This window comes from Streptomyces sp. NPDC059524 (genome assembly GCF_042749255.1).
Classification (GTDB): Bacteria; Actinomycetota; Actinomycetes; order Streptomycetales; family Streptomycetaceae; genus Streptomyces; species Streptomyces xanthii.
The window spans coordinates 20,274-69,465 of the sequence record NZ_JBHYTK010000021.1 but is presented as its reverse complement, the minus strand read 5'-3'; the positions used below and the strand labels follow the sequence as shown (position 1 = coordinate 69,465).

Here is a 49,192-nt window from a genome sequence, read left to right as displayed (position 1 = left end):
GGCCCGGACGGCGGCGGGGGCGGAGTGCCGCCGCAGGCCGCCACCCGGCCCGCCACCGGCGGCGGCCCCCGCGCCCCCGCCCCCGCCCCCGGCGGTGGTTACGCGCGAGCGCCCGCCGCCCCCCCCCGCCGGGCGGGCGCGGCCCGGCCCGGCCGGCCAGCCCCCGCCCCCCCCGCGACAGGGCCATGCCGGGGGCGCCGCCCCGCTTGCCGGCGATGCCGATCAGCCCGACGAGCCCGTACGAGACGACGGGCGCCGCGATCGCGACGACGACGGCCTGCCAGAAGTTCAGCTTGTACGCCACGACCAGGCTCGCGCCCATCGTGAGCAGCAGCACGCTGATGTTGGCCGCGACCCAGGTGGGGAACAGTTCGCGGGTCTTGGCGGTGCGCTCGGCGTCCGGGACGGGCTCGATGCCGCGGGTCTCGAGGGCGCCTTCGGATTCGGCGGTCTTGCTCATGCGGTGGGGTTCCGTGCCTCTGTGGGGGTGGGGCGGTGGCGATCGCCTGAGGTCTGCCGCGGGCGATCGCGTTGGACTCTACGCGCGTTGACGCTTCCTCTTCCATCGTACTTTAGTCCGAGTAGTTCCCTCTAGAGGCATTTGTCTCTTGGAGGAAGTCACAAGAGCGGCCCGGACGAGGCCCATGACTGATACTGGACGGGTTATGGACATCGTCATCCTTGCTGTAGTCATCGCCGTGGTCGTGATCGGCGCGCTCGGCGGGCTCGTGGTCGGCAGCCGCAAGAAGAAGCAGCTGCCGCCGCCGCCGCCCTCGGCGCCCGACATCACCGCCGCCCCGCCGGCCGAGCCGCACGTCGGCGACGAGGCCGAGACCCCGCGCGACGAAGCGCGGCGCACGATCGAGGAGGTCGACCTCCCGGTCGCCGAACCGGCCACCGAAGCCCCCGTCGAGGCCTCCGCCGAGGAAGCCCCGGCCGCCCCCGAGATCGAGGTCCCCGAGCCGACCGCGGGCCGGCTGGTCCGGCTGCGCGCCCGGCTCTCCCGCTCGCAGAACGCGCTGGGCAAGGGGCTCCTGACCCTGCTGTCGCGCGAGCACCTCGACGAGGACACCTGGGAGGAGATCGAGGACACGCTGCTCACCGCCGACGTCGGCGTGCAGCCCACCCAGGAGCTCGTCGAGCGGCTGCGCGAGCGCGTCAAGGTGCTCGGCACCCGCACCCCGGAAGAGCTGCGCGGCCTGCTGCGCGAGGAGCTCCTGAAGCTGCTCGTCCCCGAGTTCGACCGCGCCGTGAACACGGACTCGAACCTGGACACCCCGGGCATCGTGATGGTCGTCGGCGTCAACGGCACCGGCAAGACCACCACCACCGGCAAGCTCGCGCGCGTGCTCGTCGCCGACGGCAAGAACGTCGTCCTGGGCGCCGCGGACACCTTCCGCGCCGCCGCCGCCGATCAGCTGCAGACCTGGGGCGAGCGCGTCGGCGCCCGCACCGTGCGCGGCCCCGAGGGTGGCGACCCCGCGTCGATCGCCTTCGACGCCGTCAAGGAAGGCATCGAGGAGGGCGCCGACGTCGTCCTCATCGACACCGCGGGCCGGCTGCACACCAAGACCGGCCTGATGGACGAGCTCGGCAAGGTCAAGCGCGTCGTGGAGAAGCACGCCCCGCTGGACGAGGTGCTGCTCGTGCTCGACGCGACGACGGGGCAGAACGGTCTGGTCCAGGCCCGCGTCTTCGCCGAGGTCGTGGACATCACCGGCATCGTGCTGACCAAGCTGGACGGCACGGCCAAGGGCGGCATCGTGATCGCGGTCCAGCGGGAGCTGGGCGTGCCGGTGAAGCTCGTCGGGCTGGGAGAGGGGCCGGACGACCTGGCGCCGTTCGAGCCCGAGGCGTTCGTGGACGCCCTCATCGGGGAGTAAGCGCTCCGCCCGGGTGCGGGGAACCGCACCGGCGGGGAAAGCGTCGTGGGGAACCGCGGGCCGATCGTGGCCGGCGGTTCCCCACCCTGTTTTCCGGGGTCCTGTTGTCCGTCCGGTCAGGCGCAGGGCGACCTGTGGGCCGTGTACGCCAGGGTGCCCAGCAGGAGGCGGGCCTGCGGAGGCTGGGTGGCCGTGTCCAGGGACGGCGGCCGCAGCCAGCTCGTCGGACCCAGGCCACCCCGGTCCGAGGGCGGCGCCGTGATGTACGTACCGGGGCCGAGGGCGTGGAGGTCCAGCGCGGCGTCGTCCCAGCCCATGCGGTACAGGAGCGCGGGCAGCTCGGCGGCGGCGCCGGGCGCCACGAAGAAGTGCACCCGGCCTTCGGGGGTGGCGACGACCGGGCCGAGCGGCAGCCCCATGCGCTCCAGGCGGATCAGCGCCCGCCGCCCCGCCGCCTCCGGCACGTCGATGATGTCGAACGCGCGGCCGACCGGAAGCAGGACCGCGGCCCCCGGGAAGCGGCTCCACGTCTCGGTCACCTCGCCGAGCGTGGCGCCCGCCGGTACCGTCACCGACGGATCGAGCGGATGAGCCCCGGGTGCCGGGCAGCCGGTCCGGCCGCAGGAGCACGCGCCGCCCGCGGCGCGCGCGCCCGGGACGACGTCCCAGCCCCACAGGCCGGTGAACTCGGCGACGTGCGTGCAGTCCGAGGTGCGGCCGGACGTGCGGCCGCGGCGACGTGAGCCCGTGCGCAACTCACGGATGCCGCCGATCGTGAAGCCCATGCCCCCTCCAACGGGTCCCGCGCGCCGGTGGTTACGTAGTGGAATCGGATCGTGACCCGCTGCTCACGCCGCCCGGTCGAGGCGGCGCTCGGTCGCATCGGGGGTGGTGCGCCCTGCGCAACGCGCCCTGCCGCACCCCGTTCCGCTCACTTCCGGCTGTCCTATGTCAAGTGAATCGTGCGGCGCCGCCGCGCAGTTCATTCGAAGGGGTGGCGAATGGTGGCGTTTCCGGGTTCTGCCTCGCCGGAGGGGTGATCGTAGGATTACTTTCAGTGCACGAAGTTCGGGGTAGATGCACTCGTGGGTATGCCGCAGGCAAGTCGGTTCCCTCTCCGGAGAGTGACAACTGCCGGACGGGAGGCCGTTCTTGACGGCATCCTTGATAAGGCTTGCGGACAAGAGTGGCTGGGCAGGGCTTGACGTCGAGCGTCTTAGTCGGTTTCAGAATGGGGGCGTTCCAGTGGGCGGCAGCGGCGGAAGCGTGACGAACGCTGAGAAGCGCCCGAACGAGCTGCTCGGCTCGTGGTTCGTGCGCAGCGGCTGGTCCAAGGGTGAGCTGGCACGTCAAGTGAACCGGCGGGCCCGGCAGTTGGGTGCGAACCACATCTCCACCGACACCTCCCGGGTCCGGCGCTGGCTCGACGGGGAGAACCCGCGCGAGCCGATCCCCAGAATCCTCAGCGAGCTGTTCTCCGAGCGGTTCGGCTGTGTCGTCGCCGTCGAGGACCTCGGCCTGCGCGCCGCGCACCAGTCGCCCTCCGTGTCCGGCGTCGACCTGCCCTGGACCGGACCGCAGACGGTCGCTCTGATCGGCGAGTTCTCGCGCAGCGACCTGATGCTGGCCCGCCGCGGCTTCCTCGGCAGCTCGCTCGCCCTCGCCGCGGGCCCCTCCCTGGTCGAGCCCATGCAGCGATGGCTCGTGCCGACCCCGGGCGGTGCGGCCAAGCCCGAGCCCGTGGCCGACCTGGACGCCCGCCGCAGGGGCAATCGCCTCTCGAAGCCGGAGCTGGACCTCCTCGAGTCCACCACCGTCATGTTCCGCCAGTGGGACGCCCAGTGCGGCGGCGGTCTGCGCCGCAAGGCCGTCGTCGGCCAGCTCCACGAGGTCACCGACCTCCTCCAGGAGCCCCAGCCGGAGGCCGTCACCCGCCGCCTGTTCAAGGTCGCCGCCGAGCTCGCCGAGCTGGCCGGCTGGATGAGCTACGACGTGGGCCTGCAGCCCACCGCCCAGAAGTACTTCGTGCTCGCCCTGCACGCCGCCAAGGAGGCGGGCGACAAGCCGCTCGGCTCGTACATCCTCAGCAGCATGAGCCGCCAGATGATCCACCTCGGCCGCCCCGAGGACGCGCTGGAGCTCATCCACCTCGCCCAGTACGGCAGTCGGGACTGCGCCAGTCCCCGCACCCAGTCGATGCTGTATGCGATGGAGGCCCGCGCGTACGCGAACATGGGGCAGCCCAGCAAGTGCAAGCGCGCCGTGCGGATGGCCGAGGACACCTTCACCGACGCCGACGACTGGGACGAGCCGGACCCCGACTGGATCCGCTTCTTCTCCGAGGCCGAGCTGCACGGGGAGAACAGCCACTCCTTCCGCGACCTCGCGTACGTGGCCGGCCGCAGCCCCACGTACGCGACGATGGCCGAGCCGCTCATGAAGCGGGCCGTCGAGCTGTTCGGCAAGGACCCGGAGCACCAGCGCTCCTACGCGCTCAACCTGATCGGCATGGCCACCGTGCACCTCCTCCAGAAGGAGCCCGAGCAGTCCACGGTCCTGGCCGAGCAGGCCCTCGGGATCGCCCGCAAGGTCCGCTCCGAGCGGGTCAACACGCGCATCCGCAAGACCGTCGACACCGCGGTGCGGGACTTCGGCGGCGTCGCCGAGGTCATCCAGCTGACCGACCAGCTCGCCGTCCACCTGCCCGAGACCGCCGAAGCCGCGGTCTGAGCCCGCACCGGCCCCCAGGGGGCCGCCCGCGCGTCATCCACGCGTAACACGCACGACCTCTTCGTCACTGCGGCGAAACATCGAGGGGCGCCCGCCGAAACGGTGGGCGGCCAGAGTCTGGCGCATAACCGGCCCACCCCTCATGACCGCTCAGGCTTCGCCCGCACGGGGCCGCACGAAACGACGAGGAGACGCCGATGGCAGCAGCCATCACGCTTGCGGCGGACACCCCCGCACTGTCGTCCGCCGACACAGGCTTCATGCTGATCTGTTCCGCCCTGGTGATGCTCATGACGCCGGGCCTCGCCTTCTTCTACGGAGGCATGGTCCGCGTCAAAAGCACCCTGAACATGCTGATGATGAGCTTCATCAGCCTCGGGATCGTCACGATCCTCTGGGTGCTGTACGGCTTCTCCGTCGCCTTCGGCACCGACAAGGGGTCGCTGATCGGCTGGGACGGCGACTTCGTCGGCCTCAGCGGCATCGGCCTCACCCAGCTCTGGGACGGCTACACGATCCCGGTCTACGTCTTCGCCGTCTTCCAGCTGATGTTCGCCGTGATCACGCCCGCCCTCATCAGCGGCGCCCTCGCGGACCGCGTCAAGTTCACCGCCTGGGCGGCCTTCATCGCCCTGTGGGTCACGCTCGTCTACTTCCCCGTCGCCCACTGGGTGTGGGGCGCCGGCGGCTGGGCCTTCGAGCTCGGCGTCATCGACTTCGCCGGCGGCACCGCCGTGCACATCAACGCGGGCGCCGCGGCCCTCGGCGTCATCCTCGTCATCGGCAAGCGCGTCGGCTTCAAGAAGGACCCGATGCGCCCGCACTCCCTGCCGTGGACGATGCTCGGCGCGGGCCTGCTCTGGTTCGGCTGGTTCGGCTTCAACGCGGGCTCCTGGCTCGGCAACGGCGACGGCGTCGGCGCGCTCATGTTCGTCAACACGCAGGTCGCGACTGCCGCCGCCATGCTCGCCTGGCTCGCCTACGAGAAGGTCCGCCACGGCGCGGTCACCTCGCTCGGCGCCGCCTCCGGCGCCGTCGCGGGCCTCGTCGCCATCACCCCGTCCGGCGGCTCCTGCTCGCCGCTCGGCGCCATCGCCATCGGCGCGATCGCGGGCGTCCTGTGCGCCATGGCCGTCGGCCTGAAGTACAAGTTCGGCTACGACGACTCCCTCGACGTCGTCGGCGTCCACCTCGTCGGCGGCATCCTCGGCTCCGTCCTCATCGGCTTCTTCGCCACCGGCGGCGGCCAGTCCACGGCCAAGGGACTCTTCTACGGAGGCGGCCTCGACCAGCTCTGGAAGCAGCTCGCCGGCGTCGGCGGCGTCCTCGCCTACTCCCTGATCGTCTCCGCGATCCTCGCCTTCGCCCTCGACAAGACCATCGGCATGCGGGTCAGCGAGGACGACGAGGTCGCCGGCATCGACCAGGCCGAGCACGCCGAGACCGCCTACGACTTCAGCGGCGCAGGCGGCGGTATCGCGGCCCGCTCGGCGGTACCGGCCCCGGTCGCCCAGGACTCCCAGAAGGTGGACGCATGAAGCTCATCACCGCGGTCGTCAAGCCGCACCGGCTCGACGAGATCAAGGAGGCCCTCCAGGCCTTCGGCGTCCAGGGCCTGACCGTCACCGAGGCCAGCGGCTACGGCCGCCAGCGCGGCCACACCGAGGTCTACCGGGGCGCCGAGTACACCGTCGACCTCGTCCCCAAGATCCGCATCGAGGTCCTGGTCGAGGACGAGGACTCCGACCAGCTCGTCGAGGTCGTCGTCAAGGCCGCCCGCACCGGAAAGATCGGTGACGGCAAGGTCTGGGCCGTCCCCGTCGAGACGGCCGTACGGGTCCGGACCGGCGAGCGCGGCCCGGACGCCCTCTAGAACCACGAAGCGAACGGGAGCCGCCGGGTGACGAGTGTGAACGACGTACCGACCGAAGCAGCGGACGACGACAGCGCTGCGCCCAGCGGCTACGCGGCGGCCCGGCTGCGCCTCCTCCAAGAGGACGCGCGGTCCGGGCCGCCGCGCCGTTCCGCTCTCGCCGCACTGACCGACGACTGGCTCGCCGGACTGTTCGGCACCGGAGTCCCCGGCACCGCGCTCGTCGCCGTCGGCGGATACGGGCGCGGCGAGCTCTCCCCGCGCAGCGACCTCGATCTCCTGCTGCTGCACGACGGCACCGCGGCCCCCGGCGAGATCGCCGCGCTCGCCGACCGCCTCTGGTACCCGGTCTGGGACCTGGGCCTCGCCCTGGACCACTCCGTGCGCACCCCCGCCGAGGCCCGCAAGACCGCGGGCGACGACCTCAAGGTCCACCTCGGCCTCCTCGACGCCCGGCACGTCGCGGGCGACCTCGGTGTCACCGCGGGCCTGCGCACCGCCGTCCTCGCCGACTGGCGCAACCAGGCCCCCAAACGGCTCCCCGAACTCCGCGAACTGTGCGAGGAGCGCGCCGAGCGCCAGGGCGAACTGCAGTACCTCCTCGAACCCGACCTCAAGGAGGCCCGCGGCGGCCTGCGCGACGCCACCGCCCTGCGCGCCGTCGCCGCCTCCTGGCTCGCCGACGCGCCCCGCGAAGGACTCGCCGACGCCCGGCGCCGCCTCCTCGACGTCCGCGACGCCCTGCACCTCGCCACCGGCCGCGCCACCGACCGCCTCGCCCTCCAGGAACAGGACCAGGTCGCGCGGGACCTCGACCTCCTCGACGCCGACGCCCTGCTCCGCCAGGTCTACGAGGCCGCCCGCACCGTCGCCTACGCCACGGACGTCACCTGGCGCGAGGTCGGCCGCGTCCTGCGATCCCGCTCCGTGCGGCCCCGGCTGCGCGCCATGCTGGGCGGCTCCCGCCAGGCACCGGCCGAGCGCTCACCGCTCGCCGAGGGCGTCGTCGAGATGGACGGCGAGGCCGTGCTCGCCCGCGCCGCCCGGCCCGAACGCGACCCGGTGCTGCCGCTGCGCGCCGCCGCCGCGGCCGCCCAGGCCGGACTCCCGCTCTCCCTGCATGCCGTGCGCCGCCTCGCCCAGACCGCCCGCCCGCTGCCCACGCCCTGGCCCGCCGAGGCAAGGGAACAGCTCGTCACGCTGCTCGGCGCGGGCCGGCCGACCGTCGACGTGTGGGAGGCCCTGGAGGCGGAAGGGCTGATCACGCGGCTCCTGCCGGACTGGGAGCGGGTCCGCTGCCGGCCGCAGCGCAACGCCGTGCACACCTGGACCGTCGACCGGCACCTCGTCGAGACGGCCGTCCGCGCCTCCACCCTCACCCGGCACGTCGGCCGCCCCGACCTGCTGCTCGTCGCCGCGCTGCTGCACGACATCGGCAAGGGATGGCCCGGCGACCACTCGCTCGCCGGCGAGGTCATCGCCCGCGACGTGGCCGCCCGCATCGGCTTCGACCGCGCCGACAGCGCCGTCCTCGCCACCCTCGTCCGGCACCACCTGCTGCTCATCGACACCGCCACGCGCCGCGACCTGGAGGACCCGGAGACGGTCCGCGCGGTCGCCGAAGCCATCGGCTCGGTCGGGACCCTCGAACTGCTGCACGCCCTCACCGAGGCGGACGCGCTGGCCACCGGGCCCGCCGCCTGGTCGTCCTGGCGGGCCTCGCTCGTCGCCGACCTGGTCCGGCGGGTCGCCGCCGTGCTCACCGGCGACGAGCCCGTCGACCCGGACGCCGCCGAACCCACCGCACAGCAGGAACGGCTCGCGGTGGAGGCGTTCCGCACGGGCGGGCCCGTGCTCGCCCTGCACACACAGATGGAGGCCGCCCCGGCCGAGCCCGCCGACCCCGAGCCGCTCGGCGTCGAACTGCTGATCGCCGTGCCCGACCGGCCCGGCGTCCTGCCCGCCGTCGCCGGAGTCCTCGCCCTGCACCGGCTCACCGTGCGCACGGCGGAGCTGCGCTCCCTCACCCCGCCCGGCGATCTGCCCGGCACCGTCCTACTGCTCGACTGGCGGGTCTCCGCCGAGTACGGCTCGCTGCCCCAGGCGGCCCGGCTCCGTGCCGACCTGGTCCGCGCCCTCGACGGCTCGCTCGACATCGTGTCCCGGCTCGCCGAGCGCGACGCGGCCCAGCCGAGGCGCCGCGGGGTCGTCCCGCCGCCGCCCCGGGTGACCGTCGCGCCGGCCGCGTCCCGGCTCGCCACGGTCATCGAGGTGCGGGCCCAGGACGCGCCCGGGCTGCTGCACCGGATCGGGCGGGCGTTCGAGGCGGCCGGGGTGCGGGTGCGGTCCGCGCACGCCTCGACGCTGGGGGCCAACGCGGTCGACGCCTTCTACGTCACCGGGCCCGAGGGCGCCCCGCTGCCGCCGGGGGAGGCCGCCGAGCTGGCCCGCACCCTGGAGGCGGCGCTGACGACGGGCACCGGTGACGACTGACGCCGGACGGGGCCCGGGAGACGCCCGGGACGCGGGGGGAGGCCCGGGATCGGGGACGCCCCGCGACCGGGCCGCTGACCCACTCCGCGACGCCCGATACCCTGGAGGGCGACCTGTCCGTAGAGCCACCCGACCCGAGGATTCGCGACCGCCGTGTTCGACACTCTTTCCGATCGCCTCGCAGCGACATTCAAGAATCTCCGCGGCAAGGGTCGCCTCAGCGAGGCGGACATCGACGCCACGGCTCGGGAGATCCGGATCGCCCTCCTGGAAGCCGACGTGGCGCTGCCCGTCGTCCGGGCGTTCATCAAGCAGGTCAAGGAGCGCGCCCTCGGCATCGAGGTCTCCCAGGCGCTGAACCCCGCCCAGCAGGTCATCAAGATCGTCAACGAGGAGCTCATCGGCATCCTCGGCGGCGAGACCCGCCGGCTGCGGTTCGCCAAGACCGGCCCGACCGTGATCATGCTCGCGGGTCTGCAGGGTGCCGGTAAGACCACCCTCGCGGGCAAGCTGGGCCACTGGCTCAAGTCCCAGGGCCACTCGCCGCTGCTCGTCGCCTGCGACCTCCAGCGCCCCAACGCGGTGAACCAGCTGAGCGTCGTCGCCGAGCGCGCCGGCGTCGGCATCTACGCCCCCGAGCCGGGCAACGGGGTGGGCGACCCGGTCCAGGTCGCCAAGGACTCCATCGAGTACGCCAAGTCCAAGGTCTACGACGTCGTCATCGTCGACACCGCCGGCCGCCTCGGCATCGACCAGGAGCTGATGCAGCAGGCCGCGGACATCCGCGACGCCGTCAGCCCCGACGAGGTCCTCTTCGTCGTCGACGCCATGATCGGTCAGGACGCGGTCAACACGGCCGAGGCCTTCCGCGACGGCGTCGGCTTCGACGGCGTGGTCCTGTCGAAGCTCGACGGCGACGCCCGCGGTGGTGCCGCGCTCTCCATCGCGCACGTCACCGGCAAGCAGATCATGTTCGCCTCCAACGGCGAGAAGCTGGACGACTTCGACGCGTTCCACCCGGACCGCATGGCGTCCCGCATCCTCGGCATGGGCGACATGCTCACGCTGATCGAGAAGGCCGAGCAGACCTTCTCGCAGCAAGAGGCCGAGAAGATGGCCTCGAAGCTGGCCTCCAAGAAGGGCCAGGACTTCACCCTCGACGACTTCCTGGCCCAGATGGAGCAGGTCAGGAAGATGGGCTCGATCTCGAAGCTGCTCGGCATGCTTCCGGGCATGGGCCAGATCAAGGACCAGATCAACAACCTCGACGAGCGGGACGTCGACCGCACCGCCGCGATCATCAAGTCGATGACCCCGGCCGAGCGCGCGGACGCCGCGATCATCAACGGCTCGCGCCGCGCCCGTATCGCCAAGGGTGCCGGTGTCGAGGTCAGCGCGGTCAAGAACCTGATCGAGCGGTTCGTCGAGGCCCGCAAGATGATGTCCCGCATGGCCCAGGGCGGCGGCATGCCGGGGATGCCCGGGATGCCGGGCATGGGCGGCGGCCCCGGCCGGCAGAAGAAGCAGCCGAAGAAGGCCAAGGGCAAGCAGCGTTCCGGCAACCCGATGAAGCGCAAGCAGCAGGAGCAGGAGGAGGCCGCCCGTCGCGCGGCCGCCGCCGAGGCCGGCGGCGCGCTCGGCCTGCCGGGCGCGGCCGACCAGGGCGCCAAGGACTTCGAGCTCCCCGACGAGTTCAAGAAGTTCATGGGCTGACCTGCCGGCCGGTCCGGAGACGACAGGGCAGAGGGGCGCTCGCGCGACGCGGGCGCCCCTCTCGCGTGCCTGGGCGCGACCGGTCCACCCGGGTGGCGGGCCCCCTGGAACTGTGCGGTCATGGGCCCAAGGCCCATCAGCCCGGCCGGCGCTCCGCGGCGCCCCGGCGGCAGGCGGCACAGGAGGAGAGGCAGGCGTGGCGAACCCCGTACCCCCGCGTGACCGCACGGACCAGCCCTGGAGATCCGAAGGCGCACCCCCGCCCCCTCCGCCGCAACCGCCCAAGCGCAAGATGCCCGGCGGCTGGGGCGGCCTCATCCTGACCGCGCTGATCGTCTACCTCATCGCCAACCTCGTGCTGTCCTTCTTCAGCTCGGGCGGCGAGCCGACCATCTCGTACACCGAGTTCAGCAAGCAGGTCGCCGACGACAACGTCAGCAAGATCTACGCCAAGGGCGACGCGATCCAGGGCCAGCTCAAGAAGGAGCAGCCCACCCCGGACGGCAGCGACAAGGACAGCAAGAAGTACACGAAGTTCAAGACGCAGCGGCCCTCCTTCGCCGACGACAAGCTCTGGGAGAACCTGGAGAAGCACGACGTCACCGTGACGGCCGAGCCGGTCGTCCAGCAGCGCAGCTTCCTGGCCAACCTCCTCATCTCGCTCGCCCCGATGCTGCTCCTCGTCTTCCTGTGGATCTTCATCGCGCGGCGCATGAGCCAGGGCATGGGCGGCGCGGGCGGCATGCTCGGCCGCAAACAGCCGCCCAAGCCGGTCGAGTTGCAGCCCGGCAAGAAGCGCACCACCTTCGCCGACGTCGCCGGCATCGACGAGGTCGAGGGCGAGCTCAACGACGTCGTGGACTTCCTCAAGAACCCCGACGCCTACCGGAAGATGGGCGCCAAGATGCCGCGCGGCGTACTGCTCGCGGGCCCGCCCGGCACCGGCAAGACGCTGCTCGCGCGGGCCGTCGCGGGCGAGGCCGGGGTCCCGTTCTTCTCCGCTTCCGCCTCCGAGTTCATCGAGATGATCGTCGGCGTCGGCGCCTCACGCGTCCGGGAACTGTTCGCGGAGGCCCGCAAGGTCGCCCCGTCGATCATCTTCATCGACGAGATCGACACCATCGGGCGGGCCCGCGGCGGCGGCAGCGGCATGGGCGGCCACGACGAGCGCGAGCAGACGCTGAACCAGATCCTCACCGAGATGGACGGCTTCTCCGGCTCCGAGGGCGTCATCGTCATCGCCGCCACCAACCGCGCCGACGTCCTGGACCCGGCCCTGACCCGCCCCGGCCGCTTCGACCGCGTCGTCAACGTCTCGCCGCCCGACCGCGACGGCCGCGAGGCCATCCTCAAGATCCACACCCGTGAGATCCCGATGGCCGAGAACGTGAACCTCGCCCAGGTCGCGCGGACGACCCCGGGCATGACCGGCGCCGAACTCGCCAACCTCGCCAACGAGGCCGCCCTCATCGCCGTCAAGCGCAAGCAGCCCCAGGTCACCCAGACCGACCTCTCCGAAGCCCTGGAGAAGGTCCAGCTGGGCGCCGAGCGGCCCCTGGTCATGCCCGAGGAGGAGCGCCGCCGCACCGCGTACCACGAGAGCGGCCACGCCCTCCTCGGCATGCTCCAGCCCGGCGCCGACCCGGTCCGCAAGATCACCATCGTCCCGCGCGGCCGCGCCCTCGGCGTCACGCTCTCCACCCCGGACGCCGACAAGTACGCGTACACGGAGGAGTACCTGCGCGGCCGCATCATCGGCGCCCTGGGCGGCATGGCCGCCGAACAGGTCGTCTACGGCGTCATCACCACCGGCGCCGAGAACGACCTCGAACAGGTCACCAACATCGCGCGCGGCATGGTCGCCCGGTGGGGCATGAGCGAGAAGGTCGGCCGCCTCTCGGCCCTCCCCAGCGACGCCCAGCAGGCCTACGGACTCTCCGCCGCGCCCGACACCCTCGACGTCATCGACGGTGAGATGCGCCGCATCGTCGACGAGTGCTACGACGAGGCCTGCCGCAAGCTCCGCGAGAACCGCGACAAGCTGGACGCCCTCGCCTCGGCCCTCCTGGAGAACGAGACGCTGGAGGAGGCCGACGCCTACCGGATCGCCGGCGTCACCCGCCTCTTCAAGGACGCCGACTGACCACCTGCCGACCCTTCGGGCGGGGGCGCTCAGACACGGGCGATCAGGTACCGGAACACATTGGGCATCCACACCGTGCCGTCCGCGCGGACGTACGGCTGGAGCGCCTCCGTGATCTCCTTGGCGACCTGCACCGGGTCCGTCGCCGCGGCCGCCGCGTCGAACAGGCCCGTCGACAGCAAGCCCCGTACGGCGCTGTCCGCGTCCGCGTACCCGAAGGGGCACGCCACCCGCCCGGACCCCTCGGGACGCAGCCCCGCGCGCCGAGCGACGTCCTCCAGGGCGGCGCGCCGCCCGCTGCTCCCGCGCAGGGGATCGGCGAGCTTTCCGGCCACCTTCAGGACGGACGACGTCGTGCAGCACTCCGGAGGGCCCCATCCGGTGAGCACCACCAGGGCGCCCTTCCGGGCCGACGGCACGGTCTCCCGCAGCAGCGCGGTGAGGTCCTCCGCGTCCCCGTCCGCGCAGCCGACCGGCTGGAACGCCGTGATCAGCCCGTAGGACGCGTCCTCCGCCACCGGGGCGGCGCCCTCCGTGAGACGCGGCCGCGTCTCCCCGTCCGGCAGGCGCTCCCGGGCCAGCGCCAGCCGCTCCGGGCACGCGTTCTCCACCCCGGCCACGCGGGCGCCCCGCGCGGCCGCCATCACGAGCGCGAGCCCGGCACCGCAGCCCAGCGCCAGCAGCCGCGTGCCCCGGCCCACCCCGAGCCGCGCGTACACCGCCTCGTAGAGCGGTACCAGCATCCGCTCCTGGATCTCCGCCCAGTCACGCGCGCGTGCGTGCGGGTCCACGCCGGGCGCGAGCGCAGGTGTCATGGAAGGGCCCCCATCCGCCGGGAGTCACCGGTGTGTTGTCGTTCCCCGTAAGCCAGAGAACTGCGCGCGGGCCGTCCCGTCCAGAGGCGTTCCGGCATCCGGGCGAAAACCGGTGCCATGGCGTCCAGGTCCGGCCGTAGCATGCGCGCCATGGCAAAAGCACCTGTTCTCACCCCCCGGGCGGACGACTTCCCGCGCTGGTACCAGGACCTGATCACCAAGGCCGAACTGGCCGACAACGGACCGGTGCGCGGCACGATGGTCATCCGACCGTACGGCTACGGCCTGTGGGAGCGGATGCAGCAGGACATGGACGCGCGCATCAAGGAGACGGGCACCCAGAACGCGTACTTCCCCCTCCTGATCCCGCAGTCCTACCTCACCAAGGAGGCCGACCACGTCGAGGGCTTCGCGCCCGAACTGGCCGTGGTCACGCACGGCGGCGGCAAGGAGCTGGAGGAGCCGGCCGTCGTCCGCCCCACCTCGGAGATGATCGTCAACGACTACTTCTCCAAGTGGGTGCAGAGCTACCGCGACCTGCCGCTGCTCATCAACCAGTGGGCGAACGTAGTCCGCTGGGAACTGCGGCCCCGGCTCTTCCTGCGCACCACGGAGTTCCTGTGGCAGGAGGGCCACACCGCGCACGCCACCTATGAGGAGGCGCGCGACTTCGCGGCCCGCATCCACCGTCACGTGTACGCGGACTTCATGGAGAACGTCCTCGCCATGGACGTCGTGCTCGGCCGCAAGACCGCCAAGGAGCGCTTCGCGGGCGCCATCAACACGCTCACCCTCGAAGGGATGATGGGCGACGGCAAGGCCCTCCAGATGGGCACGAGCCACGAGCTGGGCCAGAACTTCGCCAAGGCGTTCCACACGCAGTACCTGTCGAAGGAAGGCAAGCAGGAGCTCGTCTGGCAGACCTCCTGGGGTTCGACCACGCGCATGATCGGCGCCCTGGTGATGATGCACGGCGACGACGACGGGCTGCGGGTGCCGCCGCGCCTCGCGCAGGTCCAGGTCGTCGTGCTCGCCATCAAGGGCGACGAGGCGGTGCTCGCCAAGGTGCGGGAGATCGGCGACGCCCTGAAGGCCGCCGGGATCCGCGTCCAGGTCGACGACCGCACCGACACCCCCTTCGGCCGCCGCGCGGTCGACTGGGAGCTCAAGGGCGTCCCCGTACGTGTCGAGGTCGGCCCCCGCGACCTGGAGGCCGGGACGGCGATGGTCGCCCGGCGCATCCCCGGCGGCAAGACGCCGGTCGCGGTCGACACGCTCGCCGCGGTGCTGCCCGGTGTCCTGGAGGAGGACCAGGCGCTGCTCCTGCACCAGTCGCGCGAGCGCCGCCTGTCCCGCACCAGCGACGTCACCACCGTGGCGGAGGCCGTCGAGGCCACCGACGCCGGCGGTTGGGCCCGCATCCCGTGGGCCGCGCTCGGCCCGGAGGGGGAGGAGACGCTCGCCGAGCACGGCGCCTCGGTGCGCTGTCTGCTCGCGGAGGACGGGGCGGTGCCGGACGCCGACGACGCACCGGGTAACGTCGCGGTCGTCGCGCGCGCCTACTGACGCCCTTCGCCGGAAGACGGCTCCCGGGGCGCCGAGGTTGCGGAAGAGGCCGAAACACCTCTTGCGTCACGCACGAAGTCGTATGCCGCAGTGCGCGTAGGACACCTACGCGCACCGGCGTACGGGGCACTACGTACTACCTTGGTGCGAGCTGTGAGACTCCTCCGCAGATCAGCGCACCCGCCCTCGTCCGGACGCATCAGCGGCAACTGACGGGTACGTGCAAATTATTTGGGATGCCCCGGAATAGGAACACAGAGGCACCCCGGCTCGTTGTCACGACGTGAGCACGACACCACCTGTTCTCGCCGCAGAGCTGGCAGGGGCGTGGGCCGACATTCAGCGGCACCACCCCGAACTGCCGGATCTTGCCGCGCCCGAATCCCTGATCGGGGAGTCGTCGTCCGCCTGCGGACACGAGCTCTCCTTCGAGCGACTCCTCCACGAGGCAGTCCACGGCATCGCAGCCGCGCGCGGAATCCGCGACACGTCCCGCGCCGGCCGCTACCACAACCGCAGATTCCTGGCCATCGCCGAGGAGATGGGCCTCGACCACCCCGAGGAGCCGCACCCCAGCAGCGGTTTCTCGCTGGTCGCGCTCACCCCGGAGGCGAAGCAGCGTTACCGGCAGACGATCGAGCGGCTCCAGCGCGCCCTCAAGGCGCACACCGTGGCGACCGCCGCGGACACCAAGCGCAGCTTCCGCGGCCCGGCCGCGCGGCACGGCTCCTCCGGGGGCGGCGTCCGCGTCAAGGCCGTCTGCGACTGCGGGCGCAACGTGCGCGTGGTGCCCTCGGTGCTCGCGCAGGCGCCGATCGTCTGCGGTGGCTGCGGGAAGCCGTTCCGGATCCCGGAGGTCGTCGGCGCCGGCGTCGGCGTGGGCTGACGTCCGCGCTCCTGGTGGGGCGGCCGGCGGGGCCGCCTCCCCGCCCGCCCGGGGCCGGGGGGAGCGTTCGGCCGCTCCGGCGGCATATGGCACAATGGCTAGCTGTACTCGACAGTCGCACAGGACCCCTCTCTCCTCCGGCTGACGCGTCCATCGGGCACTCGGGTACCGCAACCCCACGCGGCCATCTCGCCGTGCCCACCCACGTCAAGACCAGGAGACACCACTCCAGTGGCAGTCAAGATCAAGCTGAAGCGTCTGGGCAAGATCCGTTCGCCTCACTACCGCATCGTCGTCGCCGACTCCCGTACCCGCCGTGACGGCCGGGCCATCGAGGAGATCGGTCTGTACCACCCGGTGCAGAACCCCTCGCGCATCGAGGTCGACTCGGACCGCGCGCAGTACTGGCTGGGTGTCGGCGCGCAGCCGACCGAGCCGGTTCTCGCCATCCTGAAGCTCACCGGTGACTGGCAGAAGTTCAAGGGTCTGCCGGCCCCCGCGCCGCTGAAGGTCGCCGAGCCGAAGGCCGCCCGCCCCTCCTTCGAGGCGCTGGCCACGGCCGACGAGCCCAAGGGTGAGGCCATCACCCAGAAGAAGAAGGCTGAGAAGAAGGACGAGGCCGCTGAGGCTGCGTCCGAGTCGACCGAGGCCTGAGCATGCTCGAGGAGGCTCTTGAGCACCTCGTGAAGGGCATTGTCGACAACCCCGACGACGTGCAGGTCGCCTCGCGCAACCTGCGCCGTGGGCGCGTGCTGGAGGTCCGGGTCCACCCCGACGACCTCGGCAAGGTGATCGGCCGCAACGGCCGCACCGCGCGTGCTCTGCGGACCGTCGTGGGCGCCATCGGCGGCCGCGGAGTCCGCGTCGACCTCGTCGACGTCGACCAGGTTCGCTGACAAGTTGAACACCGGCTCGGGCCGGGGAGGGCCTCAAGGCCGTCCCCGGCCCGAGGGCGTGTATGGGGCCGCCCCGCGGCGTCGCGGCGCTGGGCACGCACGCTCGCGGCGTTGCCGAAACACCCGCGTGGCTCCGCCACGAGGGCGCTCCGGCGCCTTGCGATCGCACGCACCCAGCGCCGCTCCTCCTTCCGCGGGGCGGCCCCATACACGCCCTAGTCGTATGACAGGAGATAGCTCAACGTGCAGCTGGTAGTCGGGCGCATCGGGCGCGCCCACGGCATCAAGGGTGAGGTCACCGTCGAGGTGCGTACCGACGAGCCCGAGCTGCGGCTCGGCCCCGGTGCGGTGCTCGCCACCGACCCCGCCTCCACGGGACCGCTCACCATCGAGTCCGGCCGGGTGCACAGCGGTCGGCTGCTGCTGCGCTTCGCCGGCGTCCGCGACCGCACCGGCGCGGAGGCCCTGCGCAACACGCTCCTGATCGCGGAGGTCGACCCGGAGGAGCTGCCGGAGGACGAGGACGAGTTCTACGACCACCAGCTCATGGACCTCGACGTCGTCACCCTGGACGGCACCGAGGTCGGCCGGATCACCGAGATCTCGCACCTGCCCTCGCAGGACCTCTTCATCGTGGAGCGCCCCGACGGCAGCGAGGTCATGATCCCCTTCGTCGAGGAGATCGTCACCGAGATCGACCTCGAGGAGCAGAAGGCGGTCATCGACCCGCCGCCCGGCCTCATCGACGACCGGGCCGAGGTCGCCTCCGCCCGCGACGCCGAGGCCGAAGCGGGCACGGAGGAAGAGAGCTCATGAGGCTCGACGTCGTCACGATCTTCCCCGAGTACCTGGAACCGCTGAACGTCTCGCTCGTCGGCAAGGCCCGCGCGCGCGGTCAGCTCGACGTCCGCGTGCACGACCTGCGCGAGTGGACCCACGACCGGCACAACACCGTCGACGACACCCCCTACGGCGGCGGCCCCGGCATGGTCATGAAGACCGAGCCCTGGGGCGAGTGCCTCGACGACGTGCTCGCCGACGGGTACGAGGGCGGCGCCCAGGCGCCCGCCCTCGTCGTCCCCACGCCCAGCGGCCGCCCCTTCACCCAGGAGCTCGCCGTCGAGCTCTCGCAGCGCCCCTGGCTGGTCTTCACGCCGGCGCGCTACGAGGGCATCGACCGCCGCGTCATCGACGAGTACGCGACCCGGATGCCCGTCTACGAGGTCTCCATCGGCGACTACGTGCTCGCGGGCGGGGAGGCCGCCGTCCTCGTCGTCACCGAGGCCGTGGCCCGGCTCCTGCCCGGCGTCCTCGGCAACGCGGCGTCCCACCAGGACGACTCCTTCGCGCCCGGCGCCATGGCCAACCTCCTGGAGGGGCCCGTCTACACGAAGCCGCCGGCCTGGCGCGGCCGCGAGATCCCCGAGGTGCTGCTCAGCGGTCACCACGGGAAGATCGCCCGCTGGCGCCGGGACGAGGCGCTGCGCCGCACGGTGCGCAACCGCCCCGATCTCGTCGAGCGCACCGACCCGAAGGCCTTCGACAAGAAGGACCGGGAGATGCTCTCGATCCTGGGCTGGCGACCGGGTCCCGACGGACGATTTGGGCCCACGCCCGGGGTCGTGGAAGAATAAGCCGCTGCTGTACGTCCAGCCTGCGCCCCTGCCACAGGGGGAACGACGCCGGCCCGACGCGATCAGCTACCGAAACTCATCACATATCTCCCGCCGATGACCTGTGGCATCGGTGAAGAAAGCAGACGATCATGTCTCACCTGCTCGACTCCGTCGACTCCGCGTCGCTGCGCAGCGACATCCCGGCCTTCCGCCCGGGTGACACCGTCAACGTCCACGTCCGCGTCATCGAGGGCAACCGCTCCCGTGTGCAGCAGTTCAAGGGCGTAGTCATCCGCCGCCAGGGCGCCGGTGTCCGCGAGACCTTCACGGTCCGCAAGGTCTCCTTCTCCGTCGGCGTCGAGCGCACCTTCCCGGTGCACACCCCGATCGTCGAGAAGATCGAGCTCGTCACCAAGGGTGACGTCCGTCGCGCCAAGCTGTACTACCTGCGCGAGCTGCGCGGCAAGGCTGCGAAGATCAAGGAGAAGCGCGAGAACTGAGCCGCTCGGCGCCCCACGCGGGCGCCGGCGCATCTCGCGTACGGAGTCCACAGGAGCGCCGGATAGCATCTGGCCTCGATGGACACCGAAGCACAGCATCAGGAGCGCGACCGCTCCTCCCGGCCTCACGAGAGCACCTCGGAGGGTCAGGAGGGACGGTCGCGTTCCTCTTTGTCTCTCGGGGGGATCGCGGAGCAGGTGCCCGGAGGCCGGATCACGCTCGGCGCGCTGCTCTGCATGGTGCTGCTGCTGGCCTTCGGCGTCTTCGTGATGCAGCCGTTCCAGATCCCCAGCAGCTCGATGCGGCCGACGCTGAACGTCGGGGACCGCGTTCTCGTGAACAAGTTGGCGTACCGTTTCGGTGCGCGACCGGAGCGCGGGGACGTCGTCGTCTTCGACGGCAGCGGGTACTTCGGTGACGCGGACTACGTCAAGCGCGTCGTCGGGGTGGGGGGAGACCACGTGGTCTGCTGCGACAGGCAGGGGAGGATCGCCGTGAACGGGCGGGCCGTGGACGAGCGGTCCCTGCTGTACCGCGGGGACACGCCTTCGGAGGTGCCGTTCGACATCGAGGTTCCCGACGGGACGCTCTTTCTCCTCGGGGACCACCGCGCCGACTCCCGTGACTCCCGCGACTATCTGGGCGCCCCCGGCGGCGGCTTCGTCCCCGTCGACCAGGTGATCGGCAAGGCCCAGTGGGTCGCCTGGCCCGCGGGCCACTGGAGCTCCCCGTCGCGCGAGGACCTCTACGCGCGCGTACCCGCGGCGGGCGGCGCCCATGGGTAAGCGGGGCAGGACGCGCGCCGGTGACGAGACCGAGGAGCGACTGCCCACCGGGAGCAGGCGCACCGCGGCGGCCCCTCCGCGCGGCCGGGCCGAGCGCCGCAAACTGGCCCGCAAGGTGAAGCGGCGCCGCCGGCGTTCCGCGATCAAGGAGATACCCCTCCTGATAGGCGTGGCGCTGGTCATCGCGCTCGTCCTGAAGACGTTCCTGGTGCAGGCCTTCGTGATCCCGTCGGGCTCCATGGAGCAGACGATCAAGATCGGCGACCGGGTCCTGGTCGACAAACTGACCCCCTGGTTCGGCGCGAAGGTGCAGCGCGGCGACGTCGTCGTCTTCAAGGACCCCGGCAAGTGGCTGGAGCAGGAGACGGGACAGAAGAAGGACGACCCCGTCGGGATCAAGCAGATCAAGACGGGTCTCACCTGGATCGGACTGCTGCCCTCCGCCGACGAGCGGGACCTGATCAAGCGGGTCGTGGCGGTCGGCGGCGACACGGTGAAATGCTGCGACGCCCAGGGCCGCGTCACCGTCAACGGGACGCCCCTCGACGAACGTTCGTACATCCACCCCGGCAACGCCCCCTCGAAGTTCGACTTTTCGGTGAAGGTTCCCGAGGGCCGGCTCTTCGTGATGGGCGACCACCGGGCGAACTCGGCGGACTCCCGCTACCACCTCACCGAGGCGTTCCACGGCACCGTGTCCGAGGAATCCGTAGTGGGGCGGGCCCGGTTCATCGGCTGGCCGGTCGGGAACTGGGCCACGCTGGAGGAGCCGGAGACCTTCGCGGCGGTCGCCGACGCGCACGGCACCGGATCGACCGCGGCCCCCGGCGCGTCGCATAGGGTGGCCACCGCGGACAGCGCCGAATCGAGACCCGACTCATTGGATTCGGACGGATTGATCCCTCTCCCGACCCCTGCGGAACTCCCGCTCGTTATGGGAGTGGTGGGCCTGCATCGCGTAGGGATCAGGCAGCGGCACGGAGTGAGGAGTGGATGTGGGGGACTTGGCGGTCGGCGCACGGTCAGGGCATGGGCCCGAGGAACAGCCCGAGCGATCCGACGACGCGACAGGTCCCGGCGTGACTGACCACACGCCCGGGAGCGATGACGGTGCAGCGGCGGGCGGTTCCGGCGCCGCCGGAGAGCGGCCCGGCGACGTGCCGAGGACGCCGAAGAAGGCCAAGACGCCGCGCTCCTTCTGGAAGGAGCTGCCGCTGCTCATCTTGATCGCCCTGGTCCTGGCCCTGCTGATCAAGACCTTCCTGGTGCAGGCGTTCTCGATCCCGTCGGGATCGATGCAGAACACGCTGCAGATCGGCGACCGCGTGCTCGTCGACAAGCTGACCCCGTGGTTCGGCTCGAAGCCGGAGCGCGGCGAGGTCATCGTGTTCAACGACCCGGACCAGTGGCTGGAGGGCGAGCCCACCAAGCCGCCGAACGCCGCGCAGAAGGTCCTGAGCTGGGTCGGCCTGATGCCCTCCGCCGACGAGAAGGACCTCATCAAGCGCGTCGTCGGCGTCAGCGGCGACACCGTCGAGTGCAAGGGCACCGGCCCGCTGAAGGTCAACGGCAAGGCGCTGAACGAGCCTTACGTCTTCCCGGGCAACACCCCGTGCAGCGCGGACGGCGTCGGCGGCACCTTCAAGGTGAAGGTTCCCGAAGGCAAAGTCTGGGTCATGGGCGACCACCGCCAGGACTCGCTGGACTCCCGCTACCACCAGAACGACAAGAACCAGGGCTTCGTCCCCGTGGACAACGTCGTGGGCCGCGCGATCGTGGTGGCCTGGCCGCCCACGCACTGGTCCACGCTGCCGGTCCCGGACACCTTCGACCAGTCGGGGATCAACGCCGCGGCGAACGTCGCCCCGGGCGCCGTGGGCCTCGCCGGAGCCGTACCGCTCGTGCTGTGGCGCCGCCGCCGCACGAACCGGAGCGTTACTGAGGGGAACACCAGGGTTTCTGAGGTCACGAGCGCCCGGTAGGGTGCCGTCCCAGATCGCCGATCTTGCGCGGTCCGAGCCACTCGGGCCGGACCGCGCGGTCGATGTCTCCGACGCTGGGGAGCAACTGGGATGAGCAGGACGGGTCGTACGGCCGAGGGCCACGGCAAGGCCGGCAGTGTGCTGTCGGGCATAGCCGTGGCCCTCGGCTGTGTGCTGTTCCTCGGCGGGTTCGTATGGGGTGCCGTGGTGTACCAGCCGTACACGGTGCCCACCGACTCGATGACGCCGACGATCGGCGCGGGCGACCGGGTGCTCGCGCAGCGCATCGACGGCGGCGAGGTCAAGCGCGGCGACGTCGTCGTCTTCCGCGAGGCCAGCTGGGGCGACATGCCGATGGTCAAGCGCGTGGTCGGCGTCGGCGGCGACAAGATCGCCTGCTGTACGGACGGCAAGCTCACCGTCAACGGCGAGCAGGTCGAAGAACCGTATCTGCAGGCCGGTAAGTCCGCCTCGCTCGCCGGGATCAAGTCGACCACGGTCCCGCAGGGCCGGCTCTTCCTCCTCGGTGACGAGCGCAGCGGCTCCCTGGACTCCAGCGTCCACCTCGGCGACGCCAACGGCGGCTCGGTGGAGCGCGGCGCCGTGGAGGCCCGGGTGGACGCCGTGGCCTGGCCCATGAACGGCATGCTGGCCAAGCCCACCGGCTTCGAGGCGATGCCCGGCGGAATCTCGCAGCCCGGACCGCTCCGCCTCATGGTGGGCGCTGTCGTGGCCGGCGCCGTCCTGGTGCTCGCGGGCGCGGCCTACGGTCCGATCGCGAACCGGGCACGGCGCTCCCGGACCCGCCGTGCGCCGGAGCCGGCCCGTGTCTGAGCCCGGCGACGGGCTGCGCGAGGTGGCCCGCGTCGTCCTGCTCGACCAGGACGACCGCATCCTGCTGCTGCACGGGCACGAGCCCGGGGACACGGCGGACGACTGGTGGTTCACGCCGGGCGGCGGACTGGAGGGCGACGAGACGCGTGCGGAGGCCGCCCTGAGGGAACTGGCGGAGGAGACGGGTATCACGGATGCGCGGCTCGGCCCGGTCCTGTGGCAGCGGGTCTGCTCCTTCCCGTTCGACGGGCGCCGCTGGGACCAGGACGAGTGGTACTTCCTGGCCCGCACGACCTCGACGGCCCGGGCCGTCGAGATCAACGGAGAGGGCCTGACCGACCTGGAACGGCGCAGCGTCGCGGGAGCGCGATGGTGGTCGTGCGAGGAACTGGCCGAGGCCCATGAGACGGTGTACCCGACCAGGCTCGCCGAGCTGCTGAAGCGGCTGCTCGTCGAGGGTCCCCCGAGCCGGCCGCTGGTTCTCGACACGGAAATCGTCTAGAGGAACCGGTGGCTGACGCACAATAGGGGGACGCACGGCAGAAGGGGAACATGCCATGAGCGCCGAGGACCTCGAGAAGTACGAGACCGAGATGGAGCTGAAGCTCTACCGGGAGTACCGCGACGTCGTCGGGCTGTTCAAATACGTGATCGAGACCGAGCGTCGCTTCTACCTCACCAACGACTACGAGATGCAGGTGCACTCGGTCCAGGGCGAGGTGTTCTTCGAGGTGTCGATGGCGGATGCCTGGGTCTGGGACATGTATCGCCCCGCTCGTTTCGTGAAGCAGGTCCGGGTCCTCACGTTCAAGGACGTGAACATCGAGGAGCTCAACAAGAGCGACCTGGAGCTTCCGGGCAGCTGAGCCCGCACTCTGCCGCACTGATTTCTCCCGGCCGTCCCTCTGGCGGGTGACGGAGTTTTCCACAACCCGCTGGTAGTTCACCAAGATCCACTTCCTTCCGTCCCGTGCCGCAGCGTGGACATCGGAGGTGGTGCCGACGTGAACGCACGGGGCGCGATGGGGAAGTACGGAGAGGACCTGGCCGCGAGGCGGCTGGCCGAAGCGGGAATGACGGTGCTCGCGCGGAACTGGCGCGCGGGCCGCACCGGTGAGATCGACATCGTGGCGCGGGACGGGGACGCGATCGTCGTCTGCGAGGTCAAGACGCGCAGAGGGGCGGGCGCGTCGGCCTTCGAGCATCCGATGGCCGCGATCACGCAGATCAAAGCGCGACGACTGCGCTCCCTGGCCGAGCGCTGGATCCACGAGCACGGGGGAGCGCCACCGGGCGGCGTCCGCATCGACGTGATCGGCGTCCTGCTGCCCGAGCGCGGCGCACCCCGCCTCGAGCACGTGCGGGGGGTGTCCTGATGGGATTCGCGCGGACGTGCTCCGTGGCCCTGGTGGGCGTCGAAGGCGTCGTCGTCGAGGTGCAGGCCGACCTGGAGCCCGGCGTCGCCGCATTCACGCTCGTCGGCCTGCCGGACAAGAGCCTGGTCGAGAGCCGCGACCGGGTCAGGGCGGCCGTAGTGAACTCGGGGGCCGACTGGCCGCAGAAGAAGCTCACGGTGGGGCTCAGCCCGGCCTCCGTGCCCAAGGCCGGGTCGGGATTCGATCTCGCTGTCGCCTGTGCGGTGCTCGGCGCCGCCGAGCGTATCGATCCGCGGGTGCTCGCCGACATCGTCATGATCGGGGAGCTGGGGCTGGACGGGCGGGTCCGGCCGGTTCGCGGGGTGCTTCCCGCCGTGCTGGCCGCGGCCGACGCCGGGTACGAGCAGGTCGTCGTGCCCGAGTGCACGGCCGGCGAGGCGTCCCTGGTGCCCGGGATCTCCGTCCTCGGGGTGCGCAGCCTGCGCCAGCTCATCGCGGTGCTCACCGACGAGCCCGTCCCGGAGGAGGAGCCGGAGCCCTCCGGCCGCCCGGATCCGATGCTGGCCGGACTCAGCATGCCCGGGAGCGGCGCCGACATCGGCGGCCTGACGCTCGACGGGCACGGGCTCGACCTCGCCGACGTCGTCGGCCAGCTGTCGGCGCGCACCGCCATGGAGGTCGCCGCCGCGGGCGGACACCACGTCATGCTGTCGGGCCCGCCCGGCGCGGGCAAGACGATGCTCGCCGAGCGACTGCCCGCCCTGCTGCCACCGCTCACCCGCGGCGAGGCGCTCGAGGTCACGGCCATCCACTCGGTCGCCGGCATGCTGCCACCGGGCAAGTCCATGATCGACACCGCGCCGTACTGCGCGCCCCACCACTCCGCGACCATGCAGTCCCTGGTCGGTGGCGGCCCCGGCGTCGCACGGCCCGGAGCGGTGTCGCTGTCGCACCGGGGCGTGCTCTTCCTCGACGAGGCGCCCGAATTCAGCGGCAAGGCGCTCGACGCGCTGCGCCAGCCCCTGGAGGCGGGGCACGTGGTCATCGCCCGCAGCGCCGGGGTGGTGCGGCTGCCCGCGCGGTTCCTCATGGCACTGGCCGCGAACCCGTGCCCCTGCGGGCAGTACCGGGCGCTCGGGGGTGAGTGCGACTGCCCGCCGGCGACCGTACGGCGCTACCAGGCCCGGCTCTCCGGCCCCCTGCTCGACCGCGTCGACCTGCGCGTCGAGGTGGACGCCGTCACGCGGAACGAGCTCGCGGGGTACGGCCCCCGCGGCGAGAGCACCCGGACCGTCGCCGACCGGGTCAGGCAGGCCAGGGAGCGGGCGGCGGCACGGCTCGCGGAGACGCCCTGGCGGACCAACAGCGAGGTGCCCGGGCACGCCCTGCGCACCCGGTGGCCCGCCGCACCCGGAGCCCTGGACGAGGCCGAGCTGGACCTGGAGCGCGGCTTCCTCACCGCGCGCGGCCTCGACCGGGTGCTGCGCGTGGCCTGGACCGTCGCCGACCTGGCCGGACGGGACCGGCCCTTCGCCGAGGACGTGGCGCTCGCGCTCCAACTGCGGACCGGGATCTCGCGCGGGGTGCCGATGACGATCGGGGCCGAGCGGTGACCGGCACCACCGGTACCGGCACCGCCGGCGCGGGCGCGCCCGACGCGGTGCGGCTCGCCCGGGCCCGGCTGACCCGGATCGTCGAACCGGGCTGGGAGGCCGCCGCCCGCTGGCTGCGCGAGTTCGGAGCCGTCGAGACGGTGCGGCGGATCGACGCGGCCGCCGCCGACGAGGAGGCCGAGCCGCTGCCCGGGGTGCGGGCCGAGCGCTGGGCCGGCCTGCTCGCCCGGGCCCGGGACGCGCCGCCCCCGGAACGGGATCTGGCCCGCGCGGCCGAGCGCGGTGCGCGGTTCGTGTGCCCGGGGGACGTGGAGTGGCCCGGGCAGCTCGACGACCTCGGGGACGCGCGGCCCCTGGGGCTCTGGGTGCGGGGCGGGCCCAGCCTGCGGATGTGGGCGCTGCGCTCCGTGGCGGTGGTCGGCTCGCGGGCCTGCACGGACTACGGCGTCCGCATGGGGGCGAGCCTGGGCGCCGGGCTCGCCGAGCGCGGCTGGGTCGTCGTGTCGGGTGGCGCGTACGGGGTGGACGCGGCGGCCCATCGCGGGGCCCTGGGCGCGACCGGAGCCACGATCGCCGTGCTGGCCTGCGGGATCGACCGGATCTATCCGCGCGGCCACACCCAGTTGATCGACCGGATCGCGGAACAGGGACTGGTGGTGGCCGAGTTGCCGCCCGGGGAGCATCCGACCCCCAGCCGCTTCATCCTGCGCAACCGGGTGATCGCGGCGCTGACCAGGGGCACGGTCGTCGTCGAGGCCGCCTATCGCAGCGGGGCGCTCGGCACGGCCCGCTGGGCGCAGCGGCTCGGGCGGCACGCGATGGGCGTGCCCGGGCCGGCGACGAGCACCGTCTCGGCGGGCGTGCACGAACTGCTGCGCAAGGAAGGCGTACTGGTGACCGATGCCGCCGAAGTGGTCGAGCTGGTGGGGGAGATGGGCGAGCTCGCGCCGGAGCGCCGCGGACCGGTGCTCGCCCGGGATCTGCTGCCACCGCACGCGGCCCGGGTGCTCGCCGCGCTCCCCGGGCGCGGGGCCGGCACGGTGGCGCAGATCGCCCGGGGCGCGGGGACGAGTGAGGACGACACGATCGGGAGGTTGTACGAACTGCGCTCGTTGGGGTTCGTCGAACGACACGGCGACGGCTGGCAGTTGACACGCCAGAGCGTCGAGCCGGTCTTTCCGGAAGGGGGAGTTCCCTGACGCTGCGTGTTGCGCCGTCCGGATGACACCCCGATGACCTTGCCAGTTCCGGCAGTTGGTGTTTCGGAGCGGTTACGGAGAGAGACGTGGGAGGTCGTCGGGGCCGGGTAACGGAACGTATCTGCGCGGGTGTGATCACCCGGCCCTCGCGCACTGCGACGCTCCAGTCACGCTACGCTCACCAGGATTCGGGTTCGCCACCTCAATCCGTAACCAGGTGGACGGCTCGTGATCAGTCAGTACGAGACGGGCACCCAGGCCTCTCCACAGCGAAACGATCAACGGCACAAGGCGGCGCATGCCACAGCACACCTCAGGGTCCGACCGGGCGGCGGTACCCCCCGCCGCCCGCGGCTCCAGCGTGCGGCCTCCGGCTCCCACCTCCCTGGAGGAGCTGTGGAGGTCGTACAAGTCGACCGGCGACGAGCGGCTGCGCGAGCAGCTGATCCTGCACTACTCGCCGCTGGTGAAGTACGTCGCCGGCCGGGTCAGTGTGGGCCTGCCGCCCAACGTGGAGCAGGCCGACTTCGTCTCCTCCGGGGTCTTCGGGCTGATCGACGCGATCGAGAAGTTCGACATCGAGCGCGAGATCAAGTTCGAGACGTACGCGATCACCCGGATCCGCGGCGCGATGATCGACGAGCTGCGGGCACTGGACTGGATCCCCCGGTCGGTGCGGCAGAAGGCGCGCAACGTGGAGCGTGCCTACGCCACGCTGGAGGCCAAGCTGCGCCGCACGCCCTCGGAGAGTGAGGTGGCCGCCGAGATGGGGGTTGCGCTCGAGGAACTGCACGCTGTTTTCAGCCAGTTGTCGCTGGCCAACGTGGTGGCCCTCGAGGAGCTGCTGCACGTCGGGGGCGAGAGCGGCGACCGGCTCAGCCTCATGGACACCCTGGAGGACCAGGCCGCCGACAATCCGGTGGAGGTCGCCGAGGACCGGGAGCTGCGCAGGTTCCTCGCGCGGGCGATCAACACGCTGCCGGAGCGGGAGAAAACCGTGGTCACGCTGTACTACTACGAGGGCCTGACCCTCGCGGAGATCGGCAACGTGCTCGGGGTGACCGAGAGCCGGGTCAGTCAGATCCACACGAAGTCGGTGCTGCAGCTGCGGGCGAAGCTGGCCGGGTTCGGGCGCTGACCCGCTCGACGGCCCTGCGGCGTGCGGAATCGTCCCTGCCCGCGGCCCTCGCCGGCCGGTCCGGAGTGGCGAGGGGTGTCCGGTGGCACTCCCGTCCCGGGAGCCGCGCTCGTAAAGTGGAGGCGTGCCAAGGATTCGAGCGGCCTCTGTGGCCGAGCACCGGTCGATGCAGCGCGGCGCCCTTCTGGACGCGGCGCGTTCCCTGCTGTCCGAGGGCGGGACGGAGGCGCTGACGTTTCCCGCGCTCGCCGAGCGGACGGGGCTCGCGCGCTCGTCCGTGTACGAGTACTTCAAGTCCCGGGCGGCCGTCGTCGAGGAGCTGTGCGAGGTCGACTTCCCGGTGTGGGCCGCCGAGGTCGAGGCCGGGATGGCGCGGGCCGCGACGCCTCGGGGCAAGGTCGAGGCGTATGTGCGGGAGCAGTTGGCGCTGGTCGGGGACCGGCGGCACCGGGCCGTCGTCGCGATCTCGGCCAGTGAGCTGGACGCCGGGGCGCGGGAGAAGATCCGGGCCGCGCACGGCGGGCTCGTCGCGATGATCGTCGAGGCGCTCGGGGAGATGGGGCACGCGGAGCCGCGGCTGGCCGCGATGCTTGTACAGGGGGTCGTCGACGCGGCTGTGCGGCGGATCGAGCTCGGGGCGGCGGAGGAGCCCGGGGTGATCGTCGACGCGGCGGTCGCCATGGTGCTCCGGGGCGTCTCCGGCTGAGAGGCCGCAGGCGGCGGACCACCGGACGCTGCTGAGCCACCCAGGTGGCAGGTCGCCCGACGCTGCTGGGCCACCGGGAAGGCAGACCGCCGAGGCTGGTGACGGCCTGGGCGACAGATCGCTCCATGCTGCTGAGCCGCCCGGAAGGCAGGCCGCCCGACGCTCCCAGGCAGCCCAGGGCTACGGAGACCAGAAGGCGTACCCCGGGCTGAAGCGCTGGCCGAAGGCGAGGGGGAGTGGGCCCCAGAGGGGGAGCAGGCGGGGTGGGGCCGGGTGGCGGGCCGTCGGGGTCAGCAGGGTCAGCGGGTTCAGGTAGGCCGTGGCGCGGCGCAGGCCCCAGTGCAGGCAGGACGGGGTGGCGGGCGGGCAGTGGCCCGTCGGGAGTTCCAGCGTGCCCAGGGTGGCGCCTGCCGCGACCGGGTCCCCCTTGCGCACCGACGCCGCCACCGGCTCGTACGACGTGCGCAGCGGCGGGGCGCCGGAGCCGTCGAGTTCCACGGTGACGACGCCGCGCCCCGCCACCTGGCCGGCGAAGGAGACGCGGCCCGCCGCGACCGTGCGGACCGGTGCGCCGATGGGTGCGGCGAGATCGACGCCGCGGTGGCCGGGGCCGTAGGGCGAGGCCGGCGGGGACCAGTCGCGCACGATCGCCGGACGTTCGCCCACCGGCCAGATGTTCGAGGTGGGGGACGGGCCGGCCGGGTCCGCCCGTGCCGAGGCGGGCACGAGCAGCAGCAGGACCGGCAGGATCATCACGCTGAGTAGTGTTCGCATGGCTCAGACGATCCGCCTCCGGGCCGATCCGCGCGGATCATGGCGGCGAATCGTGGACTACCGGCCGGTTGTGGACAGCGGCGTCACCCGCTGCTCCGCGGGTCCCGTACACTTCTTGTGGCGATCCGGGCCACCGGATCGACTTCGCACGCCCCGACACCTTCGGTGTCAGCGGCCTATCGGTCCCGTACGAGCGACAGAGCGTACGCGGCAGGCATGCGGTGGGGCGTCAGGAAACAACCGAGAACACCAGAGGAGTACGGCCATGGCCGTCGTCACGATGCGGGAGCTGCTGGAGAGCGGCGTCCACTTCGGTCACCAGACCCGTCGTTGGTACCCGAAGATGTAGCGCTTCATCTTCACGGAGCGCAACGGCATCTACATCATCGACCTGCTCCAGTCGCTGTCGTACATCGACCGCGCCTACGAGTTCGTCAAGGAGACCGTCGCCCACGGCGGCACGGTCATGTTCGTCGGTACGAAGAAGCAGGCGCAGGAGGCGATCGCCGAGCAGGCGACCCGCGTCGGCATGCCCTACGTGAACCAGCGCTGGCTGGGCGGCATGCTCACCAACTTCTCGACCGTCTACAAGCGTCTGCAGCGCCTGAAGGAGCTCGAGCAGATCGACTTCGAGGACGTCGCCGCGTCCGGTCTCACCAAGAAGGAGCTTCTCGTGCTCTCGCGCGAGAAGGCCAAGCTGGAGAAGACCCTCGGCGGTATCCGCGAGATGTCCAAGGTTCCCAGCGCCGTCTGGATCGTGGACACCAAGAAGGAGCACATCGCTGTCGGCGAGGCCCGGAAGCTCAACATCCCGGTCGTCGCGATCCTCGACACGAACTGTGACCCCGACGAGGTCGACTACAAGATCCCGGGCAACGACGACGCGATCCGCTCCGTCACCCTGCTCACCCGCGTGATCGCCGACGCCGTCGCCGAGGGCCTCATCGCCCGCTCCGGCGTTGCCGCCGGTGACTCGAAGCCGGGCGAGAAGGCCCAGGGCGAGCCGCTGGCCGAGTGGGAGCGCGACCTGCTCGAGGGCGAGAAGAAGGCCGACGAGAAGGCTGAGGAGGCCCCGGCCGCCGAGGCTGCTGCCGCCGAGGCCCCCGCCGCCGAGGCTCCGGCCGCGGACGCCGAGCAGGCCTGACCCGTACGGGTACCGGTTTCATGAGGTGACGGCGGGGGCCTGCGCGGCCCCCGCCGTTCACCCGTGACTCTGGAGGCGCACCTGGCCGGCGCGACACCGGCCCGCACCTCCGACGCACACTTCTCAGACTTCGTAGAGAGAAAACCAGGATCATGGCGAACTACACCGCCGCTGACGTCAAGAAGCTCCGTGAGCTCACGGGCGCCGGCATGATGGACTGCAAGAAGGCGCTGGACGAGGCCGAGGGCAACGTCGACAAGGCCGTCGAGGCCCTGCGCATCAAGGGCCAGAAGGGCGTCGCCAAGCGCGAGGGCCGCTCCGCCGAGAACGGCGCCGTGGTCTCCCTCATCGCCGACGACAACACCTCGGGTGTCATCGTCGAGCTGAAGTGCGAGACGGACTTCGTCGCCAAGGGCGAGAAGTTCCAGTCGGTCGCCAACCAGCTCGCCGAGCACGTCGCGAAGACCTCCCCGGCCGACATCGAGGCGCTGCTCGCCTCCGAGATCGAGCCCGGCAAGACCGTGCAGGCCTTCGTCGACGAGGCGAACGCCAACCTCGGCGAGAAGATCGTCCTGGACCGCTTCGCGCAGTTCACCGGCGGTTACGTCTCCGCGTACATGCACCGCACGATGCCCGACCTGCCCCCGCAGATCGGTGTCCTCGTCGAGCTCGACAAGGAGAACGCGGAGATCGCCAAGGGCGTCGCCCAGCACATCGCCGCCTTCGCGCCGAAGTACCTCTCCCGCGAGGACGTCCCGGCCGAGGTCGTCGAGACCGAGCGTCGCGTCGCCGAGGAGACCACCCGCGCCGAGGGCAAGCCCGAGGCCGCCCTGCCGAAGATCGTCGAGGGTCGCCTCAACGGCTTCTTCAAGGACGCCACGCTGCTCGGTCAGCCGTACGCCCTCGACAACAAGAAGTCCGTCGAGAAGGTCCTCCAGGAGGCCGGTGTCACCCTGAAGCGCTTCGCGCGCATCAAGGTCGGCATCTGAGTCCGGACCCCGCCCGACGGGAGACCCCGCTAGGGTCGACAGCAGTCGTCCGGGCACGCGCCGGACGACCGCAGATGTGACGAGGAGGCCATTGCCGCGCATGGGATGCGAACCACCCCATCGGCAGTGGCCTCCTTCGTATGTGTGCCAAGCAGAAGAGGCGAGATTCCATGACCACCACCCAGGCCGACAAGGACAACAGCGACGACGGCAAAGGCGCGGGGCGCTTTCTGCTGAAGCTTTCCGGCGAGGCGTTCGCCGGGGGCGGGGGTCTGGGAGTCGACCCCGACGTGGTGCACGCCATCGCCCGTGAGATCGCGGCCGTCGTCCGCGACGGGGCACAGATCGCCGTCGTCATCGGCGGCGGCAACTTCTTCCGCGGCGCCGAGCTCCAGCAGCGCGGCATGGACCGGGCGCGCTCCGACTACATGGGCATGCTCGGCACCGTCATGAACTGCCTCGCCCTCCAGGACTTCCTGGAGAAGGAAGGCATCGACAGCCGGGTCCAGACCGCCATCACCATGGGCCAGGTCGCCGAGCCGTACATCCCGCTGCGCGCCGTGCGCCACCTGGAGAAGGGCCGTGTCGTCATCTTCGGCGCGGGCATGGGCATGCCGTACTTCTCCACCGACACCACCGCCGCGCAGCGCGCCTTGGAGATCGACGCCGAGGCGCTGCTCATGGGCAAGAACGGCGTGGACGGGGTCTACGACTCCGACCCGAAGACCAACCCCACGGCCGTGAAGTTCGACGCGCTCAGCTACGGCGAGGTCATCACCCGGGACCTCAAGGTCGCCGACATGACCGCGATCACCCTGTGCCGGGACAACAAGCTCCCGATCCTCGTCTTCGAGCTCCTCGCCACGGGCAATATCGCCCGCGCCGTCAAGGGTGAGAAGATCGGGACGCTCGTGGGCGAGCAGGGCACGCGCGCCTGACCCCGTCCCCCGTGCGTCCCGCGAGGGATGGACAATGGCCTGCCGGTCGGACACCGTCTGGTGCGACGACCGCAGGATCGCAGGACCGAAGACACACGACGCAGCCGGCCGCCCCGTGCACGCCGGGCCTCACTCAAGACACGCAGGAGCAAGTGGTGATCGAAGAGACCCTCCTCGAGGCCGAGGAGAAGATGGAGAAGGCCGTCGTGGTCGCCAAGGAGGACTTCGCCGCGATCCGCACCGGCCGTGCGCACCCGGCGATGTTCAACAAGATCGTGGCCGACTACTACGGCGCGCTGACGCCGATCAACCAGCTGGCCTCGTTCTCGGTGCCGGAGCCGCGGATGGCCGTGGTGACCCCGTTCGACAAGAGCGCCCTGCGCAACATCGAGCAGGCGATCCGCGACTCGGACCTCGGCGTCAACCCGAGCAACGACGGCAGCATCATCCGTGTGACGTTCCCGGAGCTGACCGAGGAGCGCCGCCGCGACTACATCAAGGTCGCCAAGACCAAGGCGGAGGACAGCAAGGTCTCCATCCGCTCCGTGCGCCGCAAGGCCAAGGACGCCATCGACAAGGCCGTCAAGGACGGCGAGGTCGGCGAGGACGAGGGCCGTCGCGCGGAGAAGGAGCTCGACGACACCACCGCCAAGTACGTGGCCCAGGTCGACGAGCTGCTCAAGCACAAGGAAGCCGAGCTGCTCGAAGTCTGAGCGAGCGCGGAACATCGAGGTTCGAGGAATCCGTGAACGACTCTTCCTGGGGTGCGCCGACCGGGCCCGTACACCGGGGCTCCCCTTACGGCGAGGGTGCCTCCGCCTCGTACGGCCAGGAGCCCGGCTTCGGCCAGGCGCCCGGCCACGGGCAGGGCCAGGGGTACGACCAGGGGGCCGCGTACGGCGCGGTTCCCTCGTACGACCCCTCGTACGACCCCTCGTACGAGCCGGGGCACGCTCCGGCGGGTCCCGCGTACGAACCGCACGCGGTTGGCGAGACTCGGCCCATGCCCATCGTGCCCGATATGCCTGACGTGCCCTCTGGTGCTTTCCCAGAGGGCGGTGGCCAGGACGACCGGGGGGCCGCTCGCCCGAGCGGCCCTCTGTTCCGCGACGAGACGCCGCAGGAGCCCATGACCGGCGCAACCCCGCAGCCCGCCCCCGACGCTCCGGAGCCCTCGCCGGCCCCGAAGCCGAAGAAGAGCGCGGGCCGTGACCTCGGATCGGCCATAGGGGTCGGCGTCGGGCTCGGCGCGGTGATCATCGCGTCGCTGTTCGTCGTCAAGGCCGTGTTCGTCGGCGTGATAGCGGTCGCCGTCGTCGTCGGCCTGTGGGAGCTCACCTCCCGCCTCCAGGAGCGCAAGAGCATCAAGGCGCCGCTGGTGCCGCTCGCCGTGGGCGGCGCGGCCATGGTCGTCGCCGGGTACGTGCGCGGGGCCGAGGGTGCCTGGGTGGCGATGGCGCTGACCGCGCTCGCCGTCCTGGTCTGGCGGATGACCGAGCCGCCCGAGGGCTACCTCAAGGACGTCACCGCGGGCGTCTTCGCCGCGTTCTACGTGCCGTTCCTCGCGACGTTCGTGGCGATGATGCTCACCGCGGACGACGGCGCCTGGCGCGTCCTCACGTTCCTGATCCTCACCGTCGTCAGCGACACCGGCGCGTACGCGATCGGCTGGCGCTTCGGCAAGCACAAGCTCGCCCCGCGCATCAGCCCCGGCAAGACCCGCGAGGGCCTGTTCGGCGCGGTGCTGTTCGCGATGGTGGCGGGCGTGCTGTGCATGCAGTTCCTGGTGGACGACGGCACGTGGTGGCAGGGCCTGGTCCTCGGCGTCTGCGTCGCCGCGTCCGCGACGCTCGGCGACCTCGGCGAGTCCATGATCAAGCGCGACCTCGGCATCAAGGACATGGGCACCCTGCTCCCCGGGCACGGGGGCATCATGGACCGCCTGGACTCCCTGCTGCCGACGGCGCCGGTGGTGTGGCTGCTGCTGGTGCTGTTCGTCGGGTCCGGCTGACCTGCGTTTCTCCCGGTGCGGGTCCGTTGTCCACAGGGCGGCGGGCCCGTCCTCGTTTGTCTGCGACACTGGTACAGCCATGCCTAAGCCCGGAGAACTCACATTCGTCGCCCCCCGCGGAGCCAAGAAGCCGCCGCGGCACCTTGCCGACCTCTCGCCCGCCGAGCGGAAGGAAGCCGTCGCCGCGATCGGTGAGAAGCCGTTCCGCGCCAAGCAGCTGTCGACGCACTACTTCGCGCGGTACGCGCACGACCCCGCGGAGTGGACCGACATTCCCGCCGGGTCGCGCGAGAAGCTGCGGGAGGCGCTGCTGCCCGAGCTGATGACCGTCGTGCGGCATCTGTCGACCGACCAGGACACCACCCGCAAGACCCTGTGGCGGCTGTTCGACGGGACGCTCGTCGAGTCCGTGCTCATGCGGTACCCGGACCGGGTGACGATGTGCATCTCGTCGCAGGCCGGGTGCGGGATGAACTGCCCGTTCTGCGCGACCGGGCAGGCCGGGCTGGACCGGAACCTGTCGACCGGTGAGATCGTGCACCAGATCGTCGACGGGATGCGGGCCCTGCGGGACGGGGAGATCCCCGGCGGACCGGCGCGGCTGTCCAACATCGTGTTCATGGGGATGGGCGAGCCGCTCGCCAACTACAAGCGGGTCGTCGGCGCCATCCGCGCCCTCACCGACCCCGAGCCGGACGGGCTCGGGCTCAGCCAGCGCGGGATCACCGTGTCGACGGTCGGCCTGGTCCCGGCCATTCACCGGTTCGCCGATGAAGGCTTCAAGTGCCGGCTGGCCATCTCGCTGCACGCCCCTGACGACGAGCTGCGCGACACCCTCGTGCCCGTCAACACGCGGTGGAAGGTGCGCGAGGTCCTCGACGCCGGGTGGGAGTACGCGGCCAAGTCCGGGCGCCGGCTGTCCATCGAGTACGCGCTCATCCGGGACATCAACGACCAGGCCTGGCGCGGTGACCGGCTGGGGCGCCTGCTCCGCGGCAAGCCCGTGCACGTCAACCTCATCCCGCTGAACCCGACCCCGGGCTCCAAGTGGACCGCGTCGCGTCCCGAGGACGAGAAGGCGTTCGTCGAGGCCATCGCCGCGCACGGCGTCCCTGTCACCATCCGGGACACCCGTGGCCAGGAGATCGACGGGGCGTGTGGACAGCTTGCCGCCACCGAGCGGTAGCCTTGCCCCCAGTACCACATCTTCATATTCCGACAGGGGAGCGCCACAGCGCTGAGAGTGCGGCAGAGCCGCAGACCCTCTGAACCTTGCCCAGGTCATTCTGGGTAGGAAGTTCGGTCACCACTCAAGCTGTTGCGCCCTGCCCGGAGCCCCGCGTGGCCCCGGGCAGGGCCGCGTCTCTTCCTGGTCACCCCCAGGAGGAAAACCAGTGAGCAAGAACAAGAAGGCGTACCTGGCCGCGGCCGTGGGTCTCGGGCTCGTCACGCTGTCCGCGTGCGGCTCGTCGTCCTCGGGCGGCGGGGACGCCGCCGAGTCCAAGACGGTCACCCTGGTCAGCCACGACTCGTGGGCCGTCTCCAAGAACGTGCTCAAGGACTTCGAGAAGAAGTCCGGCTACAAGGTGAAGGTCGTCGAGGACGGCGACGCCGGCCAGGCCGTCAACAAGGCGATCCTGTCCAAGGGCAACCCCGTCGGCGACGTGTTCTTCGGCGTCGACAACACCCTGCTGTCCCGCGCCCTCGACAACGGCCTGTTCACCTCCTACGAGGCCAAGGGCATCGACCAGGTCCCGGACCAGTACCGCCTCGACAAGGGCAAGAACCGCGTCACGCCCGTCGACACCGGCGACATCTGCGTCAACTACGACAAGAAGTACTTCGCCGACCACAAGCTGACGCCGCCGGCCTCCTTCGCCGACCTGGCCAAGCCCGCGTACAAGAACCTGCTGGTCACCGAGGACGCCGCGACGTCCTCGCCGGGCCTCGGCTTCCTGCTCGGCAGCGCTGCCCAGTACGGCGACGACGGCTGGCAGTCCTACTGGAAGAAGCTGAACGCCAACGGCGTGAAGGTCGTCAGCGGCTGGGACCAGGCGTACAACGAGGAGTTCTCCGGCAGCGCCGGCGGCAAGAAGGCCGGCGGCGACCGCCCGCTCGTCGTCTCCTACGCGTCCTCCCCGCCCGCCGAGGCGATCTACTCCGACCCGCAGCCCAAGACCTCGCCCGTCGGCGTCGCGACCGGCACCTGCTTCCGGCAGATCGAGTTCGCCGGCCTGCTCGACGGGGCGAAGAACGAGAAGGGCGGCAAGGCCTTCCTCGACTTCCTGATCTCCAAGCAGTTCCAGGAGGACATGCCGCTCAACATGTTCGTCGACCCGGTGGCGAAGAACGCCGTCGCGCCCGCCGACTACACCAAGTACGCGGTCGAGATCGACAAGCCGCACACCATGAGCCCGCGGAACATCGCGGACCACCGCGACGAGTGGGTCAAGACGTGGACGTCGCTCGTCAGGAAGTGACCCCGGACAAGGCCGAGGTCACGGACAAGACCGGGGCCACGGACAAGACCGCGGTCACGGACAAGGCCGAGGCCGCCAACCGGCCGCGCCGGCTCCGTACGGGGAGCGCGGCGCGGCTCGGTCTCATGGCCGTGCCCGCCGTGTTCTTCGGGCTCTTCTTCGCCTACCCCGTCGCCGCGATCGTCGAGCGCGGTCTGCACGCCGACGGGGTCTGGCGCCTCGGCCGGATCCTCGACGTGCTCGGGGAGGCGGACGTCCGGCACGTCCTGTGGTTCACCGTGTGGCAGGCGCTCGCCTCCACCGCGCTGACCCTGCTGATCGCCCTGCCCGGCGCCTACGTCTTCGCCCGGCTCGACTTCCCCGGCAAGCAGGTGCTGCGGGCCGCCGTCACCGTGCCGTTCGTGCTGCCCACCGTCGTCGTCGGCACCGCCTTCCTCGCGGTCGTCGGCCGCGGCGGACTCCTCGACGATCTGTGGGGGGTCCGGCTCGACACCACCGTGTGGGCCATCCTGCTCGCGCACGTCTTCTTCAACTACGCCGTCGTCGTACGGACCGTCGGCGGCCTGTGGGCGCAGCTCGACCCGCGCCAAGAGGAGGCCGCGCGGATGCTCGGCGCCTCCCGCCTCGCCGCCTGGCGCAAGGTGACGCTGCCCGCGCTCGGGCCCGCCGTCGCCGCCGCGGCCCTGATGGTCTTCCTCTTCACCTTCACGTCGTTCGGTGTCGTCCAGATCCTCGGCGGCCCGGGATTCTCCACGCTGGAGGTGGAGATCTACCGGCAGACCGCGCAGATCTTCGACCTGTCGACCGCCGCCGTGCTGACCATCGTGCAGTTCGCGGCCGTCGGGCTCATCCTGCTCGTGCACGCCTGGACCGTGCGGCGCCGGGAGAGCGCCCTGCGGCTCGTCGACGCCGCGCACACCGCGCGTCCGCCGCGCGGCGCCGGCCAGCGCGCCCTGCTCGCCCTCGTCCTCGCCACCGTCGCCGTGCTGATCCTGCTGCCGCTCGGCGTCCTGGTCCAGCGCTCCCTGCAGGCCCCCGGAGGCTTCGGCTTCGCGTACTACCGCGCGCTCGGCGACGCCGACGGCGGCACCTTCCTCGTGCCGCCCATCGAGGCGGTGTGGAACTCGCTGCGCTACGCCCTGGCCGCGACCGCCGTCGCCCTCGTGATCGGCGGACTCGCCGCTGCCGCCCTCACTCGCCGGGCCGGACGCCTGGTCCGCGGGTTCGACGCCCTGCTGATGCTGCCGCTCGGCGTCTCCGCCGTGACCGTCGGCTTCGGCTTCCTCATCACCCTCGACGAACCGCCGCTCGACCTGCGCCAGTCCTGGTGGCTCGTGCCGCTCGCCCAGGCCCTGGTCGGCGTGCCCTTCGTCGTGCGCACCATGCTGCCGGTGCTCCGCGCGGTCGACGGGCGGCTGCGCGAGGCCGCCGCCGTGCTCGGGGCCTCGCCGCTGCGGGCCTGGCGCGAGGTCGACCTGCCGATGGTGCGCCGGGCGCTCCTGATCGCCGCCGGATTCGCCTTCGCCGTGTCGCTGGGCGAGTTCGGCGCCACCGTGTTCATCGCGCGGCCCGACAACCCGACGCTGCCGGTCGCCGTGGCCCGGCTCCTCGGCCGCGCCGGCGACCTCAACTACGGGCAGGCGATGGCCCTGTCGACCGTCCTCATGGTCGTCTGCGCCGTCTGCCTCCTGCTGCTCGAACGCATCCGGCCCGCACGGGCCCAGACGGGGGAGTTCTGATGACGGCCCTACTGGCTCTGGACGAGGCGACCGTACGGTTCGGCGGGCGCGCCGTGCTCGACCGGGTGGACCTGGAGGTCGCCGAGCACGAGATCGTGTGCGTCCTCGGCCCGAGCGGCAGCGGCAAGTCGACGCTGCTGCGCGCCGTCGCCGGACTCCAGCCGCTGGACGGCGGCCGGATCGTCCTCGGCGGGCGCGACCAGCGGGGGGTGCCCGCGCACAAGCGGGGCGTCGGCCTCATGTTCCAGGACCACCAGCTGTTCCCGCAGCGCGACGTGGGCGCCAACGTCGCGTTCGGGCTGCGCATGCACGGCGCGGCGCGCGCCGAACAGTCCGCGCGCGTGGGGGAGTTGCTGGAGCTCGTCGGACTGCCGGGCGCCGCGCGCCGTGCCGTCTCCGCGCTCTCCGGCGGCGAACAGCAGCGCGTCGCCCTCGCCCGATCTCTGGCCCCGCGCCCCCGGCTGCTCATGCTCGACGAGCCCCTCGGCCAGCTCGACCGCTCCCTGCGCGAACGCCTCGTCGTCGAACTGCGCGAACTGTTCGGCGAGTTGGGCACCACCGTTCTCGCCGTCACCCACGACCAGGGCGAGGCCTTCGCGCTCGCCGACCGGGTCGTCGTCATGCGCGACGGCCGCATCGCCCAGTCCGGCACCCCGCTGGAGGTGTGGCAGCGCCCCGCCGACGAGTTCGTCGCCCGCTTCCTCGGCTTCGACAATGTCGTCGAGGCGACCGTCTCCGTGTCCGGCGACGCCGCCGACACCCCGTGGGGCAAGGTCCCGGTGCCCGCCGGCTCTCCCCAGGGGCAGGTGAAGATCCTCGTACGTCCCACAGGGGTACGCCTGGTCGACGCCGCCGACGCCCAGCTGACCTGCACCGTGGCCGCCCGGACCTTCCGCGGCACCCATGTCGCGCTCCAGTTGCAGCCCTGCGACGCGCCCCGGCTCGAAGCTGCCTGCGGGCTGCGCTCTGCCCCCGGGCAGGGCGCCGAGGTCGGCGTCGCCTTCGACGCCGAGGAAATCGTGGTGCTGGGCGCGGGGCCCGTTCCGTAGGGTCGGGATCATGGCGACCCACACAGACCCCCGAAGCCCGCTCACGCACGACCGCTACTGCTCCGAGATCGTGGCCCAGACCGGACTGCTGAGACAGCACCTGACCGGCGCCGATCTCACCACCACCGTCCCGACCTGCCCCGACTGGAGCCTGCGCGAACTCGCTGTGCACGTCGGCGGCGCGCACCGCTGGGCCGAGACCCTCGTACGGACCCGCGCGGGCGAGGACGTCCCCGAGGAGCAGGTGCCGCACTTCGCCGGGCCGGACAGCGAGGACCCGGCCGCGCTCGACGCCTGGCTCGCCGAGGGCGCGGAGCTCCTCGCCGCCACTCTGCGCGCCGCCGGCCCCGAACAGCCCGTGTGGACCTGGGCCTGGCGGCAGGACGCCGGGTTCTGGGCCCGCCGCATGACCCACGAGACGGTGATCCACCGCGCCGACGCGGCGATCGCCGCCCGGGCCGACTACGACGTGGCGCGGGAGGTGGCCGCCGACACCATCGAGGAGTGGCTGGAGATCGTGCGCTTCGCGCAGTCCTTCCCGGAGGACAACGCCAACGAGCTGCGCCACGGCGGCCGCACGCTGCACCTGCACGCCACCGACACCCCGCCCGGTGCCCCGTCCGCCGAGTGGGTCCTCGACCTCGCCGACGACGGTCTGTCCTGGAGCCACGAGCACGCCCGCGCCGACGTCGCCCTGCGCGGTCCCCTCACCGAGCTGGTCCTCGCGTTCTACCGCCGCACCTCGCCCGACGCGCCGGCCCTCGAGGTCCTCGGCGACCGTGAGCTGCTGGACTTCTGGCTGAAGGTGGCGACCTTCGGCTGAGTACCGCCCCGGTCAGGGCAGCACGACGGGGCGCCACCGAGGGTGACGCCCCGCAGGCCAGGAGCAGGAGCGGTTCGAGCGGGGTCAGCGCTGGGCCGCGCCCCGCTTGCGCAGCGCGAACACGATGCCGCCGCCCGCGACGACGAGCGCCGCGGCGAGACCGGCGAACAGCGGGGTGTTGGAGCTCGATCCGGTCTCGGCCAGGTTGTCCGAACTGCCCGCAGGCGCAGGCGAGTTGCTCGGTGCCGGGGCGGCCGGGGTGGGAGACGCCGGAGCCGAGGTGCTCGGCGCGGGCTTCGAAGGCGCCGGCTTCGACGGGGCGGGCTTCGAGGGCGCCGGCTTCGACGGCGCGGGGGTGGTGGCGCAGGCCTTGCCCGGCGCGGTCACGTCCGGAGAGATGTCCTCGTCGACCTGGTCGCCGGCCTTCACGTGCACGCGGTACGTGGCGTTCGGCTGCCAGTTCTCCTTGAACGTGAGCGTGGCGCCCTCGCGGGTGCCCTGCACGTCCTGAGAGCCGATCAGCTTCTCGGTGCCGCCCGACTTCAGGTAGACCGAGACGGTCGCCTTGACGCCGGACGGGTCCTTGTCGACCACGGTGATGACGCCCTGCTCGCCGGCGCACTCGGCGACGGCGGTGAACTCACTGATGTTGCACGCCGACGCGGTGCCGGCGGCGCCGAGCGCCAGCGCCGAGGCGGCCGCGGCCACACCGGCGAAGCGGGCGGCACGGGCGGATATGCGGGGGGTAACGGACACGGCTGTCCTTCACGGGATCAGTACGGGATGCCGTACAGAAGAGGGGTGCGGTGAGGAAGCGTCACGGTGTGCGCCAAGCGGAACACGCCGCGGGCGCGCACCAAGCGGCACACGCCACAGCTCCGGCCTCGGCACCCTCACGGTCCTCAAACGTTTACAAGTGCCCGTGACACAGCGTCAATACGGTGCGGTGAAGACCGGTCAGTCTTGACCCGTGCTTGACCCGAGGGCGCGGATCGCCTCGGCGGCCTCCGCCGGGGTGTCCACGAGCGCGATCCGGTGCTCCATGGACCGCTCGCGCGCCAGCGCCCGCAGCAGCGGCCAGGCGGGCAGCTTCTCGGTCCAGTGCGCGCGGCCGACCAGCACCATCGGCGTCGGTTCGCCCCGGGACTCGTAGTAGTTGGGCGTGGCGTTGTCGAAGACCTCCTGCACGGTGCCGGCGGCGCCCGGCAGGAAGACGACGCCCGCGGTCGACCGGGCGAGCAGCCCGTCCTCGCGCGTGGCGTTGGCGAAGTACTTGGCGATGTGCTCGGCGAACGCGTTCGGCGGCTCGTGGCCGTAGAACCAGGTGGGGATGCCGACCGAGGCGCCGCCGCGCGGATGGCGGGCCCGCACCTCGAACGCGGCGGCCGCCCAGTCCGTGACCGACGGGGCGAACGACGGTGCCTTGGCGAGGAGTTCGAGCGACTCGTCGAGCATGGTGCCGTCGAACGGGGCCGCGTACGCGCCCAGGTTCGCCGCCTCCATCGCGCCCGGGCCGCCGCCCGTCGCCACCGTGAGACCGGACCGCGCGAGGGTCCGGCCGAGCCGGGCCGCCTCCGCGTAGTCCTCGGTGCCGCGCGCCATGGCGTGGCCGCCCATGACGCCCACCACCGGTGACCCGGTGAGGAGTTCGTCGAGCGCGTCCGAGACCGAGTCGTCGTGGATCGCGCGCAGCATCGACGCGAAGACGTCGCCGTCCGCCTTCGTGTGCTGGAACCAGGCGTACGCGCGGGCGTCCGGCGTCGCCTCGTAGCCACCGGACGCCAGGTGCGTGAACAACTCGTCCGGCGTGTAGAGGTGCCCGCGGTACGGGTCGAAGGGGAGACCGGGGACCGGGGGGAAGACCAGGGCGCCCCGGGCCCGTACGCTCAGGGCCGCCTCCGGCGTCATGGGGCAGCCGAGGAAGAGGGCGCCCGCCGTCTCCACGGCGAGCAGCCGGTCGGTGCGCTCCGTCAGGTCGACGGCCTGCACCCGGTGCCCGGCGATCGAACCGCTCGCGGCCACCTCGTCGAACTCGGCGACCGTCTCGATCTCGCGGTCGTGGGCCGCGCCGGGCAGGGCGGGTTCACCCGAAGGTGCTGAGGGATCACTCGAAGGTGACGGTGTCGGCTGCACCCGCCCAGCTTAAGCACGCCCGCCCGGCGCGGACTTGATCAGTCCTGGATGACGCTCGGGTCCATCCACGCGACCTCGAAGGTGTGGCCGTCGATGTCGTCGAAGGCCCGCCCGTACATGAAGCCGTGGTCCTGCTTCTCGCCGGTCTCGGTGCCGCCGGCCGCGATCGCCCGCTCGACGAGCTCGTCGACCTTCTCGCGGCTCTCGGCGCTCAGGCACAGCAGCACCTCGCTGGAGGTGGTCGAGTCGATGATCGTCTTCTTCGTGAAGCCGGAGTACTTCTCCTTGGTCATCACCATGAGGATGATCGTGTCGCTGACGACCACGGCGGACGCGGTCTCGTCCGTGAACTGCTGGTTGATCGTGAAGCCGAGCTCCGTGAAGAACTTCTTGGACGCGTCCAGGTCGCTCACGGCCAGGTTCACGAAGATCATCTGCTGGTACTGGTGCTGCGTCATGAGGGGCCCGTCGCCTTCTGTGTCGTGCGGTCGCTTGGCTGTCGTGATGCTCGCAGGGTTAGACGCCCGGCGCGGGCAAAACTCATCGCGCCAGCAGCGGAGCCGCCGAAAGTTCTGCGACGGCCCAGGTCAGCGGGCCGAAAACGGCGAGCAGCGCGCCCGCGCGGAGCGCCGCGGAGCTCCGCAGCACGGTCGCCGGGGCGCCCAGTCGCAGCAGCGCCGTCTGGGTGTGCCGGCGGACCTGGCGGGCCTCGACGGCAGCCGTGGCGAGCGTCGCGAGCGTGCAGCCGACGACGAGGACGCCGCCGATCGCCGACAACGGGCCGAGCGCCGGGCGGGCGCCCGCCAGCACGGTCGCCGCGTAGACGCCGGAGGCCACCGCGCACACGACACCGAGCGGCCGGCCGATGCGCCCGGCCTCCTCCATCAGCACCCGCCCCGCGAGCAGCCGCACCGCGCCGGGCCGTACGGCCTGCAGGGCGCGCCCGCACTGGTAGGTCAGGCCCGGCCCGACGAGTGCCAGGCCGACCGCGGTGAGCGCCCAGCCGGCCAGCACACCGGACGGGCTGCCGCCGAGCCCGCCGGGCATCGGGAACCCGGCGCCGCCGCGCGCGTGCGCCGCGTACGTCTCGACGGCGAGTCCGGCGGCGAGCAGCGCGACGCCCCAGGGCAGGCCGCTGGGCGCGGCGGCCGGTTCCTTCAGGTCCTGCGGTGCGTCCGTGGCCGCCTTGGCGCCGCCCGCCCGCACGATCCGGGGCCGCAGCACCAGGGCGCTGGCCGTGGACGCGGCGAGCGGCACGAAGGCGAGCAGGGTGAGCGTGGCGGCCAGCGGCAGCGGCTGGTCGGCCGCGAGCAGCCCGCGGGCCGCGCCGTCGAACGGCAGCCCGGTCAGGTCGCCGCGCAGGTGCAGGAAGAACAGGAGGGCGAGCGTCGAGCCCAGCGTGCAGGCGACGGCGGTGGACACCGAGGCGAGCAGCGTGAGGCGGGCGGGGCCGAGTCCCACGGCGGAGAGTCCGGAGCGGGGTTTCGTGCCGGGGTCGGAGCGGGCGACGGCGACCGCCAGATAGACGGTCGCGGCGAGCGGCACCACGCACCAGGCGAGCCGGAGCACGGCGTCGCCGGAGGACTCGGGGTGACCCATCGCGTAGCCCAGCGTGCACAGCAGCAGGAAGCCGGTGCCCGCCGAGGCGGCGGCCACGAGGAGTCTGCGCAGCTGGACCAGGGGATGGGCCCCGCGGACTAGACGGAGAGCGAGCACGCGGCCCGGCCTTCCGCCTCGGGCTGCCCGGCGGGCAGGTGCACGGTGTTCACGCGGCGGCCGTCGAGCAGCGGCACGGTGCGGTCGGCGAGCGCGCCGACCTCCGCGTCACTGGTCGCGAGCACCACGGTGATGGAGTGCGAGCGGGCCGCCGCGGTCAGGGTGCGCAGGACGTGCGCGCGGTCCGCCTGGTGCAGGGTCGCCGTCGGCTCGTCGGCGAAGACGACGTCGGGCGCGTGCACCAGGGCGCGGGCGATGGCGACGCGCTGCCGCTCGGCCATGTGCAGGGCGTGCGGGCGCTTGCGGGCGAGATGCCCGACGTCGAGCCGCTCCAGCCATTCGTGGGCGGCGGTCTTGGCGGGGCGGCGGCCGCCCCCGCGCAGCATGAGCGGCAGGGCGGTGTTCTCCCACACGTTCAGCTCGGGGACCAGGGCGGGCTCGGGGTCGATCCAGCCGAAGCGGTCCCGGCGCAGCCGCTCGCGCACCAGCGGGCCCATCGTGTGGACCGGGGCGCTGTTGAACCACACCTCGCCCTGCTGGGGCAGCAGCTGTCCGGAAAGGCACTGCAGCAGGGTCGTCTTGCCGGCGCCGCGCGGGCCGCCGACGGCGAGGATCTCGCCCTGGCGCACCCCGAGCGAGACACCGGTGAGCGCGGGCGAGCCGCTGTGGGAGAAGTGCAGGGCGCGTGCCCAGAGCACGTCGTTGTCCGGCGGGGCCACCATGGCGTACACCTCGGTTCAGATCAGATATGCCGGCAAGTTCCCGTCCCCCGTACGGGGGAACGAAGGCAGGGCCGATCGGTCACAGGGCACGCTAGGTTTTCCGGCCGGTGGCGCCGGACGCGACGCGGCCCGGCCGCTCCCATCTCACTCGGACGGGTGCAGCCGGGCCGTGGTGCGCGCTGGTTCCGTGGTGCGCGCGGCTCAGATCCCGAGGCGTGGCTCGGGGCCTGGGCGGAGGGCTCAGATCTTGGTCCAGGCCTCGGTGAGGACCTGGCGGATGATGCCCTCGATCTCGTCGAACGTCGCCTGGTCGGAGATCAGCGGCGGCGACAGCTGGATGACCGGGTCGCCACGGTCGTCGGCACGGCAGTACAGGCCGTACTCGAAGAGCTTCTTCGAGACGTAGCCGTACAGGATCCGCTCGGACTCCTCGTCCGTGAAGGACTCCTTGGTGGCCTTGTCCTTCACGAGCTCGATGCCGTAGAAGAAGCCGTTGCCGCGGACGTCGCCGACGATCGGCAGGTCGTTCAGCTTCTGCAGCGTGTTGAGGAAGTTCGCCTCGTTGTCCAGCACGTGCTGGTTGAGGCCCTCGCGCTCGAAGATGTCGAGGTTGGCGAGACCCACGGCCGCCGACACGGGGTGACCACCGAAGGTGTAGCCGTGCAGGAAGGTGTTGTCACCCTTGTAGAACGGCTCGGCGATGCGGTCCGAGACGATCGCGGCACCGATCGGGGAGTAGCCCGAGGTCATGCCCTTGGCGCAGGTGATGATGTCCGGCACGTAGCCGAACTTGTCACAGGCGAACATCGTGCCGAGGCGGCCGAAGGCGCAGATGACCTCGTCGGAGACGAGCAGCACGTCGTACTGGTCGCAGATCTCGCGCACGCGCTGGAAGTAGCCGGGCGGCGGCGGGAAGCAGCCACCGGCGTTCTGCACCGGCTCGAGGAAGACGGCCGCGACCGTCTCCGGGCCCTCGAACAGGATCTCCTGCTCGATCTGGTCGGCGCACCAGCGGCCGAAGGCCTCCGGGTCGTCACCGTGGATCGGGGCGCGGTAGATGTTCGTGTTCGGCACCTTGTGCGCGCCCGGGACGAGCGGCTCGAAGGGGGCCTTGAGGGCCGGCAGACCCGTGATGGACAGGGCGCCCTGCGGGGTGCCGTGGTAGGCGACCGCGCGGGAGATGACCTTGTACTTCGTGTGGTTGCCGTTGAGCTTGTGGTACTGCTTCGCAAGCTTCCAGGCGGTCTCCACGGCCTCGCCGCCACCGGTGGTGAAGAAGACCTTGTTCAGGTCGCCCGGGGCGTAGTGGGCGAGGCGCTCGGCCAGCTCCACGGCCTTGGGGTGGGCGTACGACCAGATCGGGAAGAAGGCCAGCTCGGCGGCCTGCTTCGCGGCGACCTCGGCGAGCTCCTGGCGGCCGTGGCCGGCCTGGACCACGAACAGGCCCGCGAGACCGTCGAGGTACTTCTTGCCCTTGTCGTCGTAGATGTAGGTGCCCTCGCCACGAACGATGGTGGGTACGGGCGCGTTCTCGTACGACGACATGCGGGTGAAGTGCATCCACAGGTGGTCGTACGCGCTCTGGCTGAGGTCCTTGCTCACGGCTATCGGGTTCCCCACATATAGGTCTGCTTCTTGAGCTTGAGGTAGACGAAGCTCTCGGTGGAGCGCACGCCGGGCAGGGCCCGGATGCGTTTGTTGATCACGTCCAGAAGGTGGTCGTCGTCCTCACAGACGACCTCCACCATCAGGTCGAACGAGCCTGCCGTCATCACGACGTACTCGCATTCCGGCATGGCCGTCAGCGCATCCGCCACGGGATCCAGGTCGCCCTCGGCGTTGATGCCGACCATCGCCTGCCGGCGGAATCCCACGGTGAGCGGGTCCGTGACGGCGACGATCTGCATCACGCCCTGGTCGAGCAGCTTCTGGACGCGCTGGCGGACCGCTGCCTCGGACAGGCCCACGGCCTTCCCGATGGCGGCGTACGGACGCCTGCCGTCTTCCTGGAGCTGTTCGATGATGGCGAGGGAGACGGAGTCCAGAGGCGGGCTTCCGCCGTTCCTCGAACTGGGTCCCTTGGGGTCTGCGCTGCGACTGGCCACGACCTCACTGTGCACGAGGTCTCGTCCGTTTCGCAACCCCAGATCGATGAAATTCGTTGTCTGCCACCTCGGACTTCACGGATTCCGTAGTTCGTGAGGGTCGGGGGGTGTTGAAAACGTCGGCGGTCCGACTAGGGTGGGACGTCTCAGGGGCTGGACACCGGCGCGCGCCGTGCGCAGGACGCCAGAACCCTGCAGGAACCGAACGTCTTCTCAGGTCAGGAGGGCCGGCAGTGACCACCAGTGAGCTGCGTCGTCTGCGTAACTACATCGACGGTGAGTTCCGGGACGCCGCCGACGGACGGACCACGGACGTGGTCAACCCCGCCACGGGCGAGGCGTACGCGACCGCGCCGCTGTCCGGGCAGGCCGACGTGGACGCGGCGATGGCCGCGGCCGAGGCGGCGTTCCCCGCGTGGCGCGACCTCACGCCGGGCGAGCGCCAGAAGTACCTCCTGAAGATCGCCGACGCGTTCGAGGAGCGGGCCGAGGAGCTCATCGCGGCCGAGGTCGAGAACACGGGCAAGCCGATCGGCCTCACCCGCAGCGAAGAGATCCCGCCGATGGTGGACCAGATCCGCTTCTTCGCCGGTGCCGCCCGCATGCTCGAGGGCCGCTCCGCCGGCGAGTACATGGAGGGCCTGACCTCCATCATCCGCCGCGAGCCGATCGGCGTCTGCGCCCAGGTCGCGCCGTGGAACTACCCGATGATGATGGCCGTGTGGAAGTTCGCCCCGGCGCTCGCCGCGGGCAACACGGTGGTCCTCAAGCCGTCCGACACCACCCCGGCGTCGACGGCCCTGATGGCCGACATCATCGGCTCGATCGTCCCCAAGGGCGTCTTCAACGTCGTGTGCGGCGACCGTGACACCGGCCGCGCCATGGTCGAGCACCCGACCCCGGCGATGGCCTCCATCACCGGCTCGGTGCGCGCGGGCATGTCCGTCGCCGAGTCCGCCTCCAAGGACCTCAAGCGGGTCCACCTGGAGCTGGGCGGCAAGGCCCCGGTCGTCGTCTTCGGCGACGCCGACATCGCGAAGGCCGCCGAGGGCATCGCCGAGGCCGGTTACTTCAACGCCGGCCAGGACTGCACGGCCGCCACGCGCGTGCTGGTCCACGAGTCCGTGCACGACGAGTTCGTGAGCGCGCTCGCGAAGATCGCCGCCGAGACCAGGACCGGTCAGCCGGACGACGAGGACGTGCTCTACGGCCCGCTGAACAACCCGAACCAGCTGAAGCAGGTCTCCGGCTTCATCGAGCGCCTCCCGGCCCACGCCAAGGTCGAGGCCGGCGGTCACCGGGTCGGCGACAAGGGCTACTTCTACGCCGCCACCGTCGTCTCGGGCCTCAAGCAGGACGACGAGATCATCCAGAACGAGGTCTTCGGCCCCGTCATCACCGTCCAGTCCTTCACGGACGAGGAGCAGGCCGTCGCCTACGCCAACGGCGTCGACTACGCCCTCGCCTCCTCCGTGTGGACCAAGGACCACGGCCGTGCGATGCGCATGTCCAAGGCCCTCGACTTCGGCTGCGTGTGGATCAACACCCACATCCCGCTGGTCGCCGAGATGCCGCACGGCGGCTTCAAGAAGTCCGGCTACGGCAAGGACCTCTCCGGCTACGGCTTCGAGGACTACACGCGCATCAAGCACGTCATGACCTCGCTGGACGGCTGAGACCCACCCCTCGGGTGAGCCTCACCTATACGGAGACGGGCGCGACCCTGGCGGACGGCGAACTGCCGCCGGGGTACGCCCACCTGGACCGGGGGGGGGGGGGGCGGGCGCCGGCGCGGCCGAGGGCGGCGGGGAGGGGCGGCGG

General features: G+C 71.6%; 46 protein-coding genes, 1 pseudogene and 1 riboswitch. Of the genes and pseudogenes, 36 read left to right on the top strand and 11 right to left on the bottom strand.

The window, feature by feature from the left end; translation table 11 throughout:
• Positions 1-460 (bottom strand): cytosine permease (locus ACFW9D_RS09235; protein WP_384619566.1); only part of this gene is annotated, 460 nt, incomplete at its 3' end.
• 205 nt (positions 461-665) lie between these two features.
• On the opposite strand from ACFW9D_RS09235, the gene ftsY reads away from it, so the two are divergent.
• A complete protein-coding gene (ftsY, locus tag ACFW9D_RS09230; RefSeq protein ID WP_384619563.1) occupies positions 666-1,883 on the top strand; it encodes a signal recognition particle-docking protein FtsY in 1,218 nt (405 codons plus the stop codon).
• A 116-nt stretch (positions 1,884-1,999) separates the two neighbouring features.
• Here the strand turns inward: ftsY and ACFW9D_RS09225 are convergent, their stop codons facing one another.
• Entirely contained in the window at positions 2,000-2,668 is a 669-nt protein-coding gene (locus tag ACFW9D_RS09225; RefSeq protein ID WP_384619560.1) for a bifunctional DNA primase/polymerase, read from the bottom strand.
• Between the two features lie 460 nt (positions 2,669-3,128).
• Between ACFW9D_RS09225 and ACFW9D_RS09220 the strand changes: the two genes are divergently transcribed.
• The 6 genes from ACFW9D_RS09220 to ftsH all read left to right on the top strand — a co-directional run bounded on the left by ACFW9D_RS09220 (position 3,129) and on the right by ftsH (position 12,835).
• Positions 3,129-4,613 carry a hypothetical protein gene (locus ACFW9D_RS09220; RefSeq protein WP_188336621.1) on the top strand — a complete coding sequence of 495 codons (1,485 nt, stop codon included), beginning with the start codon at positions 3,129-3,131 and terminating at the stop codon, positions 4,611-4,613.
• A gap of 197 nt (positions 4,614-4,810) precedes the next feature.
• Entirely contained in the window at positions 4,811-6,151 is a 1,341-nt protein-coding gene (locus ACFW9D_RS09215; RefSeq protein ID WP_384619557.1) for an ammonium transporter, read from the top strand.
• On the top strand, positions 6,148-6,486 hold the full coding sequence (locus tag ACFW9D_RS09210; RefSeq protein ID WP_188336619.1) for a P-II family nitrogen regulator: 339 nt from the start codon (positions 6,148-6,150) through the stop codon (positions 6,484-6,486). The genes ACFW9D_RS09215 and ACFW9D_RS09210 overlap by 4 nt, the downstream gene beginning before the upstream one ends.
• Positions 6,487-6,522: 36 nt before the next feature.
• A complete protein-coding gene (locus ACFW9D_RS09205) occupies positions 6,523-8,979 on the top strand; it encodes a [protein-PII] uridylyltransferase (RefSeq protein WP_384619575.1) in 2,457 nt (818 codons plus the stop codon).
• A 153-nt stretch (positions 8,980-9,132) separates the two neighbouring features.
• Positions 9,133-10,692 (top strand): signal recognition particle protein, encoded by a 1,560-nt coding sequence (ffh, locus tag ACFW9D_RS09200; protein WP_188336617.1) that lies wholly within the window; start codon positions 9,133-9,135, stop codon positions 10,690-10,692.
• Between the two features lie 196 nt (positions 10,693-10,888).
• Positions 10,889-12,835 (top strand): ATP-dependent zinc metalloprotease FtsH, encoded by a 1,947-nt coding sequence (gene ftsH / locus ACFW9D_RS09195; RefSeq protein ID WP_384619552.1) that lies wholly within the window; start codon positions 10,889-10,891, stop codon positions 12,833-12,835.
• 29 nt (positions 12,836-12,864) lie between these two features.
• On the opposite strand, the gene ACFW9D_RS09190 is transcribed toward ftsH, so the two are convergent.
• Entirely contained in the window at positions 12,865-13,650 is a 786-nt protein-coding gene (locus tag ACFW9D_RS09190) for a class I SAM-dependent methyltransferase (protein WP_384619548.1), read from the bottom strand.
• 150 nt (positions 13,651-13,800) lie between these two features.
• On the opposite strand from ACFW9D_RS09190, the gene proS reads away from it, so the two are divergent.
• The 18 genes from proS to ACFW9D_RS09100 all read left to right on the top strand — a co-directional run bounded on the left by proS (position 13,801) and on the right by ACFW9D_RS09100 (position 28,748).
• Entirely contained in the window at positions 13,801-15,216 is a 1,416-nt protein-coding gene (proS, locus tag ACFW9D_RS09185) for a proline--tRNA ligase (RefSeq protein ID WP_188336615.1), read from the top strand.
• A 283-nt stretch (positions 15,217-15,499) separates the two neighbouring features.
• Positions 15,500-16,102, top strand: a complete 603-nt coding sequence (locus ACFW9D_RS09180) for a hypothetical protein (RefSeq protein ID WP_188336614.1) — start codon at positions 15,500-15,502, stop codon at positions 16,100-16,102.
• 231 nt (positions 16,103-16,333) lie between these two features.
• A complete protein-coding gene (gene rpsP / locus ACFW9D_RS09175; protein ID WP_188336613.1) occupies positions 16,334-16,756 on the top strand; it encodes a 30S ribosomal protein S16 in 423 nt (140 codons plus the stop codon).
• 2 nt (positions 16,757-16,758) lie between these two features.
• Positions 16,759-16,998 carry an RNA-binding protein gene (locus ACFW9D_RS09170; RefSeq protein ID WP_014176063.1) on the top strand — a complete coding sequence of 80 codons (240 nt, stop codon included), beginning with the start codon at positions 16,759-16,761 and terminating at the stop codon, positions 16,996-16,998.
• Between the two features lie 243 nt (positions 16,999-17,241).
• Positions 17,242-17,814 (top strand): ribosome maturation factor RimM, encoded by a 573-nt coding sequence (gene rimM, locus ACFW9D_RS09165; protein ID WP_188336612.1) that lies wholly within the window; start codon positions 17,242-17,244, stop codon positions 17,812-17,814.
• A complete protein-coding gene (gene trmD, locus ACFW9D_RS09160) occupies positions 17,811-18,632 on the top strand; it encodes a tRNA (guanosine(37)-N1)-methyltransferase TrmD (RefSeq protein WP_188336611.1) in 822 nt (273 codons plus the stop codon). Before rimM ends, trmD begins: the two co-directional genes overlap by 4 nt.
• A 131-nt stretch (positions 18,633-18,763) precedes the next feature.
• Complete coding sequence (gene rplS, locus ACFW9D_RS09155) at positions 18,764-19,114, top strand: 50S ribosomal protein L19 (RefSeq protein WP_037886451.1); 351 nt, start codon at positions 18,764-18,766, stop codon at positions 19,112-19,114.
• Between the two features lie 78 nt (positions 19,115-19,192).
• The gene (gene lepB, locus ACFW9D_RS09150) at positions 19,193-19,900 is read left to right on the top strand and encodes a signal peptidase I (protein ID WP_384619543.1); all 708 of its coding nucleotides are present in this window, start codon (positions 19,193-19,195) and stop codon (positions 19,898-19,900) included.
• Positions 19,893-20,987 carry a signal peptidase I gene (gene lepB / locus ACFW9D_RS09145; protein WP_188336609.1) on the top strand — a complete coding sequence of 365 codons (1,095 nt, stop codon included), beginning with the start codon at positions 19,893-19,895 and terminating at the stop codon, positions 20,985-20,987. The genes lepB (ACFW9D_RS09150) and lepB (ACFW9D_RS09145) overlap by 8 nt, the downstream gene beginning before the upstream one ends.
• Positions 20,896-21,882 (top strand): signal peptidase I, encoded by a 987-nt coding sequence (lepB, locus tag ACFW9D_RS09140; protein WP_384619539.1) that lies wholly within the window; start codon positions 20,896-20,898, stop codon positions 21,880-21,882. The genes lepB (ACFW9D_RS09145) and lepB (ACFW9D_RS09140) overlap by 92 nt, the downstream gene beginning before the upstream one ends.
• Positions 21,883-21,972: 90 nt before the next feature.
• Positions 21,973-22,716, top strand: coding sequence for a signal peptidase I (gene lepB, locus ACFW9D_RS09135; RefSeq protein WP_384619536.1), 744 nt, complete (start codon positions 21,973-21,975; stop codon positions 22,714-22,716).
• Positions 22,709-23,218, top strand: a complete 510-nt coding sequence (locus tag ACFW9D_RS09130; RefSeq protein WP_223205921.1) for an NUDIX hydrolase — start codon at positions 22,709-22,711, stop codon at positions 23,216-23,218. Before lepB (ACFW9D_RS09135) ends, ACFW9D_RS09130 begins: the two co-directional genes overlap by 8 nt.
• A gap of 55 nt (positions 23,219-23,273) precedes the next feature.
• Positions 23,274-23,582: a DUF2469 domain-containing protein gene (locus tag ACFW9D_RS09125; protein ID WP_005311352.1), complete on the top strand. Its 309-nt coding sequence runs from the start codon at positions 23,274-23,276 to the stop codon at positions 23,580-23,582.
• 138 nt (positions 23,583-23,720) lie between these two features.
• Positions 23,721-24,092 (top strand): YraN family protein, encoded by a 372-nt coding sequence (locus tag ACFW9D_RS09120; protein ID WP_384619532.1) that lies wholly within the window; start codon positions 23,721-23,723, stop codon positions 24,090-24,092.
• Positions 24,092-25,705, top strand: coding sequence for a YifB family Mg chelatase-like AAA ATPase (locus tag ACFW9D_RS09115; RefSeq protein WP_384619530.1), 1,614 nt, complete (start codon positions 24,092-24,094; stop codon positions 25,703-25,705). The genes ACFW9D_RS09120 and ACFW9D_RS09115 overlap by 1 nt, the downstream gene beginning before the upstream one ends.
• Entirely contained in the window at positions 25,702-26,904 is a 1,203-nt protein-coding gene (dprA, locus tag ACFW9D_RS09110) for a DNA-processing protein DprA (RefSeq protein ID WP_384619527.1), read from the top strand. The genes ACFW9D_RS09115 and dprA overlap by 4 nt, the downstream gene beginning before the upstream one ends.
• A gap of 298 nt (positions 26,905-27,202) precedes the next feature.
• Positions 27,203-28,042 carry an RNA polymerase sigma factor WhiG gene (gene whiG, locus ACFW9D_RS09105; RefSeq protein ID WP_188336603.1) on the top strand — a complete coding sequence of 280 codons (840 nt, stop codon included), beginning with the start codon at positions 27,203-27,205 and terminating at the stop codon, positions 28,040-28,042.
• A gap of 148 nt (positions 28,043-28,190) precedes the next feature.
• Positions 28,191-28,748, top strand: coding sequence for a TetR/AcrR family transcriptional regulator (locus tag ACFW9D_RS09100; RefSeq protein WP_188336602.1), 558 nt, complete (start codon positions 28,191-28,193; stop codon positions 28,746-28,748).
• Between the two features lie 180 nt (positions 28,749-28,928).
• Here the strand turns inward: ACFW9D_RS09100 and ACFW9D_RS09095 are convergent, their stop codons facing one another.
• Complete coding sequence (locus tag ACFW9D_RS09095) at positions 28,929-29,522, bottom strand: murein hydrolase activator EnvC family protein (protein ID WP_384619523.1); 594 nt, start codon at positions 29,520-29,522, stop codon at positions 28,929-28,931.
• Between the two features lie 265 nt (positions 29,523-29,787).
• Here ACFW9D_RS09095 and rpsB point away from each other — a divergent pair.
• The 10 genes and pseudogenes from rpsB to ACFW9D_RS09045 all read left to right on the top strand — a co-directional run bounded on the left by rpsB (position 29,788) and on the right by ACFW9D_RS09045 (position 40,695).
• Positions 29,788-30,666: pseudogene (rpsB, locus tag ACFW9D_RS09090) on the top strand (30S ribosomal protein S2).
• A gap of 152 nt (positions 30,667-30,818) precedes the next feature.
• On the top strand, positions 30,819-31,655 hold the full coding sequence (tsf, locus tag ACFW9D_RS09085; protein ID WP_188336599.1) for a translation elongation factor Ts: 837 nt from the start codon (positions 30,819-30,821) through the stop codon (positions 31,653-31,655).
• 170 nt (positions 31,656-31,825) lie between these two features.
• On the top strand, positions 31,826-32,593 hold the full coding sequence (gene pyrH, locus ACFW9D_RS09080; RefSeq protein WP_188336598.1) for a UMP kinase: 768 nt from the start codon (positions 31,826-31,828) through the stop codon (positions 32,591-32,593).
• 155 nt (positions 32,594-32,748) lie between these two features.
• Positions 32,749-33,306, top strand: coding sequence for a ribosome recycling factor (gene frr / locus ACFW9D_RS09075; protein WP_161301549.1), 558 nt, complete (start codon positions 32,749-32,751; stop codon positions 33,304-33,306).
• 32 nt (positions 33,307-33,338) lie between these two features.
• Positions 33,339-34,604, top strand: coding sequence for a phosphatidate cytidylyltransferase (locus ACFW9D_RS09070; RefSeq protein ID WP_384619518.1), 1,266 nt, complete (start codon positions 33,339-33,341; stop codon positions 34,602-34,604).
• Positions 34,605-34,683: 79 nt separating this feature from the next.
• A complete protein-coding gene (gene rlmN, locus ACFW9D_RS09065) occupies positions 34,684-35,790 on the top strand; it encodes a 23S rRNA (adenine(2503)-C(2))-methyltransferase RlmN (RefSeq protein ID WP_188336597.1) in 1,107 nt (368 codons plus the stop codon).
• Positions 35,791-35,814: 24 nt separating this feature from the next.
• Positions 35,815-35,919: riboswitch (TPP riboswitch) on the top strand.
• Positions 35,920-35,998: 79 nt separating this feature from the next.
• Positions 35,999-37,084, top strand: coding sequence for a thiamine ABC transporter substrate binding subunit (locus ACFW9D_RS09060; RefSeq protein WP_188336596.1), 1,086 nt, complete (start codon positions 35,999-36,001; stop codon positions 37,082-37,084).
• Positions 37,085-37,209: 125 nt separating this feature from the next.
• Positions 37,210-38,823 carry an iron ABC transporter permease gene (locus tag ACFW9D_RS09055; RefSeq protein WP_188341278.1) on the top strand — a complete coding sequence of 538 codons (1,614 nt, stop codon included), beginning with the start codon at positions 37,210-37,212 and terminating at the stop codon, positions 38,821-38,823.
• Positions 38,823-39,872, top strand: a complete 1,050-nt coding sequence (locus ACFW9D_RS09050) for an ABC transporter ATP-binding protein (RefSeq protein ID WP_384619516.1) — start codon at positions 38,823-38,825, stop codon at positions 39,870-39,872. Before ACFW9D_RS09055 ends, ACFW9D_RS09050 begins: the two co-directional genes overlap by 1 nt.
• 10 nt (positions 39,873-39,882) lie before the next feature.
• A complete protein-coding gene (locus ACFW9D_RS09045) occupies positions 39,883-40,695 on the top strand; it encodes a maleylpyruvate isomerase N-terminal domain-containing protein (RefSeq protein ID WP_384619514.1) in 813 nt (270 codons plus the stop codon).
• An 84-nt stretch (positions 40,696-40,779) separates the two neighbouring features.
• Here the strand turns inward: ACFW9D_RS09045 and ACFW9D_RS09040 are convergent, their stop codons facing one another.
• The 7 genes from ACFW9D_RS09040 to ACFW9D_RS09010 all read right to left on the bottom strand — a co-directional run bounded on the left by ACFW9D_RS09040 (position 40,780) and on the right by ACFW9D_RS09010 (position 47,386).
• Positions 40,780-41,451, bottom strand: coding sequence for an LAETG motif-containing sortase-dependent surface protein (locus ACFW9D_RS09040; RefSeq protein ID WP_188336593.1), 672 nt, complete (start codon positions 41,449-41,451; stop codon positions 40,780-40,782).
• A gap of 201 nt (positions 41,452-41,652) precedes the next feature.
• The gene (locus ACFW9D_RS09035) at positions 41,653-42,771 is read right to left on the bottom strand and encodes an LOG family protein (RefSeq protein WP_384619571.1); all 1,119 of its coding nucleotides are present in this window, start codon (positions 42,769-42,771) and stop codon (positions 41,653-41,655) included.
• 95 nt (positions 42,772-42,866) lie between these two features.
• Positions 42,867-43,286 (bottom strand): VOC family protein, encoded by a 420-nt coding sequence (locus ACFW9D_RS09030; protein ID WP_188336592.1) that lies wholly within the window; start codon positions 43,284-43,286, stop codon positions 42,867-42,869.
• 82 nt (positions 43,287-43,368) lie between these two features.
• Positions 43,369-44,544, bottom strand: coding sequence for a hypothetical protein (locus ACFW9D_RS09025; RefSeq protein WP_384619509.1), 1,176 nt, complete (start codon positions 44,542-44,544; stop codon positions 43,369-43,371).
• A complete protein-coding gene (locus tag ACFW9D_RS09020; protein WP_188336590.1) occupies positions 44,526-45,266 on the bottom strand; it encodes an ABC transporter ATP-binding protein in 741 nt (246 codons plus the stop codon). Before ACFW9D_RS09020 ends, ACFW9D_RS09025 begins: the two co-directional genes overlap by 19 nt.
• A gap of 240 nt (positions 45,267-45,506) precedes the next feature.
• A complete protein-coding gene (locus tag ACFW9D_RS09015; RefSeq protein ID WP_384619506.1) occupies positions 45,507-46,886 on the bottom strand; it encodes an aspartate aminotransferase family protein in 1,380 nt (459 codons plus the stop codon).
• The gene (locus tag ACFW9D_RS09010) at positions 46,871-47,386 is read right to left on the bottom strand and encodes an Lrp/AsnC family transcriptional regulator (RefSeq protein WP_188336588.1); all 516 of its coding nucleotides are present in this window, start codon (positions 47,384-47,386) and stop codon (positions 46,871-46,873) included. The genes ACFW9D_RS09015 and ACFW9D_RS09010 overlap by 16 nt, the downstream gene beginning before the upstream one ends.
• A 218-nt stretch (positions 47,387-47,604) precedes the next feature.
• Between ACFW9D_RS09010 and ACFW9D_RS09005 the strand changes: the two genes are divergently transcribed.
• Positions 47,605-49,047, top strand: a complete 1,443-nt coding sequence (locus ACFW9D_RS09005) for a gamma-aminobutyraldehyde dehydrogenase (RefSeq protein ID WP_188336587.1) — start codon at positions 47,605-47,607, stop codon at positions 49,045-49,047.
• Positions 49,048-49,192: the final 145 nt, after the last annotated feature.

Bases quoted from the DNA above. Each gene is read 5' to 3' on its own strand.
- tsf (WP_188336599.1), top strand. From the start codon at position 30,819: ATGGCGAACTACACCGCCGCTGACGTCAAGAAGCTCCGTGAGCTCACG.
- lepB (WP_384619543.1), top strand. From the start codon at position 19,193: ATGGACACCGAAGCACAGCATCAGGAGCGCGACCGCTCCTCCCGGCCT.
- ACFW9D_RS09020 (WP_188336590.1), bottom strand. From the start codon at position 45,266: ATGGTGGCCCCGCCGGACAACGACGTGCTCTGGGCACGCGCCCTGCAC.
- ACFW9D_RS09225 (WP_384619560.1), bottom strand. From the start codon at position 2,668: ATGGGCTTCACGATCGGCGGCATCCGTGAGTTGCGCACGGGCTCACGT.
- ACFW9D_RS09115 (WP_384619530.1), top strand. From the start codon at position 24,092: ATGGGATTCGCGCGGACGTGCTCCGTGGCCCTGGTGGGCGTCGAAGGC.
- proS (WP_188336615.1), top strand. From the start codon at position 13,801: ATGGCAAAAGCACCTGTTCTCACCCCCCGGGCGGACGACTTCCCGCGC.
- rlmN (WP_188336597.1), top strand. From the start codon at position 34,684: ATGCCTAAGCCCGGAGAACTCACATTCGTCGCCCCCCGCGGAGCCAAG.
- ACFW9D_RS09125 (WP_005311352.1), top strand. From the start codon at position 23,274: ATGAGCGCCGAGGACCTCGAGAAGTACGAGACCGAGATGGAGCTGAAG.
- ACFW9D_RS09095 (WP_384619523.1), bottom strand. From the start codon at position 29,522: ATGCGAACACTACTCAGCGTGATGATCCTGCCGGTCCTGCTGCTGCTC.
- whiG (WP_188336603.1), top strand. From the start codon at position 27,203: ATGCCACAGCACACCTCAGGGTCCGACCGGGCGGCGGTACCCCCCGCC.
- ACFW9D_RS09055 (WP_188341278.1), top strand. From the start codon at position 37,210: ATGGCCGTGCCCGCCGTGTTCTTCGGGCTCTTCTTCGCCTACCCCGTC.
- trmD (WP_188336611.1), top strand. From the start codon at position 17,811: ATGAGGCTCGACGTCGTCACGATCTTCCCCGAGTACCTGGAACCGCTG.
- ACFW9D_RS09045 (WP_384619514.1), top strand. From the start codon at position 39,883: ATGGCGACCCACACAGACCCCCGAAGCCCGCTCACGCACGACCGCTAC.
- ACFW9D_RS09030 (WP_188336592.1), bottom strand. From the start codon at position 43,286: ATGACGCAGCACCAGTACCAGCAGATGATCTTCGTGAACCTGGCCGTG.
- ftsY (WP_384619563.1), top strand. From the start codon at position 666: ATGGACATCGTCATCCTTGCTGTAGTCATCGCCGTGGTCGTGATCGGC.
- ACFW9D_RS09210 (WP_188336619.1), top strand. From the start codon at position 6,148: ATGAAGCTCATCACCGCGGTCGTCAAGCCGCACCGGCTCGACGAGATC.
- lepB (WP_188336609.1), top strand. From the start codon at position 19,893: ATGGGTAAGCGGGGCAGGACGCGCGCCGGTGACGAGACCGAGGAGCGA.
- ACFW9D_RS09050 (WP_384619516.1), top strand. From the start codon at position 38,823: ATGACGGCCCTACTGGCTCTGGACGAGGCGACCGTACGGTTCGGCGGG.
- lepB (WP_384619536.1), top strand. From the start codon at position 21,973: ATGAGCAGGACGGGTCGTACGGCCGAGGGCCACGGCAAGGCCGGCAGT.
- pyrH (WP_188336598.1), top strand. From the start codon at position 31,826: ATGACCACCACCCAGGCCGACAAGGACAACAGCGACGACGGCAAAGGC.
- rplS (WP_037886451.1), top strand. From the start codon at position 18,764: ATGTCTCACCTGCTCGACTCCGTCGACTCCGCGTCGCTGCGCAGCGAC.
- ACFW9D_RS09190 (WP_384619548.1), bottom strand. From the start codon at position 13,650: ATGACACCTGCGCTCGCGCCCGGCGTGGACCCGCACGCACGCGCGCGT.
- ACFW9D_RS09170 (WP_014176063.1), top strand. From the start codon at position 16,759: ATGCTCGAGGAGGCTCTTGAGCACCTCGTGAAGGGCATTGTCGACAAC.
- ACFW9D_RS09215 (WP_384619557.1), top strand. From the start codon at position 4,811: ATGGCAGCAGCCATCACGCTTGCGGCGGACACCCCCGCACTGTCGTCC.